Raw genomic sequence first — 57,155 nt, forward strand, 5'->3', positions numbered from 1 at the left:
GTAGTTGAGGGTTTCCTTGTTGTGGTTGCCCTCGGCACGCGTCGTGGTGTTGTCAGAACGCTGGCGGCCATAGCCGGCAACCAGATCCACGGAAGGGTAGTAGCCACCACGCGCAAACTTCACATCTTCATCGGCAGACAGCTTGCTGTTGCGGTTGGAGCTGACCTGCGGGTGGTAGTCCACGGCGCTCTGGACAGCCTCGGTGATCGACATCGCCTGTACGTTGGCACTCGCCAGGGCCAACAGTAATGCACTGGTGATGGGGTTCAAAACGCGCATGGTACATCTCCCTGATCCTGGAATTGATCCTGCTGCTCGCCAAAAAAATGACGATAAAGTTATTTCATATAGTGTTGCAGGTTTTTAATAACACAGCTAAGTACATTCAACGCGATAGGCAAGAAGATTTATTCATATCAGATTGTCATAACCTAATTAAATTATCTAAAAGGCTCGCAGGTGAACCTTGGAAATGGCGGCGTAAAACTCCATTAAGGCCAATGAATACAGGGCTTTAACCGAGTTCCAGAATCATTTCGGATAAGGGAAGCACGAATTAGGCGAAAGTGATATTTGGCGACAGAATATTGTCACTTTGGCTTGTGCAGGGTTTTCTGGCTGAGGATATACAGGCTTACCAGGACGGCACTGGACAACATGAAGATGCGTGCCCAGAACAGGGGCACCAGATAGCACGACAGGCCGATGCTGGCCCACATCAGGCCGATGGCGTAGACCTTGCCCTTGAGGGGGATACCTTCACCACTTAGGTAGTCACGGATCCATGGCCCGAGCTTGGGGTGATGAACCAGCCAGTGGTGAAAGCGCGGCGAACTGCGGGCAAAGCAGGCAGCCGCCAATAGCAGGAACGGGGTGGTGGGCAATACCGGCAGGAATATCCCCAACACCCCCAACGCGACGCTGAGCCAGCCGGTGGCCAGCAGCAGGTAGCGCACAGGCGACTTAGTGGTGACGTGGCTTGAGCAGTGCCGGCTTTTCGTCAGGGGCATGCAGCAGCAGGAACAGCGCCGTCAGTGCTTCGGGGATCTGTACGATCATGTCGTCCTGCAGGTTGGCGTTGCTGGCGATGTCGGCGAACTCCGGCTGCTCGTCGAACAGGCCCGAGCCGACCATGATTGGCAGCAGCATCTCGCTGACTTCTTCCTCGGCGTTTTCGAACCAGGCCTCTTCACGCAGGAATACGCCTTCCATGAAGCCGATGCACCAGCCGCGCAGGTCGGAATCGTCTGGCTCGTCGGTCAGGTCGAGGTCGCATGGCAGCTCGAACTCGTCGTCGCTGGCCAGCTGGCGGGCGATGTGCGCTTTCAGCGCCACCAGGGTGGCCTCGATCTCGGTGCGCTGAGCATCGCTGGCGTAGTGCGGCTCTTCGGCGAACAGGGCGTCGATCCACTCGCGCTCGGGCACTTCCTCGGCATTGATCGACAGGGCGGTGAGGTAGCCGTGGGCGGCGACATAGTCCAGCGCTTCTTCGTGCAGCTCGTCGGCGTCGAGGAAGGCTTGCAGGCGGGTCAGTTGCTCGGCGAAGGACATTACAGGGCTACCTTGGGGAATAAACGATAACGAATTCTAGCACCTTGCGACGGCAGCGGGGCAAAGGGAACGTCTATCGCCGTGGTGCCCTGCGCGGGGCGGTGCTGCGGTATACTCCGCGATTTTTCATCCAGGGGCAGGGTTTGCCGGCTACCTGGCAAAAACCGCTTACGCATTTGGCGTGTGCGGGGCGGGTTTTTCGTCCAGCCTGTATCCGGGATGGTACGGCGATTTGTGGAGTTGCACATGCTCGAACAGGCTCAGCGCGTTCTCAAGGACGTCTTCGGCTACGACAGTTTCCGCGGGCGCCAGGCAGCGATCATCGACTGCGTGGCCAATGGCGGCGATGCCCTGGTGCTGATGCCCACCGGCGGCGGCAAGTCGTTGTGTTTCCAGGTGCCGGGGCTGCTGCGTCCGGGCCTGACGGTGGTGGTCTCGCCACTGATCGCGCTGATGGACGACCAGGTCGCCACGCTCGACGAACTGGGTGTGCCGGCCGCCGCCCTGAACTCCACGCTGACCCCGGAGCAGCAGCGTGACCTGGCCGGGCGCCTGCGTCGTGGCGAAGTGAAGATGCTTTACCTGGCGCCGGAGCGTCTGGTGCAGCCGCGCATGCTCGACTTCCTGCGTGACCTGGATATCTCGCTGTTCGCCATCGACGAGGCCCACTGCGTGTCGCAATGGGGCCACGATTTCCGCCCCGAATACCTGCAACTGGGCCAGTTGGCCGAGCTGTTCCCGCATGTGCCGCGCATCGCGCTGACCGCCACCGCCGACATGCGCACCCGTGAAGAGATCGTCCAGCGCCTGCACCTGCAAGGCGCAGAGCGCTTCCTGTCGAGTTTCGACCGGCCCAACATCTTCTACCGCATCGTGCCCAAGGAGGCGCCGCGCAAGCAGCTGATGGCGTTCCTCGGCGAGCGCCGCGGCAACGCCGGTATCGTCTATTGCCTGTCGCGCAAGAAAGTCGACGAAACCGCCGCCTTCCTCTGTGACCAGGGCTTCCCCGCGCTGCCCTATCACGCCGGCCTGGCTGCCGAGACGCGTGCGGCCAACCAGCACCGCTTCCTCAACGAGGAAGGGCTGATCATGGTCGCCACCATCGCCTTCGGCATGGGTATCGACAAGCCCAACGTGCGCTTTGTCGCCCACCTTGACCTGCCCAAGTCGCTTGAGGCGTATTACCAGGAGACCGGCCGTGCCGGCCGTGACGGGCTGCCGTCCGATGCCTGGATGGCCTACGGGCTGCAGGACATGGTCATGCTCAAGCAGATGCTGCAGAACTCCGAAGGTGACGAGCGCCACAAACGCATCGAGCAGCACAAGCTTGATGCCATGCTGGCCCTGTGCGAAGAAACCCGCTGCCGCCGCCAGTCACTGCTGGCCTATTTCGACGAAACCCTGGAGCAACCGTGCGGGCACTGTGACAACTGTGTCGACCAGGTGCAGACCTGGGATGCCACCGAGCCTGCCCGCCAGGCGCTGTCGGCGGTGTTCCGCACCGGCCAGCGCTACGGCGTCGGGCACCTGGTCGACGTGCTGCTGGGCAAGGACACCGAAAAGGTGCGCAATTTCGGCCACGAAAAACTCTCGGTTTTTGGCGTCGGCAAGGGGCTGGCCGAGGTCGAGTGGCGTTCGCTGTTCCGTCAGCTGGTGGCGCGCGGCCTGGTCGACATCGACCTGGAAGGCTACGGTGGCCTGCGCCTGTCCGACAGCTGCCGGCCGCTGCTGCGGGGTGAGGTGACCTTGCAGCTGCGCCGTGACCTCAAGCCGCAGACCACCGCCAGGACGTCGTCGTCCAGTGGCGGCAGCCCGGCCAGCCAGCTGGTGCGTGCCGAAGAGCGCGAGCTGTGGGAAGCACTGCGTACCCTGCGGCGCAAGCTGGCCGAGGAGCACAGCGTGCCGCCCTATGTCATCTTCCCCGACTCGACGCTGCTGGAGATGCTGCGCAGCCAGCCGGTCAGCCTCAGCGACATGGCCCAGGTCAGCGGCGTGGGTGCGCGCAAGCTGGAGCGTTATGGCCAGGCCTTCCTCGAGGTGCTGAACAATAGCGGTGGCACCGACGAAGCACCGAAAGTGGTGCTCGACCTGCGCCACGAACTGGTCAGCCTGGCACGCGCCGGCATGACCCCGGCGCAGATCGCCGGCCAGCTCAATTGCAGCGAGAAGAACGTCTACAGCCTGCTGGCCGAGGCGCTGGGGCGCCAGGAGCTGAGCCTGGAACAGGCCTTGGACCTCCCGGAAGACCTGTTGATGGAAGTGCAGGATGCCTTCCTCGATGGCGAGGGCGAGCTGCCACCGGTGTCTGCGATCGTGCCGCTGTTCGGGGGACGGGTGCCGGAGGGCGTGCTGTACTGCGTGCGGGCTGCGCTGGCGGCCGAGTTCGAGCTGTAAGTGGTGACAGGATCGGAGGCAGAACTGCCATCTGCTGACCTTTGTCATGTTTTTTGACGATTATCGAACATTCCAGAGTGCCCGAGCCTTGCCTCGTGGGACGGGCCATGGTTAGCTGCCTAATAATTAGATCTATTCAATGAGTTGCTTATGCCCCTGACCGACAACCAACACCGCTTCGGCATGCAGCTGGCCCAGATGTCCCGGGGTTGGCGTGCCGAGCTGGACCGCCGCCTGGCCGGGCTCAACCTTTCACAGGCGCGCTGGCTGGTGTTGCTGCACCTGGCCCGTTTCGAAGAGGCCCCGACCCAGCGTGAGCTGGCCCAGAGCGTGGGCGTCGAAGGCCCAACCCTGGCACGCCTGCTCGATAGCCTGGAAGCGCAGGGGCTGGTACGCCGGCAGGCGGTGCTGGAGGACCGGCGGGCGAAGAAGATAGTGCTGTGCCCGCCGGCCAAGCCGCTGATCGACCAGATCGAGACCATTGCCAATCAACTGCGGGTAGAGCTGTTTACCGGGGTGGATGAGGCGGAGCTGCAGGTGTGCATGCGGGTGCATGCCAAGATTCTGGCCAACCTGGAGAAATCCTGATCAACCTGCACTCGCGATCGTTGTAGGAGCAGCCTTGTGCTACGAAGAGGTCATTCCAGGCAAAGAACATCTTCTGTCAATCCAGCCTCTTCGCAGCACAAGGCTGCTCCTACAGGGTCAGTGCAGGCCCTAGAAGGTATGCCCAAGGTTCAGGTACACCGCCTGCTCATGCGCACTGTTGGCACCATAAGTGAAGTTCAAGGGCCCCAGCGGCGTCTCCAGCCCCAGGAAGATGCTCGCCGCATTGATGTACCCACTGTCGAACTCGTTGTCGTTGTTCCACGCCCGCCCTCGCTCCAGCGACCCGCCGATGTACAGCGGGAAGTCCAGCGGTACGTAGGCCCGTGGCGTCAGGCGGCGGTAGTAGACCATGCGCATCAGGCTCACGTTCTGCCCCGACACCGAGTCCTGGCGGAAGCCTGACAGCTCCCGCGCGCCACCCAGCACGAAGCTCGACGTCACCACCTCGGTATCATCCAGCGTGCGCCCGTAGCGCCCACCCAGCACGAAGGTGTTCGGCCCGCTGCTGATGGCCTTGTCCAGGTTGAACATCCACTGCCGGTAATCCTGGTCGGAATCCAGAGACTGGTCGTACTTGCGCAAGGTCAGGCCGATATCCTCGCCACTGTGCGGGAAGTACACGTTGTCCAGGGTGTCGAACGAGTACTTCAGCTCGTAGAAACCTTCGTTGAAACTGACCTTGGGCAGGTCCTGGTCGCCGATGCGCACCTCGGCCTCGCCCCAGGCCTTGCCCACGCCCAGGCGCACTTCACCGTTGGTACCGATCTGCCGCCCCACGTTAAGGCCAAAACCGTAACGCTCCAGGCGGTACTCGGCCACCGGGTCGTTGTCCAGGGTGGCCTCGATGTTCTGCGAGCTGAAGTCCAGGTACGGTGCGATGAAATAGCGCGAGCCCACGTCCAGCGGCTGGTAGAACTCGCTGTACAACTCCTGCTGGTCGCCGATCTGGCCACGGGTCAGCCATTCGGCGCCGAGGCTGTTGATGCCGTTTACCCGGTAGCTGGCGCCCAGATTGAAGGCGCTGTCGCCGCGCAGGTCGTCCGACAGGTTCAGGCCCAGGCGCAGGTAGTCGGTGCCACCGCGTCGGCCGCGGGCGTTGATCACCAGGGTGTTGTCGTCGCCCTTGTGCACCACGCGGTACTGCACCCGGTCGAAGTAGTCCAGGCCGTACAGCGTGCCCATGTCGGTCTGCAGGCGACCTAGCTCCAGCGGCGCACCGATCGGCTGGCGGATGTACGAGCGGATGACCTCGTCGCTGACCTTGGAGTCGTTCTCGATCCTGATCGCGGTTATCGTCGGCGTGCGCTGGCGTGGCGAGCGGGCCACGGCCAGGCTGCTGTCACCTTCGGGCTGGCGCAGGGCGACAAGGCGCGGGTCGAGCAGGCGGGCGGCGCGGTAGCCGGCCTCGATCATTTCCCGGGCGCGGCCAAAATCGGTGACGCCGAAGGCGGTCAGCGGTGGCTGGATGAGGATGTCGTCTCGGTGCAGGCTGGCCAGTTGTTCTTCCGAGTTGCGCCGGGTCATCAGGGTGATCGACTGGTTGAGCACGTCGACTACCGTGGCCAGCTGCTTGCGGTCACGCAGCGGCGTACCGATGTCGACCACGATGGCCAGGTCCACACCCATTTCGCGGGCGACGTCTACCGGGATGTTGTCGACCATGCCGCCGTCCACCAGCAGCCGGCCGTCCAGCTCGACCGGGGCGAACACCGCCGGGATCGACATGCTGGCGCGGATCACCTGGGGCAGGTGGCCACGGCGAAACACCACCTTTTCGCCACTGGCGATGTCGGTGGCCACTGCGCGGAAGGGAATGGGCAGCTTGTCGAAGTCACGGGTGTCGGCGGTATGTGCCAGCTTGCTTTCCAGCAGCAGCGCCAGGTTCTGGCCCTGGATCACCCCCAGCGGCAAGCCCAGGCTGCCGTCGTCGCGAAAGCTGAGCTTCTGCTTGACGAGGAAGTCGCGGTCATCCTGCTTGCGCCGGAACGGCACATCCTTGCGCGGAGGGGCATCGGACAACGCCTGTTGCCAGTCGAGGGTGGTGGCGAGTTTTTCCAGCTCTTCGACACTGTAGCCTGAGGCATACAGGCCGCCGACCACCGCGCCCATGCTGGTGCCGGCGATGGCGTCGATGCGCACGCCCTGTTCCTCCAGGGCCTTGAGCACACCGATGTGGGCCAGGCCACGGGCCGCGCCCCCCGACAGCACCAGGCCAACCTTGGGCCTGGCCGGTTCGGCGGCGAATACCGTGAGGGAGGTGAGGGTGAGCAGGAAACAGAACAGCAAACGGCGCATCGTGAGTCTCAAACCGTGGGCTAAAGACCGCTAGTATAAGCGGCCCCTTACCTGGAGATGCCTCACCATGGCCGACAGCAAACCGGAAATCGTCATCACGTATTGCACCCAGTGCCAATGGCTGCTGAGGGCCGCCTGGCTGGCCCAGGAACTGCTCAGCACCTTTGCCGACGACCTCGGCCGAGTGGCCCTGGAGCCTGGCACCGGCGGTATCTTCCGCATCACCTGCAATGGCGTGCAGATCTGGGAGCGCAAAGCCGACGGTGGCTTCCCCGAAGCCAAGGTGCTGAAGCAGCGGGTGCGCGACCAGATCGACCCGCAGCGTGACCTGGGTCACAACGACCGCTGAGTCAGGCGCTTTCGGCCAGTGGCCGCTGCCTGGGCGGTTGTTCGGCGGCCAGGCGGCTGGAAAGCACGATGGCGAAGATGATAAGTGCACCGCCCAGCAGCATGCGCAGGGTGGGGGTTTCGGCGAACACCACCCAGGCCACGGCGATGCCGTAGACCGGTTCCATGCCGAACACCACGGCGGCGGTGCGCGCCTTGATCACCGACAGGCTGGCGACGAACAGGCTGTGCGCCACGCCGGTGCAGAAGATGCCGAGCAGGGCGATCCACAGCCAGTCCATGGTGGCTACGCCGGCCAGGTCCAGCACCGCGAACGGCAGCAGGCACAGGCCCACCACCAGGTTCTGCCACAGCGCCGCCTGCACTGCAGGCAGGCGGCCGGAGCCGGCGCGGTTGGTGAGTGACAGCAGGGAGAACAGCAGCCCCGACAGCAAGGACCAGAGCAGGCCACCGGTGGCTTCACTCGCCAGGTCGAATGCCGGCGTGACCAGTACCAGGCCGATGCTGACCAGCAGTACCAGCAAAGCCTCATTGCGGCGGATGCGTTCGCGGAACAGCAGGCCCTCGAGGATCACGGTAAAGGCCGGGAAGCTGGCGAAGCCGAGGGTGGCGATGGCCACGCCGGCAACCTTTACCGCGATGAAGAAGCTGACCCAGTGGCCGGCCAGCAGCACGCCACCGAGCAGCAGGCGGCGGGCGTCCTGGCCGCTCAGGCGTTGCCAGCCCGGGCCGGCCAGGCTGGCGAACAGGGCCAGGGCGAGCACGGCGAAGGCGGCGCGGCCGAAGACGATGATCACCGGGCTGGCGCTGGCGGCCAGTTTGCCGAAGACGCCGGTGAGGCCGAAGAACAGCGCGCCGATGTGCAGGGCGCCGAGGGCGGTGCGGTGGTTCATGGGTGGTCCTTGCTCAATATCTCTACTGGCTGTGCCGGCCTCTTCGCGGGTAAACCCGCTCCCACAGCTACTGCACCGCTTTCGAAGCCTGCGCAGTACCTGTGGGAGCGGGTTTACCCGCGAAAGGGCCGGCACAGGCCAAGTGTATAGGCTCAGGAGAATGCATTCTGTCGCAAGGCTAGTGTGGTTTGTCGCCAGACTCTCGCCGCAAAGCCAACGGCGTACACCCGAACGCCCGCAACATCGCCGCCGAAAACGCACTCTGCGAGCTGTACCCCACCTGCGCCGCAATCTCCCCCATCGGTAGCAAGGTCTGCATCACCAGCCGTCGCGCCTTGAGCAAGCGCCGCTGGCGAATGTAGTCCATCGGCGTCATCCCGCATTCCGCAGTAAAGCGCGCATGCAGGCGGGCGCTGGACAACCCGGCGATGCGCGCCAGGTCAGCCACTTGCAGCGGGTAGGCGGCATGCCGCTCGATATGCGCATCGAAGGCGGCATAGGGCAGGCGCTGGCTGGCTGTGACGCTGGCGGCCGCCGTGGGGTTGAGGCTGGCCAGCAGCAGCGCTGCCCCTTGCCGGGCAATCAGCGGGTCGTGCATGGGGCTGGCCGCCAGCCAGTCCACCAACTGTTGCTGGCGCTCATCCAGGCCGAGGGCGGCGGGGCGGTCGAGCAGGCGGCGGCTGGCATCTGCATGTTCGCCCAGTTGCTCGCGCAACCAATGGTCCCCTGGTACATCCAGCACCAGGCAATCGCTGCCGCCATCGCTGGCGCAGGTGTGATGGGCGCCCGCTGGTACCACGATCAACCCCTGTCGATCGATCCCGGCGCCATGCCCCTGCACCTCGAAGTCCAGGCGACCACGCAGGCCGAACACCAGTTGCGGGTGTTCGTGGCTGTGGGCGATCAGGCTGTCGCGGTAATGGCGCAGCGAGAGGATCGGGCCGGCGGTCATGGGGAGAGTCGTCCTCGCAGGGCAGAACCGCATTGTGCCTCAAACCCCGCAGTCCATCACTCGTAACGGTTTTGCCACCGCGCTGTCATCCGCGCCTGCCAGTCTCCAGCAAACTGCGCCGGAGCCTGCCCATGACCCATGCCGAACTGTCACGTCCCTCGCGCAAGCAACGCGTGCGTACCCTGTGGATTTCCGATGTGCACCTGGGCACCCGCGACTGTCAGGCCGAACACCTGTCGCAGTTCCTCAAGGGCTACCAGGCCGACCGTATCTACCTGGTGGGCGATATCATCGATGGCTGGAAGCTGCGCGGTGGTATCTACTGGCCTCAAGCCCACACAAACGTGATTCGCCGCCTGCTGACCATGAGCAAGCGTGGCACCGAAGTGATCTACGTCACCGGCAACCATGACGAATTCCTGCGCCGTTACTCCAGGCTGATCCTCGGCAACATCCAGCTGGTGGACGAGGCCGAGCACCTGACCGCCGATGGCCGCCGCCTGCTGGTGATCCATGGCGACCAGTTCGACGTGATTACCCGTTACCACCGCTGGCTTGCGTTCCTCGGTGACCGTGCCTACGAGTTCACTCTGGTGCTCAACCGCTGGCTCAACCACTGGCGTGCCCGCTATGGATACGGCTATTGGTCACTGTCGGCGTACCTGAAGCACAAGGTCAAAGGTGCGGTGAACTTCATCAGCGACTTCGAGGATGCCATTGCCCACGAGTGCACCCGTCGCGGTTTTCATGGGGTGGTGTGCGGGCATATCCACCATGCCGAGATTCGCCAGGTAGGGGAGGTGGAGTACCTCAATTGCGGGGATTGGGTGGAGTCGTGCACGGCGTTGATCGAGCATTGGGATGGCACGATCGAGCTTTATCGGCTGGCGGAAGCACAGGCGCGAGAGGTGAAGGCAGCAGCGGCGGTGCGCGAACCGGCTTAGGGCTTGATAGCCCAGGGGCTGCAAAGCAGCCCCAAAAGATCTACAGGCTGATCTTGCCCAGCAGGATATCCCTGAACATCACGAAATCCCCGATCAGGCTGTACAGCGGATGGGTAAAGGTCGCAGGTCGGTTCCTTTCGAAAAAGAAATGCCCGACCCAGGCAAAGCCGTAGCCGAACACCGGCAAGGCCAGCAGCAGCAACCATTTGCCACTGCCGATGGTGTAGGCCAGCAGGGCAATCACCAGGCTGGTGCCGACGAAGTGCAGGCGGCGGCAGGTGGGGTTGCTGTGTTCCCCCAGGTAGTAAGGATAGAACTCGGCAAAACTGCGAAACTGCGCTGTGCGGTTCATGGCTGTGCTCCGGGATTAACACTTCTGGACAAGATGCACGGCGTGGAGCCTGATTCGAGTCTAGAGTGACTGGCGAAGCCTATCAGTGACAATAGGCGCCAATTGAATATCCTTGGGGTTCACCGCAGGAGCGGTCAGCATAAGAAGCCTGTCATGAGCGAAAGAACCACGTCAGCCAGCTGGGCATCAGGGATCGTGAAGGCACTCGAACTGGAAGGGCTGGACTGCCGGGCCATGTTCAAGCAGCTGGGGCTGGATTTCGCTGCCCTCGACGACCCCGACGCGCGCTTCCCCCAGGACTCCATGACCCGGCTGTGGCAACTGGCGGTGGAGCTGTCGGGCAACGAGGCCATAGGCCTTAACATGGCGCGGGTGGTGCGCCCGGCATCGTTCCATGTGGTGGGTTATGCGTTGATGTCCAGCCGCACCCTGGCCGAAGGCTTCGAGCGCCTGGTGCGTTACCAGCGCATCATTGCCGAAAGCTCCGACCTCAGCTTCGTCCTCGGCCCCGAGGGCTATTCGCTGATCCTGACCGTACACGGCGACCACCTGCCACCGACCCGGCACAGCGCCGAAGCATCGCTGGCCTGTGCGCTGGCGCTGTGCAGTTGGCTCAGCGGTCGGCCGGTGCAACCGCGCCGGGTGCTGGTGCAGGGGCCGCAGCCAAAGAATATCGAACCCTACAAGGTGGCGTTCCATGCGCCGTTGGTGTTCGGTGCGCCGCACGATGCGTTGGTGTTCGAGCGCGCCGACATGGAGGCACCGCTGCCCACCGCCAATGAAGCCATGGCGATACTGCATGACCGTTTTGCCGGCGAATACCTGGCGCGTTTCTCGGAAAGCAGGGTCACCCACCGGGTGCGCCAGGTATTGTGCCGCATCCTGCCGCAGGGCGAGCCCAAGCGCGAAACCCTGGCCCAGGCCCTGCACCTGTCGCAGCGCACCTTGCAGCGGCGGCTGCAGGAGGAGGGTACCAGCTTCCAGACCCTGCTTGACGACACCCGCCGCGAACTGGCCGAACAGTACCTGGCGCAGCCGGGCATGACCCTGCTGGAAACCGCCTACCTGCTGGGTTTTGCCGACCCCAGCAATTTCTACCGTGCGTTTCGCCGCTGGTTCCATGTCACGCCCAGCGAGTACCGCGCCCGCCTGGGCGCCGAGCCCGAGGTGGTCAGTGGCGCCAGAACGCCGGCATGCACAACACTAGCACGGTGATGATTTCCAATCGGCCGAGCAACATGCCGCTGGCGAGAATCCACTTGGCAGCATCCGGCAGCGTGGCGTAGTTGCCCGATGGGCCGATCACTTCACCCAGGCCCGGCCCCACACCCGAAACCGTACCCGCAGCGCCGGTCAGGGCGGTCATCCAGTCCACGCCAAGCAAAGACAGCAGCAGCGCCATGACGCAGATGGTGATGGCGAAGAAGAACGAGAAGGTCAGGATCGAGCGCACGATTTCTTCGTCAAGGCGGTGGCCGTTGTACTTCTGCTTGATCACCGCGCGTGGGTGGATCAGCTGATTGAGGCTGGCCTTGAGCAGGATGTAGGCGACCTGGAAGCGGAAGATCTTGATGCCACCCGCCGTCGAGCCGGAGCAGCCGCCGACGAAGCCCAGGTAGAAGAACAGCATCAGCGAGAAGTTGCCCCACAGGCTGTAGTCACCCAGGGCGAAGCCGGTAGTGGTGACCACCGAGGTCACGTTCAGCGCCACGTGGCGCAGCGCGTCGAGCCAGTGCAGGTTGGTGGTGGCCCAGTACCAGGTGCCGAGCACCAGCCAGGTAACCACCAGCATGCCCAGCAAACCCTGCACCTGCTGGTCGCGGATCAGTGCCTTGCGGTTGCCGCGCAGGGTCGCCACGTAAAGGGTGAAGGGCAGGCTGCCGAGGATCATTACCACCACCGCGACCCAGTGCACGGCCGGGATATCCCACTTGGCCAGCGACTGGTCGGAGGTGGAAAACCCGCCAGTGGAAATCGCCGACATGGCGTGGTTGATCGCATCGAACGGGCTCATGCCGGCCCACCAGAAGCCCAGCGCGCCCAGGATCGAGAAGCCGACGTATACCCCCACGATCGACTTGGCGACCATGTGCGAGCGCGGCATGACCTTCTCCGAACGGTCGGACGATTCGGTCTGGAACAGGCGCATGCCACCGATGCGCAGCAGCGGCAGGATCGCTACCGCCATGCCGATGAAGCCGATGCCGCCGAGCCAGTGCAGCATCGACCGCCACATCAGGATGCCCGGTGACATGTTGTCCAGCCCGCTGAGCACCGTGGCGCCGGTGGCGGTGATGCCCGACATGCTTTCGAAGAAGGCGTCGGTGTAGCTGATGTGCTGGGTCAGCAGGAAAGGCAGGGCGGCGAACACGCACACCACCAGCCAGCTGCTGACGGTCAGCAGGTACATGTCGCGCGGGCGCAGGTGCACATGCTCGGGGCGACCCTGAAGCACCAGGGCCAGGCCGGCAATGAAGGTGATCAGGCTCGACCAGAGGAACGACGGCATGTCACGGGTGCGTTCGAAGATCACCAGGGTCGCCATGGGCACGGCCATGCTGACGGCGAGGGTAATCAGGAAGATGCCGATGATGAAACCAATGATCCTTAAGGTCGGCAACGCCATGTGATCTGCTCTGACTCGAAACGGAAGGGCGCCATTCTACCTATGGGTCTGGTGATGTAAACGCTAGAATGGCCGCACATTTACCTGCCAGGAGGGTAGCCGATGGAGGCTCTCGACGCATTGCTCAACCGTGTTTCCGTGCCACGCCTGACCGACCCGGCGCCCAATGCCGCCCAGCGCGAGGCGCTGTTCCAGGCCGCCCTGCGCGCCCCGGACCACGGCCAGCTGCGGCCGTGGCGCTTTCTCACCATCGAAGGCCAGGGCCGCGAGAAGCTGGGTGAGCTGTTCGCCGAAGCGCTGCAGCACAAGGGGGATGCCACCCAGGCAGCCCTGGACAAGGCCCGTGCCATGCCCCTGCGGGCGCCGTTGCTGATCGTGGTGATTGCCAGGCTGCAGGACCACTTCAAGGTGCCCAAGTCCGAGCAGCGGCTGGCGGCGGGCTGTGCCGCGCACGGCATCCTGATTGCGGCGCATGCGCAAGGTATCGGTGCGGTCTGGCGCACCGGGGACATGGCTTTCGATGCCCATGTGCACAAGGGCCTGGGGCTGGCCGCGAACGAGGAACTGATCGGTTACCTGTATGTGGGTACGCCGCTGACCGAGCCGCGCACCGCGCCGATTCTGGAAACTGCTGATTTCGTCAGTGCCTGGGGCGAGTAACGCAGCCTTGGGCTGATTGCAGTATCAAGGCATCCGGCCCTTTCGCGGGTAAACCCGCTCCCACAGGTGTGGCGCAAGTTTCAGGCCTTGCACGGTTACCTGTGGGAGCGGGTTTACCCGCGAAGAGGCCGGGAGCATTTACATCAAATCAACTGCCTGTCGCTTCAGTCACAGGCAACTCCAGCCGCGCCACGAAGCCCCCCTGTGGATGGTTCTCCAGTACCAGGCTGCCACCGTGTCGCTCCGCCGCCTTGCGTGCAATCGCCAGCCCCAGCCCATGCCCCGGCGCTTCCTGCCCCGGCGCACGGAAGAACGGTTCCCCCAATTGCGCAAGGTGCTCCGCCGCCGCCCCCGGCCCATGGTCACGCACGCTGATCAGGATACGGTCCTGCTCGCGCGCGGCGCTGACTTCGATCGGCTGGCCCTGCGGGTTGAAGCGCAGGGCATTGCGCAGCAGGTTGTCCACGGCACGCTCGATCAGCGTTGGCCAACCTTGCAAGGTCAACCCCGGCTGAGCCTCCAGGCGCACATCCTGCTCCGGTGCGCTGAGCTGGGCATCCTTGCGCACGCTGCCGAGCAGGGCGTTGAGGTCCACCGGCTCGGCATGGGCCTGTTCGGCATCGACCCGTGCCAGGGCGAGAATTTCGCTGATCAGGTCTTCCAGGCGGTCGCATTCGCGGGTCAGGCGTGGCCACAGCGCCTCACGCTGCTCAGGCTCGGCGCGCTCGGCCAAGGCCAGGGCGATACGCAGCCTGGCCAGCGGTGAGCGCAGTTCATGGGACACATCGCGCAGCAACTGGCGCTGGCTGCCGATGGTGCTTTGCAGCCGAGCGCCCATCTTGTTGAAGTCCTTGGCCAGCACGCCGAATTCGTCACGCCGCGCCGCCAGCTGCGCCAGGCTGTTCTGCTGGTAGGTGGTCTGGCCCAGGTCGTGCACGGCGCTGCGCAGGCGGCTGAGCGGGCGGGTGATGGACAGGGTCACCAGCAGGCTGAACAGGGTCAGCACCACTAGGGCAATGCCCAGCGCACTGAGCGGCCACAGCAGGCTTTCGCGGTGCCAGGCATCCAGCGCCGGGTGGGGGATGCGGTAGATCAGCAGGTACGTCTGGCCGGTGTCGGGGCTGGTGTATTCCTCGGTCAGCCGGCGCCACGGCAGGCGCCGCTGGTCATTGTGCTGGCGTGCCTCGAAGGCCGCCGCACGGCGCGGGAAGGTGCCGGGCACCACGGCTTCGCCACTGTCGTCGAGCACCTGCACGTCGATCTTGTAGCGGTCCTTGCGCCGTTCCAGGAAATGCTGTGCCGAAGCCAGGCCTTCCTGTTCGTAATGCTTGGCCCACTTGCTGGCCAGGGTATTCAGGCCCGGGTGGCGGCTGAGGATCCAGGCGTCCTGGTTGAGCATGTGGCCCAGCAGGATCGACAGGCCCGCAACCAGGGTGATGGCCAGCCAGAAACTGGCCAGGATGCGCCAGAACAGTGAACGCAAGTGCACCTCCTGCTAACAAGAAAAGCCCGGCTCGCACTGAGGCGGGCCGGGCATCGGGCGGACAGCTTACTGGGCCTTGTTGCCTTTTTCAGCTTTCCAGGCCTGGAACTCCTGCCACTCGGCTTTCTGTGCGGCGCGTTCCTTCTGCAGTTCGTCGAACTTCTTCTGCTGCTCAGGCTTGAGCAGGGCGCGGACCGCGCTGTCGGTCTTGTCGCGGTTGGCCTGCAGTTCGTCCTTCATCGCCTTCTGGTCGGCGGCCGGCAGTTTGGACAGGTAGCGCTCGGTGATGTCGCGGCGCTGTTTCATCTGCTCGCCCATCAGCTTGCCGATCTGCTGGCGCTGGTCACGGCTCAGGTCCAGCTGGTGGAAAGGCGCATCACCGCGATGATGTGGGCCATCGTGGCGCATGCCGCCTTCAGGCATGGCCATGGCCACGGTCGGCAGGGCGGCGGCGAACATCAGGGCGATAAGGGTCTTGCGCATGGTGTCTCTCCTTTCATGGGCCGGTGGTTACCGGATGAGCACAGTCTAGGGAGATCACCGTCAAGCGCGGTCAGTGGATGGTAAAGGCTCGGTAAAGATGTTCAGAGGCAGTAGTAATAGCCACGGCTGCGCAGGGCGACGATGCGTGGCCGGCCATCGGCGTGGGGGCCGATCTTCTTGCGCAGGTTGCTGACGTGCATGTCCAGGCTGCGGTCGTACAGGGTCAGCTTGCGGCCCAGGCTGATCTGCGCCAGTTCCTGCTTGTCCAGCGGCTCGCCGGGTTGGCGCAGCAGCGCTTCGAGAATGCGGCTTTCGGACAGGGTCAGGGTCATTTCACGGCCATCGATGCTGGCCACGCCACGGGCAGGGCTGTAGACCAGGTCGCCCAGCTCCACCTGGCTGGTGGTGGCGGTGGGGTGGCTGCGGCGCAGCACGGCACGCAGGCGAGCGGTGAGTTCACGCGGGTCGCAAGGTTTGGCCAGGTAGTCGTCGGCGCCCAGTTCCAGGCCAAGGATACGGTCCAGCGGCTCGCCGCGGGCCGAGAGCATCAGTACCGGCAGTTCGGCATGCTCGCTGCGTAACTGCTTGAGCAGTTCCAGGCCACTGCCGTCGGGCAGCATCACGTCCAGCACCACGGCCGCCGGGGCATGCGTGGCCAAGGCCTGGCGTGCGCTCTGGCCATCGTGACAGGCGCGCACGGTAAACCCTTCCTGGGACAGCCAGCTGCCGAGCAGCTCGCACAGCTCCTGGTCATCATCTATCAGTAACAGCTCGCTCATGACTCACTCAATTCAACCATTGACGGCGGCTATTCGGCCCGCCAGTGGCAAAGATACCGCAGACTGATGGCAACAGTATAACTGCCGGTACCGCGTGGGCTTCTTCGCGGGTAAACCCGCTCCTACAGGAGCAGTGCAAGCTCGAAGCCTGCGCCGTCTCTGTGGGAGCGGGTTTACCCGCGAAGAAGCCCACGCGGTCTCAGATCAAGGCAGCACTTGCTTGAACGGCTTGACCACCACCTTGTCGTACACGCCCGCGGCAATGTAGGGGTCGGCATCGGCCCAGGCTTGCGCCGCGGCGAGGGAGTCGAACTCGGCAACGATCAGGCTACCGCTGAAACCCGCTTCGCCCGGGTCGTTGCTGTCGATGGCCGGGTGTGGGCCGGCCAGTACCACGCGGCCCTCGGCCTTCAGCTGCTGCAGGCGTTCGATGTGCGCCGGGCGGGCAGCCAGGCGCTTTTCCAGGGAGTTTGCGACGTCGCTGGCGATGATGGCGTAGAGCATGTCAATCCTTGGGTTTGGAGGTAGAAGGGTCGTCGTGCAGGTGGCGCGACAGGTACACGCCCTGCGCTACCAGGAACATCACGGTCATGCCCAGGCTGCCGAACACCTTGAAGTCGACCCAGAAGTCCTGGAAGGTGAAGGCGACGAACAGGTTGGCCGCGCCACAGAACAGGAAGAAGCCGATCCAGGCCAGGTTCAGGCGGGTCCAGATGGCATCGGGCAGGTTCAGGGCGTGGCCCATGATGCGCTTGATCAGCACCCGGTCGCCGATGAAGTGGCTGCCGGCGAAGCCCAGGGCGAACAGCCAGTTCACCACCGGTGCCTTCCACTTGAGGAAGGTTTCGCTGTGGAAGGTCAGGGTCAGGCCGCCGAACACCAGGCAGGCCACCAGGGTGAGCCACTGGCCCTTTTCCAGCTTGCGCTGGCGCAGGAACAGCGCGCCGTAGACCACCAGCGAGCTGATGATCAGCATGGCCGTGGCGCTGTAGATGCCGCCGAATTCGAAGCTGTGGCCGGCGACTTCCATGGGGCGCGGGTCGAGCTTGTAGACGATGAAGAACAGCAGCAGCGGGATGAAATCGATGAATTGTTTCACAATGGCAGCCAGAATCGGGATGTGACGGCATAATAACAAACATCGATTCCAGCGAAAGCGCTCCTCCATGAATGTTGATCTGCACTGTCACAGCACGGCCTCCGACGGCGCCCTGTCGCCCTCGATACTGGTCGCCCGGGCCCATGAGCATGGGGTGCAAACGCTGGCACTGACCGACCATGACACCATCGAAGGCCTGCCCGAGGCGCGCCAGGCGTGCCGCGACAAGGGCATGCACTGGGTCAGCGGGGTGGAGCTGTCGTGCACCTGGGGTGGCGCGACCATCCATGTGCTGGGCTATGACTTCCCGCTCGACGCACCGCCCCTGCTGGCGGCGATCGAAGCGCTGCACCGTGGCCGCTGGCTACGCGCCGAAGAAATCGACAAACGGCTGGCGGCCAAGGGCATGCCCGGTACCCTCGACGGCGCTCGCGCCGTGCAGCACGAACTGGGCGATAGCGGCAACGCCCCGGCGCGCCCGCATTTTGCCGAGTACCTGGTGCGTGCCGGGCACGTCAAGGATCGCGGCGAGGCGTTTCGCAAATGGCTGGGCGCCGGCAAGCTGGGGGACGTCAAGCAGCACTGGCCGACCCTCGATGAAACCGTCGCCACTTTGCGCCAGTCCAATGCATGGGTGAGCCTGGCGCATCCCATGCACTACGATCTGACCCGCAGCAAGCGCAGAAGGCTGATTGCCGACTATATTCAGGCAGGCGGGCAGGCGCTTGAAGTGGTCAACGGGATGATGCCTGCCGAGCAGGTGGGCACCATGTCCATCCTCACCCGTGAGTTCGGCCTGCTGGCAAGCGCTGGCAGTGACTTCCACGGCCCCGGCACCTGGGGCGAGATCGGTGCCTACCGGCCTTTGCCCGAGGACCTGCCACCTCTGTGGCGCCGATTCAGCCATGAACAGCCTTTGGCGGTATGAACAGGACGACTACGTGAGCCAATTTTTCCAGATTCATCCGGAGAACCCGCAGCAGCGCCTGATCAAGCAGGCCGTCGAGATTATCCGCAAGGGCGGTGTGGTGGTGTACCCGACGGATTCGGCCTATGCACTGGGTTGCCAGATGGGTGACAAGGCGGCCATCGAACGGGTGCGGCGCCTGCGCGGGCTGGACAAGACCCACAACTTCACCCTGATGTGCTGCGACATGTCGCAGCTGGGGTTGTACGCCAAGGTCGACACCGGCACCTTCCGGCTGCTCAAGGCACATGTGCCGGGGCCTTACACGTTTATCCTCAACGGCACGCGCGAGGTGCCGCGCCTGCTGTTGCACGATAAACGGCGCACCATCGGGCTACGGGTGCCGGCCCATGCCATTACCCTGGCCCTGCTGGCCGAACTGGGCGAGCCGTTGATGAGTGTGAGCCTGATCTTGCCGGGCGACACCGAGCCAATGACCGACCCTTACGAGATCCGTGAGCGCCTGGAGCACCATGTCGACCTTGTGATCGACGGCGGTTTCGGTGACCTCAAGGCATCGACCATCATTGACCTGTCCGGTGATGAACCGGAACTGGTCCGTGAAGGCTGCGGCGACCCCACGCCGTTCCTGGTCAACGCGTGAGCCAGGTGGAAGCGCCCGAGGCGCCGGCCGAACAGGCCGAGGTGCCTCGCCAACTGCAATTGGCCCTGGTCTATGGCGAAGCCCTGACCGAGCTGCCGCTGGACCTGTACATCCCGCCGGACGCTCTGGAAGTCATCCTCGAAGCCTTCGAAGGCCCGCTGGACCTGTTGCTGTACCTGATCCGCAAGCAGAACATCGACATCCTCGACATCCCGGTGGCGGAAATCACCCGCCAGTACATGGGCTACGTGGAGCTGATGAAGAGCGTGCGCCTGGAGCTGGCCGCCGAATACCTGGTGATGGCTGCCATGCTCGCCGAGATCAAGTCGCGTATGTTGCTGCCGCGCTCGGCCGAGGTCGAGGAGGAGGAGGGTGACCCGCGCGCCGAACTGATTCGCCGGCTGCAGGAGTACGAGCGTTTCAAGGCCGCCGCCGAAGGTATCGATGAATTGCCACGGGTTGGCCGCGAGGTGGTGGTGCCGCGGCTGGAGGCGCCGCAGGCCAAGGTGCGCAAGCTGTTGCCCCAGGTCAGCCTGGAAGAGCTGCTGGTGTCGATGGCCGAGGTGATGCGCCGCAACGACCTGTTCGAAAGCCATCAGATCACCCGCGAGACCTTGTCCACCCGCGAACGCATGAGCCAGGTGCTGGAACGCCTGAAGGGCGGCGGTTTCGTGCCGTTCGTCGAGCTGTTCGCCGCGGAGGAGGGCAAGCTGGGCGTGGTGGTGACCTTCATGGCGATTCTCGAGCTGGTGAAGGAATCGCTGATCGAACTGGTGCAGAATGAACCCTTCGCCGCCATCCACGTGCGGCTTCGCCCGGCGCTTGTTGAAGACCCTGATGAACCTGAATGAACCCCGCGACCTGGCGTCGCTGATCGAAGCTTTCCTGCTGGCTTCGGGCAAGCCGCAATCCCTGGAGCGCCTGTACGAACTGTTCGAGGAAGCCGAGCGACCGGAGCCCAAGGTCTTCAGGCAGGCGCTGGAGCTGCTGGGCAAGTCGTGCAATGGCCGCGCCTTCGAGCTCAAGGAGGTGGCCAGCGGTTACCGCCTGCAGATTCGCGAGGACTTTGCGCCGTGGGTCGGGCGCCTGTGGGAAGAACGCCCGCAGCGCTACTCGCGCGCGCTGCTGGAAACCTTGGCCCTTATCGCCTACCGCCAGCCCATCACCCGTGGCGAAATCGAGGATGTGCGCGGCGTGGCGGTGAACAGCAACATCATCAAGACCCTGATGGAGCGCGAGTGGATCCGCGTGGTCGGCTACCGCGAAGTGCCCGGGCGGCCGGCGATGTTCGCCACCACCAAGGGGTTTCTCGACCATTTCAACCTCAAGAGCCTGGACGAGCTGCCGGCTTTGGCCGAGCTGCGGGAGATGGAGCCCGAGCCGCTGCTCGACCCGGATGATGCGCCAGTGCCGGCGCACCTGCAGGCATTGGCGGATGCCAGCCTTGGGGAAGAGCAAGAGGTTGCCGAGCCGAAGGAGGAGACCAGCTTCCGTAGCCTGCTGGTGGAGCTGGATGCCATGGAAGAGGGGCTGAAGACCGATTTCGATGATTTGCGCGAGGAAGAGCCTGAGGCTGCTGTTGAAGAAGAGGGCAAGGTGCAGCCTTGAATCTTCTGTTGTCTGTGCTGGCCCTTTCGCGGGTAAACCCGCTCCCACAGGGATATCACAGGCCCTGAGAGTGATGCGGTACCTGTGGGAGCGGGTTTACCCGCGAAGAGGCCGGTACTGCCAATACATAACCATTAGGCAGAAACCCCTCGCAAAGCCCACAAAACCCTCTACCCTCCAGTGCGTTCCCCCGCCGAACCGCGTATGATGCGCGGCCTTTTGGCGCGTTCGTCGCCAGAACCCTTATTTCATTCCTACACCGGGAGGTGCCCAGATGAGTGAGCAAGACCTGCAAGATACCGAGATCACCCCTCCATCCGGCGAAAAGCTGCAGAAAGTGCTGGCGCGCATTGGCGTTGGCTCGCGCCGTGACGTCGAGGCCTGGATCAGCCAGGGCCGCATCAAGGTCAACGGCGTCGAGGCCACCCTCGGCCAGCGCGTCGACCTGCACGACGCCATTGCCGTGGATGGCAAGCTGATCAAGCGCGAAGAGGCCGCCGAGGCCACCCGCCGGGTGATCATGTACAACAAGCCCGATGGCGAAATCTGCACCCGTGACGACCCGGAAGGCCGCCCGACCGTGTTCGACCGCCTGCCACGTCCGAAAGAAGGCCGCTGGATCAACATCGGCCGCCTCGACATCAACACCACCGGCCTGCTGCTGTTCACCACCGACGGTGAACTGGCCAACCGCCTGATGCACCCGTCCTACGAGATGGACCGTGAGTACGCGGTACGTGTGCGTGGTGAGGTCGACGACGAGATGATCGAGCGCCTGAAGGCCGGCGTGATGCTGGAAGATGGCCCTGCCAAGTTCACCGACATCCAGAAGGCACCCGGTGGCGAAGGCTTCAACCACTGGTACCACTGCGTGGTGATGGAAGGCCGTAACCGTGAAGTGCGTCGCCTGTGGGAGTCCCAGGGCATGGTGGTCAGCCGCCTGAAGCGCGTGCGTTTCGGCCCGGTGTTCCTCAACTCCGACCTGCCGATGGGCCGCTGGCGTGAAATGACCCAGGGCGAAATCGACATCCTCGCTGCTGAAGTGGGCCTGCAGCCGGTGGCGCTGCCAGCCATGAAGCTCAAGGCCAAGGACAAGATGGAGCGCCTGCAGCGCAAATCGACCCGCCCGCTGGGCCGTGGCGAGCGCGTGCGCAGCCTGCGCCCGGCCCACGAAGGTGCTGCTGCCGGCGAACGCCCGGCGCGCCAGGCGCGTGAAGAGGCCCCGCGCAAGACCGGCCGTGGCAGCACCGTGGCCGAACGCCCGAGCGAGATGCGCAAGCGTCCGGCCAAGCCTGAAGGTGACAAGCCGGCAGGCCGTGGCCGCGGCAAACCGCGTGGCTGATTGGCCTTTGCGTTGAATCAGAACCAGCCTTCGGGCTGGTTTTTTATGGCTGTGAGAATTTGGGGCGGCTGCGCAGCCCATCGCGACACAAGGCCGCTCCTATAGAAAACGCGTCACCTGTGGGAGCGGCCTTGTGTCGCGAAAGGGCCGCAAAGCGGACCCAAGATACTGAACAAAAAGAATTTTTCGGACGACTGGCAAGTTCCCGAACCACCTTGTAAAGAAAATTGTACGAATGTGGTCGATTTCAGCCCGGATTTCAGATTAGGTCGAATCGTGTAAACAAACCTTGCCGCCGGCTCACCGTCAAAACAGCCAGCCAAGCCCCGCCCACCCTTGCCCAAAGCCCCGCCCCACGGTGTTATAGCCGCCATTGCCGTGTGCAAAAGCCTGTCCACAGAGCCAGGCTGACAAAACAACAAATGGAGGCGCCATGTACGCCGATCACTTCGCCTTTCAAGGCCCACACCACAGGATCGCTGCGTTTTTTCCCGAGGAAACGATGCAACGCGTTGACGCCTGCGCGTTTGCAGGGGTATACAGTGCGCCGCGTTTTACCTGTGACTCCTTTGCGTACCGCGCACTCTTGATCACGCCTGGTTGACCCGCCCCGGCGGCACCTGAGGTCAGGAAACCCAAGGTAACCACCTTGCCCATTCCGCTGCGCCACGAGCGCGGTGGGTCCGATTCCGTCACAGATAAAAACAATGCAGGTGACTTCGTTCATGAGTGGACAAAACATGCATTCAGGCGAGCTCAAGCGCGGCCTGAAGAACCGCCATATCCAGTTGATCGCCCTCGGCGGTGCGATTGGTACCGGCCTGTTCCTCGGCTCGGCAGGCGTGATGAAATCCGCTGGTCCGTCGATGATCCTTGGCTACGCCATCTGCGGCTTCATCGCCTTCATGATCATGCGCCAGCTCGGCGAAATGATCGTCGAAGAGCCGGTGGCCGGCTCGTTCAGCCATTTCGCCCACACCTACTGGGGTGGTTTCGCCGGCTTCCTGTCGGGCTGGAACTGCTGGGTGCTGTACATCCTGGTGGGCATGTCGGAGCTTTCGGCGGTCGGCAAGTACGTCCACTACTGGTGGCCGGAGATCCCCACCTGGGTCACGGCGGCAGCGTTCTTCGTGCTGATCAACGCCATCAACCTGATGAACGTGAAGTTCTTCGGTGAGGCCGAATTCTGGTTTGCCATCATCAAGGTGGTGGCCATCGTCAGCATGATCGGCCTGGGTGCCTACCTGCTGACCAGCGGCAGCGGCGGCCCGGAAGCCACCGTGGCCAACCTGTGGTCGCACGGCGGCTTCTTCCCGAACGGTGTCAGCGGGCTGGTGATGGCCCTGGCCTTCATCATGTTCTCCTTCGGTGGCCTGGAAATGCTCGGCTTCACCGCAGCCGAGGCCGACAAGCCGAAGACCGTGATCCCCAAGGCAATCAACCAAGTCATCTACCGTATCCTGATCTTCTATGTCGGTGCCCTGGTGGTGCTGCTGTCGCTGACCCCATGGGACAACCTGGTAGCCAGTATCGATGCCTCCGGTGGCAGCTATGGCAGCAGCCCATTCGTGCAGGTGTTCTCGCTGCTGGGCAGTGACGTGGCCGCGCACTTGCTGAACTTCGTGGTCCTGACTGCAGCGCTGTCGGTGTACAACAGCGGCACCTACTGCAACGCCCGCATGCTGCTGGGCATGGCCGAACAAGGTGACGCTCCGGCGTCGCTGGCCAAGGTCGACAGCCGCGGTGTGCCGGTGCGCTCGATCCTGGCGTCGGCAGGCGTGACGCTGATCGCGGTGCTGCTCAACTACCTGATGCCGCAAAACGCCCTGGAACTGCTGATGTCGCTGGTGGTGGCCACCCTGGTGATCAACTGGGCGATGATCAGTTACTCGCACCTGAAGTTCCGCCAGCACCTGGACCGCACTGGCCAGAAGCCGCTGTTCAAAGCGCTGTGGTACCCCTATGGCAACTACATCTGCCTGGCGTTCGTGGTGCTGATCCTGGGCATCATGGCGATGATCCCGGGTATCCAGGTTTCCGTGTATGCGATCCCGGTGTGGCTGTTTGCCATGTTCGTGGTCTACATGGTCAAGCCGCGTCGCAAGGCGCAGGCGCTTGGGGCTGCTGGTAGCGTGGCCAAGTAAGGCGCTGCGGCGATAGAAAAACCCGAAGCCGGGTGACTGGCTTCGGGTTTTTTGTTGCCTGTGCCGGCCCCTTCGCGGGTAAACCCGCTCCCACAGGGACATCACCTGACCTGAAAGCAGCGCTATACCTGTGGGAGCGGGTTTACCCGCGAAGAGGCCGGCACAGGCAAAAATCAGATCTGCTCCAGCAACCAGCTGCGAAACGCCCGCAGCGACGGTAACGCCTCATTGCGCGGCGGGTAGATCAGGTAATAACTGCGCTGGCTGGCAAATGCCACCCCTGGGCTGTAGAGCTCACCCTTGGCCAGTTCTTCCTCCACCAGTATGCGCGGCACCAGGCCGATGCCGATCCCGGCCCGTACCGCCTGGATCAGGTGCGAGGTCAGCTCGAAGCTCGGCCCCAGGCGCATCGCCCGGTGCGCCAGGCCATGGTGCGAGAACCACTCGCCCCAGGCATGCGGGTTGTTGGCCACATTCAGCAGCACCTCTTCACTGATGCGTGCAGGGCTCCAACCTTGGCTCTCCGCACCAGCCTCAGGCGGCAATATCACCACCAGTTCCTCGGCATGCAGGCGATGGCAGATCAACCCCGGCAGATCGTGGCTGGCCACGCCGATGGCGGCATCGATCTCGCTGGTGTCGAAGTTGATGGCTTCGATGCGTGAATGTATGTGCACCAGCATGCCCGGGTGTGCGCTGTAGAAGGCATGCAACCGCGGCAGCAGCCATTTCGAACCGAAGGTGGGCAGGGTGGCCAGGCGCAAGGTGCCTACCCCCGACTGGTAGGCCAACGCCTGCAAGGTGGCGCTGCGGATGCGCCCCAGTGCCTCGCTGAGCTCGCGCTGGTACAGGCGGCCGACATCGGTCAGCTGCACCTGGCGCCCCTCGCGGCGGAACAGGGTCAGGCCCAGTTGCTGCTCCAGCGCCTGCACCTGGCGGCTGACCGCGCTCTGGGTCAGCGACAGCTCGGCGGCGGCTCGGGTGTAGCTTTCATGCCGGGCGGCAGCCTCGAAAGCCAGTAGCAGCGACATGGACGGGGTGAGATGGCGGTAATTCATTCATGAAAGTCATCAATAGCGGCAGGATTATCCGTTTGCCCCTGAAGCGAAACTACAGGAACATTGGCCTGCACGTCACCTCCGCATGTCATCACCCATGCCGGAACGACAGGAATCCCGTGAATTAGCCAATATCAAGAGGCCATCCTTCGATGATCGCCCAGCTGCCGACCGTTGCCCCGAGCGCCAACTACCCCGAATTCCTCGAAGCCCTGCGCAACAGCGGCTTCCGTGGCCAGATCAGTGCCGACTACGGCACCCGCACGGTGCTGGCCACCGACAACTCGATCTATCAGCGCTTGCCACAGGCGGCGGTGTTCCCGCTGGACGCCGACGATGTGGCGCGGGTCGCCACGCTGATGGCCGAGGAGCGTTTCCAGCAGGTCAAGCTGACCCCGCGCGGTGGTGGTACCGGCACCAACGGGCAGTCGCTGACCGACGGTATCGTCGTCGACCTGTCGCGGCACATGAACAAGATCCTCGAAATCAACGTCGAGGAACGCTGGGTGCGGGTGCAGGCCGGTACTGTCAAGGACCAGCTCAACGCTGCGCTCAAGCCGCACGGGCTGTTCTTCGCCCCCGAGCTGTCCACCTCCAACCGTGCCACTGTCGGCGGCATGATCAACACCGACGCCAGCGGCCAGGGCAGCTGCACCTATGGCAAGACCCGCGACCACGTACTGGAGCTGCACAGCGTGCTGCTCGGTGGCGAGCGCCTGCACAGCCTGCCGATCGACGATGCCGCGCTGGAACAGGCCTGCGCCGCGCCTGGGCGGGTCGGCGAGGTGTACCGCATGGCGCGGGAGATCCAGGAAACCCAGGCCGAGCTGATCGAAACCACCTTCCCCAAGCTAAACCGCTGCCTGACCGGTTACGACCTGGCGCACCTGCGCGACGAGCAGGGCCGTTTCAACCTCAACAGCGTGCTGTGCGGTGCCGAGGGCTCGTTGGGCTATGTGGTCGAAGCCAAGCTCAATGTGCTGCCGATCCCCAAGTACGCCGTGCTGGTCAACGTGCGCTACACGAGCTTCATGGATGCCCTGCGTGACGCCAACGCGCTGATGGCGCACAAGCCGCTGTCGATCGAGACCGTCGACTCCAAGGTGCTGATGCTGGCGATGAAGGACATCGTCTGGCACAGCGTCGCCGAGTACTTCCCGGCCGACTCCGAGCGCCCGACCCTGGGCATCAACCTGGTGGAGTTCTGTGGCGACGAGCCGGCCGAGGTCAATGCCAAGGTGCAAGCGTTCATCCAGCACCTGCAGAGCGACACCAGCGTCGAGCGCCTGGGCCATACCCTGGCCGAGGGTGCCGAGGCGGTGACCCGCGTCTACACCATGCGTAAACGTTCGGTGGGCCTGCTGGGCAACGTCGAGGGCGAAGTGCGCCCGCAACCGTTCGTGGAAGACACCGCGGTACCGCCGGAGCAACTGGCCGACTACATCGCCGACTTCCGTGCACTGCTCGATGGCTACGGCCTGGCCTACGGCATGTTCGGCCACGTCGATGCCGGCGTGCTGCACGTGCGCCCGGCGCTGGACATGAAGGACCCGGCCCAGGCCGCACTGGTCAAGCCGATTTCCGACGCCGTGGCGGCGCTGACCAAAAGCTATGGCGGCTTGCTGTGGGGCGAGCACGGCAAGGGCCTGCGTTCTGAATACGTGCCGGAGTACTTCGGCGAGCTGTACCCGGCGCTGCAGCGCCTGAAAGGCGCCTTCGACCCGCACAACCAGCTCAACCCGGGCAAGATCTGCACCCCGTTGGGCAGTGCCGAAGGCCTGACCCCGGTCGATGGCGTAACCCTGCGCGGTGACCTCGACCGCACCATCGACGAACGGGTGTGGCAGGACTTCCCTAGCGCCGTGCACTGCAACGGAAACGGCGCCTGCTACAACTACGACCCCAACGACGCCATGTGCCCGTCGTGGAAGGCCACCCGCGAGCGCCAGCACTCACCCAAGGGCCGTGCCTCGCTGATGCGCGAATGGCTGCGCCTGCAGGGCGAGGCCAACATCGACGTGCTGGCGGCGGCACGCAACAAGGTGTCGTGGCTCAAGGGTCTGCCGGCACGCCTGCGTAACAACCGTGCGCGCAGCCAGGGCCAGGAAGACTTCTCTCATGAGGTGTACGACGCCATGGCCGGCTGCCTGGCGTGCAAGTCGTGCGCCGGTCAGTGCCCGATCAAGGTCAACGTGCCGGACTTCCGCTCGCGCTTCCTCGAGCTGTACCACGGCCGCTACCAGCGCCCGCTGCGTGACTACCTGATCGGTTCGCTGGAGTTCACCATCCCGTACCTGGCTCACGCGCCCGGGCTGTACAACGCGGTGATGGGCTCGAAGTGGGTGAGCAAGCTGCTGGCCGACAAGGTCGGCATGGTCGACAGCCCGCTGATCAGCCGCTTCAACTTCCAGGCCACTCTGACCCGCTGCCGCGTCGGCGTGGCCAGCGTGCCGGCCCTGCGTGAACTGACCCCGGCCCAGCGCGAGCGCAGCATCGTGCTGGTGCAGGATGCCTTTACCCGTTACTTCGAGACACCGCTGCTGTCGGCCTTCATCGACCTGGCGCACCGCCTGGGCCACCGGGTGTTCCTGGCGCCGTATAGTGCCAACGGCAAGCCACTGCACGTTCAGGGCTTCCTCGGTGCGTTCGCCAAGGCGGCGATCCGCAATGCCACCCAGCTCAAGGCCCTGGCTGACTGCGGCGTGCCGCTGGTGGGCCTGGACCCGGCGATGACCCTGGTGTATCGCCAGGAGTACCAGAAAGTGCCGGGCCTGGATGGCTGCCCGCAGGTGCTGTTGCCGCAGGAGTGGTTGATGGACGTGCTGCCGGAGCAGGCACCGACTGCGCCGGGCACTTTCCGCCTGATGGCGCACTGCACCGAGAAGACCAACGTGCCGGCCAGCACCAAGCAGTGGGAGCAGGTGTTTGCCCGCCTTGGCCTGAAACTGGTGACCGAGGCGACTGGCTGCTGCGGTATGTCCGGTACCTATGGGCACGAGGCGCGCAACCAGGACACCTCGCGGACCATCTTCGAGCAGTCGTGGGCGACCAAGCTGGACAAGGAAGGCGAGCCGCTGGCGACCGGTTACTCGTGCCGCAGCCAGGTCAAGCGCATGACCGAGCGGCAGATGCGCCACCCGCTGGAAGTGGTGCTGCAGTACGCTCAGCGCTGACCTTCACGGCCCCGGGGGCTGCCTTGCAGCCCATCGCGACACAAGGCCGCTCCTACAAGAGACCGCGTTTTTCTTGTAGGAGCGGCCTTGTACTGCGAAAGGGGCGCAAAGCGCCCCCCTGTTTTTAAAGACCCCGCTGACGCCGCGCCTGCCGATACAGATACAGGCTCAACACCAGCCCGCAAGCCGCCGCCGCCGCCGCAAACAGAAACATCGAAGCAAACCCGAACCCCGCCGCCACCGCGCCCACCAGTGGCCCGGTCACCCCCAGCGACAAATCGATGAACAGCGAATAAGCCCCCACCGCCGCCCCGCGGTTGGCCGCTGACACCTGGTTCACCGCCTCCACCCCCAGTGCCGGGAACACCAGCGAGAAGCCGAACCCGCTCAGTGCGGCCCCCGCCAACGCCAGTTCGGCGCTAGGCGCCAGCCACAGCATCAGCAGCCCGAGTGTTTCCACCGACAGGCAGGCGATCGCCACCCGGAACCCGCCAAGCCGGTTGATCAGGTTGCCGAACAGCAGTCGCGCACTGATGAAGCTGGCGCCGAACAGGCTCAGGGTCAGTGCCGCATTGGCCCAGCCACGGCTGGCGTAATACAAGGTGATGAAGGTGGCGATGGTGCCAAAGCCGATCGAGCCCAGGGCAAGCCCCGAGCCGTGCGGGAACACCTTGCCCAGCACCCGCAGGAACGGCAGGCGCACGCCACTGACGATCGGTGCGGCCTGTTTGGGCCAGGCCAGCAGCAACCCGAGCGCACACAGCAGGATGATGCTCACGCCCATGCTCCACAGGCCCAGGCTCTTGACCATCAGCACGCCCAACGGAGCGCCGATGGCCAGCGCGCCATAGCTGGCGATGCCGTTCCAGGAAATGACCTTGGCCGTGTTTTCAGCACCTACGCGGCCAATGCCCCAGCCAATGGAACCGGAGCCCACCAGGCTTTCCGCACTGCCAAGTACCAGGCGGCCGACCAGCAGGCAGGCCAGGCTAAGCCAGGGGAGGTGGGTGAGGAAGGCGCAGGCCAGCATGAACACCCCGCTGAGCCCGCAGCCGGCCAGGCCATACATGACCGCCTTCTTGCTGCCGTGGTTGTCGATGATGCGGCTGGCGGTAGGCCGGCTGAGCAGGGTGGCCAGGTACTGCACGCTGATCACCAAGCCCGCGACCACGGCACTGAAGCCCAGGTCGTTGTGCACATAGCCGGGCAATACGGCCAGCGGGATGCCGATGTTCAGGTAGCCGATGAAGGTGAAGAGGACGATGGAGACGACTTGCAGTGTGACCGCAAGGGGGCGCGGTGAGTGGGGCATGAGGGCCTACGTGGGTTCTGGACGGTGTGAAAACGTGATGACGGGGGGTAGCCCGCAGGTCAGCCGTTTTCACACTGTCGGGGATGCGCGGTTATTCCTGGTCAGCGCTGGATTGATCGTCACCATCCTGCTCGACGGCAGCTGCCGGTTCGGCGTGAACGGTCACGGTTGGCTCTTCTGGGTTCAGGCTTGGGAAGGGAAGATTCGGGATTTCATGCATCTCGTCGTTCCTCGCAAGTGTGAGTGAAAAGTCTGCGCCAGGCGCGTTTGAAGCTTTGCAAAGCTGGGGCAGGATACACAAGTCTGGATGACAGTTTGGGTTTTTTTGGCGGTCGCTTGTCGGTTTTGCGGGCGAACAGCGGACATTTTTTCCATAAAAAATGGGGCCACCGGGCCCCATTTTCTCAGTGCTTACTTGCGGCCTTCAGCCGTCTCCGCCACCTTGTCGGTGCGTGCGCACATGATGAAGTCATTGCGGTGCAGGCCTTTGATCGAGTGGCTCCACCAGGTCACGGTGACCTTGCCCCACTCGGTCAGCAGGCCCGGGTGGTGGCCTTCGGCTTCGGCGATTTCGCCCACGGCATTGGTGAACGCCAGGGCGTGCTTGAAGTTCTTGAACAGGAACACGCGTTCCAGCTCCATGTGGCCGTCACGTACTTCGATGTTCCAGTCCGGGATTTCGCGAATCAGCTCGGCCAGCTCTTCGTCGGTGACCTTTGGTGCGTCGGCGCGGCAGGCTTCGCAATGGGCTTGGTTCAAGGCATTCATGTGGTGTTTTCCGGTTCGAGTTGTTATCGGCAAGGTCGCTCAGGCAGCGACCTTGGGTGGAAACTTCGGTGCGTGCAGGCCCAGCTGCATGGCTTTGTGAACCATGCCCATGATGTCTTCGTGGGCCAGGTCGAACAGACGCTTCATGTTCGGTAGCACGAAATACAGCGGCTGCAGGATGTCGATGCGGTACGGTGTGCGCATGGCCTCGATCGGGTCGAAGGCCTGGTGCTCGGGCTCGCCAGACAGACTGTAGACGGTCTCCTTTGGCGACGAGAGGATGCCGCCGCCATAGATCTTGCGGCCCTGCGCGGTTTCCATCAGGCCGAACTCGATGGTCATCCAGTACAGGCGCGCCAGGTAAACGCGTTGTTCCTTGGTCGCGGCCAGGCCGAGCTTGCCGTAGGTATGGGTGAATTCGGCGAACCAGGGGTTGGTCAGCAGCGGGCAGTGGCCGAAGATCTCGTGGAAGATATCGGGCTCTTGCAGGTAGTCCAGCTCTTCCGGGGTGCGGATGAAGGTGGCCACCGGGAAGCGCTTGCTGGCCAGCAGTTCGAAGAAGGTCTGGAAGGGGATCAGCGCCGGGACCCGGGCAACCTGCCAACCGGTGGTGGCGCCCAGCACCTTGTTGATCTCGCCCAGTTGCGGAATACGGTCATGGGGCAGCTTGAGCTGGTCGATGCCGTCCAGGTATTCCTGGCACGCGCGGCCTTCGATCACTTTCAGCTGACGGGTGATCAGGGTGTTCCATACCGCATGCTCTTGCTGCGGGTAATCGATAAAACCATGCGCATCGGGCTCGCGTGCCACGTATTGCGTCTGTTTCATGTGGCTCTCCTGGTGAGGGCTTTTCTTGTTATGTGCAGGACATGCCTAAGGAATATCCCTTCGCTGGCCACTTTGCACGGGGTAAGCCAGTGGGCGGGGCTGGCTTTGGGCGACGGTTTCGTAACGATAATTTTACAAAAAGGCGCAGGTGTCGGAAAATCCGAGGCATCTGGCTGAAGCTTCGGCTGTTTTTGTCAGCTTATCTTTACGACTTTTCCGCGCGGTGTTGAAAAACATTGGCGCTTCGAGAGCCCTCATGCGTATCAAAGTGCATTGCCAGAACCGTATTGGCATCCTGCGCGACATCCTCAACCTGCTGGTGGAGTACGGCATCAACGTGCTGCGCGGCGAGGTGGGCGGTGACCATGGCAACGCCATCTACCTGCATTGCCCGAACCTGATCAATCTGCAGTTCCAGGCGCTGCGGCCGAAGTTCGAGGCGATTGCCGGGGTATTCGGTGTCAAGCGCGTGGGGCTGATGCCCAGCGAGCGCCGGCACATGGAGCTGAATGCGCTGCTGGGGGCGCTGGACTTCCCGGTGCTGTCGATCGACATGGGCGGCAGCATCGTCGCCGCCAACCGTGCCGCTGCGCAGCTGCTGGGGGTGCGGGTGGACGAGGTGCCGGGCATGCCGCTGGCGCGCTATGTGGAGGACTTCGACCTGCCAGAGCTGGTGCGCGCCAACAAGTCGCGCATCAACGGCTTGCGCATCAAGGTCAAGGGCGATGTGTTCCTGGCCGATATCGCGCCGCTGCAGTCCGAGCACGACGACAGCGAGGCGCTGGCCGGCGCGGTGCTGACCCTGCACCGCGCCGACCGTATCGGTGAGCGCATCTATAACGTGCGCAAGCAGGAGCTGCGCGGTTTCGACAGTATCTTCCAGAGCTCGCGGGTGATGGCTGCAGTGGTACGCGAGGCGCGGCGCATGGCGCCGCTGGACGCACCATTGCTGATCGAGGGCGAGACCGGCACCGGCAAGGAGTTGCTGGCGCGTGCCTGCCACCTGGCAAGCCCGCGCGGCCAGTCGCCGTTGATGGCGCTCAACTGCGCCGGGTTGCCCGAGTCGATGGCCGAGACCGAGCTGTTCGGCTACGGCCCCGGGGCATTCGAAGGGGCGCGGGCCGAGGGCAAGCTGGGGCTGCTGGAGCTGACCGCCGGTGGCACTCTGTTTCTCGACGGGGTAGGGGAGATGAGCCCGCGCTTGCAGGTGAAGCTGCTGCGTTTTCTGCAAGATGGCTGCTTCCGCCGCGTAGGCAGCGATGAAGAGGTGTACCTGGATGTGCGAGTGATCTGCGCGACCCAGGTGGATTTGTCCGAATTGTGTGCCCGGGGCGAGTTTCGTCAGGACCTGTATCACCGGCTCAATGTGTTGTCGCTGCACATTCCACCATTGCGCGAATGCATGGATGGCCTGGAAGGGCTGGTACAGCACTTTCTCGACCAGGCCAGCCGGCAGATCGGCTGCGCCATGCCGCGCCTGGCGCCGGCGGCGATGGACAAACTTGGCCAATATCATTGGCCGGGTAATGTAAGGCAGTTGGAAAACGTGTTGTTCCAGGCGGTTTCGTTATGCGAAGGCGGCGTGGTCAAAAGTGAACATATACGTTTGCCGGATTACGGCGTGCGCCAACCGCTGGGTGAGTTTTCGCTGGACGGGGATCTTTCGCAGATTGTCGGGCGCTTTGAAAAAGCGGTGCTGGAAAGTTTGATGGGGGAATTCCCGAGTAGTCGGGCTTTAGGTAAAAGACTGGGTGTTTCGCATACTACTATTGCCAACAAGTTGAGGGATTATTCACTTGGCAAGTCTGCAGATTAATCCGCCTTTATAAAAGGCGGGACTGCTGCGCAGTCCTTTCGCGACACAAGGCCGCTCCTACAAAGGCCTGCGTACGCCTATCAATGTAGGAGCGGCCTTGTGTCGCGAAAGGGGCCCGCAGGGCCCCAAATTCACAAGGTATCAGCCGTTCGAGCAGCCGTTCCCCATCACGCGGTATTCGAGAATGTGCTTCTGGCCCTGGGAGTCCTCGTAGGTCATGCGGGCTGGCACGACTTCGCACACATTGGGCACTTCGCTCATGGAAATGACGCGGGCAATGTCCAGGTGCTGCGAGTAACTGTACTGTTCAACCGGAATCTGCTCGGCATCTTTGGCTTCGCCGGCCATCGCCGCGCCGCAAAGACTGCCAAGTACCAATACCAGTAAAGCTTTCATTTTCAATTTACCTGTCTAAGGTCGTGAGGGGGCACGCGGCGCTTATGGCGCCGCGAGTATTGCTAGTTTTAACTATCAGGTTTGGAGGGGGATTAACGCTTGCCTTCGTGGGGGCTGTTACCAGTTGTTAATCGCCTTGCCGTTGCTGGCGAGGTGAATTTTATGGCTGGGGCCAAGGCCGAAACAGTGGGTCTTTTGATAAAGTGTTTTGACAGAATCTGTAACAATCCTCTGGTAAACCGCGCCCGTAATTTCTCGCCTGGGCTGTAAGGTGCGTGCCAGAGCGCTTTGTCTGAACGGGCGTACCAAATTACTACCAACGTCGAATGGCTTTTGTCGCTCTGGTACAGTTACAAACGGTTCCATACAAAAACAACTATTACACCGAGGTAACACAGATGAGTGCGGCTCCACTGTATCCCGTTCGTCCCGAGGTTGCGGCCACCACCCTGACCGACGAGGCCACCTACAAGGCCATGTACCAGCAATCGGTGATCAACCCGGACGGCTTCTGGCGCGAGCAGGCCCAGCGCATCGACTGGATCAAGCCATTCACCAAGGTCAAGCAGACCTCCTTCGACGACCATCACGTCGATATCAAATGGTTCGCCGACGGCACTCTGAACGTTTCCTCCAACTGCCTGGACCGCCACCTCGAAGAGCGCGGTGACCAGTTGGCCATCATCTGGGAAGGCGACGACCCTTCCGAGCACCGCAACATCACCTATCGTGAACTGCACGAGCAGGTCTGCAAATTCGCCAACGCCCTGCGTGGCCAGGATGTGCACCGGGGTGACGTGGTCACCATCTACATGCCGATGATCCCCGAAGCCGTGGTCGCCATGCTGGCCTGTGCCCGTATCGGTGCGATTCACTCGGTGGTGTTCGGCGGCTTCTCGCCCGAAGCGCTGGCTGGCCGTATCATCGACTGCAAGTCCAAGGTCGTGATCACCGCAGACGAAGGCGTGCGCGGTGGCCGCCGTACCCCGCTCAAGGCCAACGTCGACCTGGCGCTGACCAATCCTGAAACCAACAGCGTGCAGAAGATCATCGTGTGCAAGCGCACCGGGGGCGACATTGCCTGGCACCAGCACCGCGACATCTGGTACGAAGACCTGATGAAAGTCGCCTCCAGCCATTGCGCGCCGAAAGAGATGGGTGCCGAGGAAGCGCTGTTCATCCTTTATACCTCCGGCTCCACCGGCAAGCCGAAGGGCGTGCTGCACACCACCGGCGGCTACCTGGTATACGCCGCGCTGACCCATGAGCGCGTGTTCGACTATCGCCCGGGCGAGGTGTACTGGTGCACCGCCGACGTGGGTTGGGTCACCGGCCACAGCTACATCGTCTACGGCCCGCTGGCCAACGGCGCCACTACCTTGCTGTTCGAAGGCGTGCCGAACTACCCCGACATCACCCGCGTGTCGAAGATCGTCGACAAGCACAAGGTCAACATCCTGTACACCGCACCAACCGCCATCCGCGCGATGATGGCCGAAGGGCAGGCTGCAGTCGAAGGTGCCGATGGCTCCAGCCTGCGCCTGCTGGGCTCGGTGGGTGAGCCGATCAACCCCGAAGCCTGGAACTGGTACTACAAGACCGTGGGCAAGGAGCGTTGCCCGATCGTCGACACCTGGTGGCAGACCGAGACCGGCGGCATCCTGATCAGCCCGCTGCCTGGCGCCACCGGCCTCAAGCCGGGCTCGGCAACGCGTCCGTTCTTCGGCGTGGTACCGGCGCTGGTGGATAACCTGGGCAACCTGATCGAGGGCGCTGCCGAGGGCAACCTGGTGATCCTCGATTCCTGGCCGGGCCAGTCGCGTTCGCTGTACGGCGACCACGACCGTTTCGTCGATACCTACTTCAAGACCTTCCGTGGCATGTACTTCACCGGCGACGGTGCGCGCCGCGACGAGGATGGCTACTACTGGATCACCGGTCGCGTGGATGACGTGCTGAACGTGTCCGGTCACCGCATGGGTACTGCCGAAATCGAAAGCGCCATGGTGGCGCATGCGAAAGTGGCCGAAGCTGCGGTGGTGGGTGTGCCGCACGACATCAAGGGGCAGGGCATCTATGTGTATGTCACCCTCAATGCCGGTATCGAGGCCAGCGAGCAGCTGCGCCTGGAGCTGAAGAACTGGGTGCGCAAGGAAATCGGCCCGATCGCCTCGCCGGATGTGATCCAGTGGGCGCCGGGGCTGCCGAAGACCCGGTCGGGCAAGATCATGCGCCGCATCCTGCGCAAGATTGCCACCGGTGAGTACGATGCTCTGGGTGATATCTCGACCCTGGCCGACCCGGGTGTGGTGCAGCACCTGATCGATACCCACAAGGCCATGAGCCTGGCTTCGGCCTGATAGCGAAGCTCGCAAACGCTGGAGGCGTTGCGCTATCTCTGTGGGAGCGGCTTTAGCCGCGAAGAACCCAGCGCGGTGGATGGCACCGGCGTTGCCGGTGTTCGCGGCTGAAGCCGCTCCCACAGGGTGAGGTATATGCCTGAGGGCTGTGTTGTATCAGTGAGGCCAGCCAACAAGAACCCCGCCCGGGCAACCGGCGGGGTTTTTGCTTTACTGTTACCCGACATTCATCGGTAACTGTTCTGTCACCGGCGTCGCACAATATCGGGGCGCCAGGAAACAAATCCGGCCTGTTTCGGTGCGTTTTCGCAGTGTTTTTTGCGACCCGGCACGCTGCACTTGCCGTAATACAAGGCTTTGCCAATAATAGGCCCGGGAATTGCTAGTACTATAGGTTCTATTTCTTGCGCTCTTGCATATTTTGCAATGGCTGTCAACATCGCCCGTTGCCGTTTCAAGCGCTTCTGTAAGTAGTTGTCGCTTTGAAGAAATATCGACTACCGGGCTGTCGTTAAAATGCCACTCACTCGCTCGTGGTCTGCGGCCTTGGTCGAACCCTGCGCGGCTCGCGTTGTACCCATTCGCATATCGGGCAGCCGTTACCTGCCTTGTATTGCCCCGTACCGATGGAGTTACCTGATGAAGAAGCTCGCACTGCTTGGCGCCCTGGCGCTGTCCGTGTTTTCCCTGGTGTCGCAGGCCGATGAAAAACCGCTGAAAATCGGCATCGAAGCCGCCTACCCACCCTTCGCCTTCAAGCAGCCAGACGGCAGCATTGCCGGTTTTGACTACGACATCGGCAACGCCCTGTGCGAAGAGATGAAGACCAAGTGCACCTGGGTCGAGCAGGAATTCGACGGCCTGATCCCGGCGCTGAAAGTGCGCAAGATCGACGCCATCCTGTCGTCCATGTCGATTACCGAAGACCGCAAGAAATCGGTCGACTTCACCAAGCGCTACTACCTGACCCCTGCGCGCCTGGTGATGAAGGAAGGTACCGCCGTCAGCGACAGCCTGGATGAGCTCAAGGGCAAGAAGATTGGTGTGCAGCGCGGCTCGATCCACGACCGCTTCGCCAAGGAAGTACTGGGCGCCAAAGGTGCCACCGTGGTTCCTTACGGCACCCAGAACGAAATCTACCTGGACGTGGCAGCTGGCCGCCTCGATGGCACCGTGGCCGACGCCACCCTGCTGGAAGACGGCTTCCTCAAGACCGACGCCGGCAAGGGCTTCGCCTTCGTAGGCCCGGCCTTCACCGACGCCAAGTACTTCGGCGACGGCATCGGTATTGCCGTGCGCAAGGGTGACAAGGCCAACGTTGACCGCATCAACGCGGCCATCGACGCCATTCGTGCCAACGGCAAGTACAAAGAAATCGAGAAGAAGTACTTCAACTTCGATATCTACGGTCCAGACTCGAACTAAGACGTCGGGTTTCACCTGTGCAATGGTGCAAACAGCAGAGGCTCTGAGGTTTGCACCATTTTTCATTCTCTAGGTCGAGGACCTCATCATGTTGAAAGGCTACGGGGCAGTCATCCTCGACGGGGCGTGGCTGACGCTTCAGCTCGCCCTGTCGTCGATGGCCCTGGCCATCGTGCTCGGCCTGATCGGTGTGGCACTGCGCTTGTCGCCGGTGCGCTGGCTGGCCTGGCTGGGCGATCTGTATTCCACGGTGATTCGTGGTATTCCGGACCTGGTCCTGATCCTGCTGATCTTCTACGGCGGGCAGGACATCATCAACCGGGTTGCGCCGCTGCTCGGTTATGAAGACTACATCGACCTGAATCCGCTGATCGCGGGTATCGGTACCCTGGGCTTCATCTTTGGTGCCTACCTGTCGGAAACCTTCCGCGGTGCGTTCCTCGGTATTCCCAAAGGCCAGGCCGAAGCCGGCGTGGCGTATGGCATGAGCAACCGCCAGGTGTTCTTCCGCATCCAGGTGCCGCAAATGATTCGCCTGGCGATTCCGGGCTTCACCAACAACTGGCTGGTGCTGACCAAGGCCACCGCGCTGATTTCGGTAGTGGGCCTGCAGGACATGATGTTCAAGGCCAAGCAGGCGGCCGATGCCACCCGTGAGCCTTTCACCTTCTTCCTGGCGGTGGCGGCCCTTTACCTGGTGCTGACCAGCATCTCGCTGCTGGCCCTGAAGTATCTCGAGCGCCGCTACTCGGTTGGCGTCAAGGTGGCTGAACTATGATCTTCGACTACAACGTCGTCTGGGAGGCACTGCCGATGTACTTTGGCGGCCTGCTGACCACCCTCAAGCTGCTGGCGATTTCGCTGTTCTTCGGGCTGCTGGCGGCCATTCCGCTGGGCCTGATGCGGGTGTCCAAGCAGCCAGCGGTCAATCTCGTGGCGTGGCTTTACACCTACGTGATCCGCGGCACGCCGATGCTGGTGCAGCTGTTCCTGATCTACTACGGCCTGGCGCAGTTCGAGGCGGTGCGCGAAAGCTTCCTGTGGCCGCTGCTGTCCAGCGCTACCTTCTGCGCTTGCCTGGCGTTCGGCATCAACACCAGTGCCTACACCGCCGAAATCATCGCTGGCAGCCTCAAGGCCACGCCGCATGGCGAGATCGAGGCGGCCAAGGCCATGGGCATGTCGCGCATGAAGATGTACCGGCGCATCCTGCTGCCGTCGGCCCTGCGCCGGGCGCTGCCGCAGTACAGCAACGAAGTGATCATGATGCTGCAGACCACCAGCCTGGCGTCGATCGTTACCCTGATCGACATCACTGGCGCTGCGCGCACGGTCAATGCCCAGTACTACCTGCCTTTCGAGGCCTATATCACGGCGGGCGTGTTCTACCTGTGCCTGACCTTCATCCTGGTGCGCCTGTTCAAGATGGCCGAACGCCGCTGGCTCGGCTACCTGGCGCCGCGCAAGCACTGACCGCTTTGTGAGAATCGACAGCATGTACAAACTCGAAGTCCAAGACCTGCACAAGCGCTACGGCAGCCATGAAGTGCTCAAGGGCGTGTCCCTGTCGGCCAAGGCAGGCGATGTCATCAGCATCATCGGCTCCAGCGGTTCGGGCAAGTCGACCTTCCTGCGCTGCATCAACCTGCTGGAGCAGCCGCACGCCGGGAAGATCCTGCTCAACAACGAAGAGTTGAAGCTGGTACCGGGCAAGGACGGCGCGCTCAAGGCAGCCGACCCGCGTCAGCTGCAGCGCATGCGCTCGCGCCTGTCGATGGTTTTCCAGCACTTCAACCTGTGGTCGCACATGACCGCGCTGGAAAACATCATCGAAGCGCCGGTGCATGTGCTGGGTGTGAATCGCAAGGAGGCCCTGGAAAAGGCCGAGCATTACCTGGCCAAGGTCGGAGTCGCCCACCGCAAGGATGCCTTCCCGGGGCACATGTCCGGTGGCGAGCAGCAACGCGTGGCAATTGCCCGGGCGCTGGCCATGGAGCCGGAGGTCATGCTGTTCGACGAGCCGACCTCGGCGCTGGACCCGGAACTGGTGGGCGATGTGCTCAAGGTGATGCAGTCGTTGGCCCAGGAAGGCCGCACCATGGTGGTGGTGACCCACGAAATGGGCTTTGCCCGTGAGGTTTCCAACCAGCTGGTGTTCCTGCACAAGGGCCTGGTGGAAGAAACCGGCTGCCCGCGCGAAGTGCTGGCCAACCCGCAGTCGGAGCGCCTGAAGCAGTTCCTCTCCGGCAGCCTGAAGTAAAAGCTGCATTTCTGCACCAGAATAGGGCATGCTGCGCGGCGAGCGCAGCCTGACCCGGCGCACAGACTCGAACGACCTCAGGTTTCGGACCGCACCTATGACCACCCAGCGAATCGGTTTTCTCATCTGGCCAAGCACCAAGCCCTTGACTCTGGCGCTGGCCGAGGAAGTGTTGCAGGTGGCGCAGCGGGTGCACCCGGAGGTGGTCTACGATCTGGTCTTCCTGCAGGCGGAGCCGGCGCAAGAGGGTAGCTGGCGCTTGCCGGGCGAGCCGTGGAACGGTCGCCTGGAGGGGTGTCACAAGCTGTTCCTGTTGGCTGATGAGCAGCCGCTGACGGTGGGGGCTGCGTTGTCGACGGCGCTCAAGCAGTTGGCGCGCAGTGGCTGCATGATTGGCGGCCTGTCGGCCGGGGTCTACCCTCTGGCGATGCTGGGCCTGCTCGACGGTTACCGGGCTGCGGTGCACTGGCGCTGGCAGGATGATTTTGCCGAGCGCTTCCCCAAGGTCATCGCCACCAGTCACCTGTTCGATTGGGACCGCGATCGCCTGACCGCTTGTGGCGGCATGGCCGTGACCGACCTGCTGCTGGCAGTGTTGGCCCGTGATCACGGGGCGGAGCTGGCCGGGGCGGTGTCGGAGGAACTGGTGGTCGAGCGCATTCGCGAGGGTGGCGAGCGCCAGCGTATTCCGCTGCAGAACCGCCTGGGCTCCAGCCACCCCAAGCTGACCCAGGCGGTGCTGCTGATGGAAGCCAACATCGAAGAGCCGCTGACCACCGACGAAATTGCCCAGCACGTGTGCGTGTCGCGCCGGCAGCTGGAGCGCATCTTCAAGCAGTACCTGAACCGCGTGCCGAGCCAGTATTACCTGGAGCTGCGGCTGAACAAGGCGCGGCAGATGCTGATGCAGACCAGCAAGTCGATCATCCAGATCGGGCTGTCCTGCGGCTTCTCCTCGGGGCCGCATTTTTCCAGTGCCTACCGCAACTTCTTTGGCGCAACGCCGCGGGAGGATCGCAACCAGCGGCGTAGCAGCAGCCCGTTCGAACTGAGCTCGGCGCCTGCCGAAAAAGGCTGATATTTCCTTACCCTGTACCGGCCCTTTCGCGGCTGAAGCCGCTCCCACAGAGGCCGCACAACGTTCGAATCTTGCACAGGTCCTGTGGGAGCGGGTTCACCCGCGAAGAGGCCGGTGCAGGCAGCGCCCTTTCTCCCGCAGGTCTGTGCGATGTTTGAAGCCTGTGCGGTCCAGGTGGGAGCGGGCGTGCCCGCGAATCGGCCGGTACAGGCAACCACGCTTCTATATGTGAACACCCGTTCACCCAGCCCCCTCTCTCCCGTACACTGCGCGATTGCGACAGTGTTTGTCGCATTGCCGAAAGCCTTGTCAAAACTGGGTTTTGCGCTGTAACAAGTTGTCGCTTGGCCGCAAGGACAGGCGCGGATCAGTCCTTACAATCCCCCCATCGCTCGCCACTTCCAGGCCAGCGTTCCTCTTCAGGAGACTCAGATGTCCGTTGAGCAAGCCCCGGTGCAACGTGCCGATTTCGACCAGGTCATGGTCCCCAACTATTCTCCGGCGGCCTTCATTCCTGTGCGAGGCGAGGGCTCCCGTGTCTGGGACCAGTCGGGTCGCGAATTGATCGATTTTGCCGGTGGCATCGCGGTCAACGCACTGGGCCACTGCCACCCGGCACTGGTCAAGGCCCTGACCGAGCAGGCCAATACCCTCTGGCACGTATCCAACGTGTTCACCAACGAGCCGGCCCTGCGCCTGGCCCACAAGCTGGTGGACGCCACCTTTGCCGACCGTGCGTTCTTCTGCAACTCCGGCGCTGAGTCCAACGAGGCCGCCTTCAAGCTGGCCCGTCGTGTTGCCCACGACCGCTTCGGCCCGGAAAAGCACGAAATCATCGCCACCGTGAACAGCTTCCACGGCCGTACCCTGTTCACCGTAAGCGTCGGTGGCCAGCCGAAGTACTCCGATGGTTTCGGCCCGAAGATCACCGGCATCAGCCATGTGCCGTACAACGACCTGGAAGCGCTGAAGGCACAGATTTCCGACAAGACCTGCGCCGTAGTGATCGAGCCGATCCAGGGCGAGAGCGGCGTGGTGCCGGCCGACAAGGCCTACCTGGAAGGTGCGCGCAAACTGTGTGACGAGCACAACGCCCTGCTGATCTTCGACGAAGTGCAGACCGGCGTTGGCCGTACCGGTTCGCTGTATGCCTACCAGCACTACGGCGTTACCCCGGACATCCTGACCAGCGCCAAGAGCCTGGGCGGCGGTTTCCCGATCGGTGCCATGCTGACCACCACCGAGCTGGCCAAGCACTTGGCTGTCGGCACCCACGGCACCACCTACGGCGGCAACCCGCTGGGCTGCGCCGTCGCCTGCGCGGTGCTGGACGTGGTCAACACCCCGGAAACCCTGGCCGGTATCAAGGCCAAGCATGAGCGCTTCAAGGTCCGCCTGGAGCAGATCGGCCAGAAGTACAACCTGTTCAGCCAGGTGCGTGGCGTTGGCCTGCTGCTGGGCTGCGTGCTGACCGAGGCCTGGAAAGGCAAGGCCAAGGACGTGCTCAACGCCGCCGAGAAAGAAGGCGTGATGGTGCTGCAGGCCGGCCCGGACGTGGTCCGTTTCGCGCCAAGCCTGGTAGTTGAAGACGCCGACATCGACGAAGGCCTGGACCGCTTCGAGCGCGCCGTGGCCACCCTGACCAAGGGCTGATCCGCCCGCGGCCCCTTTGCCGGCCACGGTGCAGGCTCAACCCGAGTCTGCACCGGGCCGGTGATACCCGATTCCAGTGCAGGTGCCAGTGCACCTGCCGTTTTTCCGTGCCGCCGTGAGCGGCCCGATTCCAAAGGAGTGACACCATGCTGGTGATGCGCCCCGCGCAAATGGCTGATCTGAACGAAGTGCAGCGCATGGCTGCAGACAGCCCCATTGGTGTCACCTCGCTACCGGACGACACCGCTCGCCTGGGCGACAAGATCGCCGCATCCGAGACTTCCTTCGCCGCCGAGGTCAGCTTCAACGGTGAAGAAAGCTACTTCTTCGTGCTCGAGGACAGTGAAACCGGCAAGCTGGCCGGTTGCTCGGCCATCGTCGCTTCGGCCGGCTACTCCGAGCCGTTCTACAGCTTTCGTAACGAGACCTTCGTGCACGCCTCGCGCGAGCTGAAGATCCACAACAAGATCCATGTGCTGTCGCTGTGCCATGACCTGACCGGCAACAGCTTGCTGACCAGCTTCTATGTGCTGCCGGAACTGGTGAACAGTGGCTGGGCCGAGCTCAATTCGCGTGGCCGCCTGCTGTTCATGGCCGCTCACCCGGAGCGTTTCGCCGACTCGGTGGTGACCGAGATCGTCGGCTACAGCGACGAGCAGGGCGAATCGCCGTTCTGGGATGCCATCGGCCGCAACTTCTTCGACCTCAACTACGCCGACGCCGAGCGCCTGTGCGGCCTGAAGAGCCGCACCTTCCTCGCCGAACTGATGCCGCACTACCCGATCTACGTGCCGCTGCTGCCTGACCTGGCTCAGGAAGCCATGGGCCAGGTGCACCCGCGGGCGCAGATTACCTTCGACATCCTCATGCGCGAAGGCTTCGAGACCGAGCACTACATCGACATCTTCGACGGTGGCCCGACCCTGCATGCGCGTACCTCGGGTATCCGCTCGATCGCCCAGAGCCGGGTTGTGCCGGTGAGGCTCGAGGAAGCCCCGGTCAAGGGCGGGCGCCCGTACCTGGTGTGCAACGGCCAGTTGCAGGACTACCGCGCGGTGCTGCTGGACCTGGACTGGGTGCCGGGCAAACCGGTCAGCCTGAGCCCGGCAGCCGCCGAGGCGCTGGGGGTGGGCGAGGGTGCCAGCGTGCGCCTGGTTGCGGTCTGAGGTCTGGCAACAGACGTTTCGGGATTGATGCGTTAGAAGAGTTTCGCGCCGGCCGCCGCCGCCGCAAAAGGAGATAGCATGATCGTTCGTCCTGTACGCAGCAGCGATTTGCCTGCGTTGATCGAATTGGCACGCAGCACCGGTACCACCGGGCTGACCACGCTGCCGGCCAACGAAGAGCGCCTGGGGCATCGCGTTGGCTGGGCGGAGAAGAGCTTCCGCGGCGAAGCCGAGCGTGGCGACACCGACTACCTGTTCGTGCTGGAAAACGACGAAGGCATGGTGGTGGGCATCAGTGCCATCGCCGGTGCCGTCGGCCTGCGCGAGCCCTGGTACAACTATCGGGTCGGCCTGACCGTCAGCGCCTCGCAGGAGCTGAAGATCTACCGCGAAATCCCCACCCTGTTCCTGGCCAACGACCTGACCGGCAACTCCGAGCTGTGCTCGCTGTTCCTGCGCAGCGACTACCGCTCCGGCCTCAACGGCCGCCTGCTGTCGCGGGCGCGCATGCTGTTCATCGCCGAGTTCCCCGAGCTGTTCGGCAAGAAGATCATCGCCGAAATGCGCGGCATGTCCGACGAGCAGGGCCGCTCGCCGTTCTGGGAAAGCCTGGGCCGGCACTTCTTCAAGATGGAGTTCAGCCAGGCCGACTATCTCACCGGCGTGGGCAACAAGTCGTTCATTGCCGAACTCATGCCGAAGTTCCCGCTGTACACCTGCTTCCTGTCCGAGGCGGCGCGCAACGTGATCGGCCGCGTGCACAAGGACACCGAGCCGGCGCTGGCCATGCTCAAGCAGGAAGGCTTCAACTACCAGGGCTACGTCGACATCTTCGACGCCGGCCCCGCCATCGAGTGCGACACCTCCAGGATCCGCGCCGTACGCGAGAGCCAGACCTTGGTGCTGGCGGTGGGCACGCCGGGCGATGACGCGACGCCTTACATCATCCACAACCGCAAGCGCGACGACTGCCGCATCACGGCCGCACCTGCGCGGCTGGCTGCCGGTACCCTGGTGGTCGACCCCTTGACCGCCAAGCGCCTGCGCATGGGCGCCGGCGACAACGTGCGCGCCGTGCCGCTGTCGGCAAGCCGGGAGGCCCAGTAAATGACCACGCATTACATCGCAGGCAATTGGCAGGTTGGCCAGGGCGAAACCCTGCAGTCGCTCAACCCGGTGACGCAAGCCGTCGTCTGGCAGGGGCAGGGCGCTGACGCCAGCCAGGTGGGTGCCGCCGTGCAGGCTGCGCGTCAGGCCTTCCCGGCATGGGCGCAATTGAGCCTGGAGGCGCGTATCGATGTGCTGGAGAAGTTCGCCGCGCAACTGAAAGCGCATGCCGAAGCCATGGCCCAGTGCATCGGCGAGGAAACCGGCAAGCCCCTGTGGGAGTCGGCGACCGAAGTCACCAGCATGATCAACAAGGTCGCGATCTCGGTGCAGAGCTACCGCGAGCGCACCGGCGAAAAGAGCGGCCCGCTGGCCGATGCCACGGCCGTGCTGCGGCACAAGCCCCATGGCGTGGTGGCGGTGTTCGGCCCGTACAACTTCCCTGGTCACCTGCCCAACGGCCATATCGTGCCAGCGCTGCTGGCTGGCAACTGCGTGGTGTTCAAGCCCAGTGAGCTGACGCCCAAGGTGGCCGAACTGACCGTCAATTGCTGGATTGCCGCCGGGTTGCCGGCGGGTGTGCTCAACCTGGTGCAGGGCGCGCGCGAAACGGGTGTGGCACTGGCCGCCAACCCAGGTATCGATGGCTTGTTCTTCACTGGCTCCAGCCGCACCGGCAACCTGCTGCACCAGCAGTTCGCCGGCCGCCCGGACAAGATCCTGGCCCTGGAAATGGGCGGTAACAACCCGCTGGTGGTGGACGAGGTCAAGGACCTCGATGCGGCGGTGTACACCATTATCCAGTCGGCGTTCATTTCCGCCGGCCAGCGCTGCACCTGCGCCCGTCGTCTGCTGGTGCCGCAAGGCGCCTGGGGTGATGCGCTGATCGCGCGCCTGGTCGAGGTGAGCAGATCCATCACGGTCGGGGCGTTCGACCAGCAACCGGCGCCGTTCATGGGTTCGGTGATCTCGCTGCAGGCGGCGCGGGCGCTGATTGCGGCCCAGGCCGAACTGGTCGCCAAGGGGGCCGTGAAGCTGCTGGAAATGACCCAGCCGCAGGCCGATGCCGCACTGCTGACCCCAGGCATTGTCGATGTCACCGCTGTGGCCGAGCGCCCGGACGAAGAGTTCTTCGGTCCGCTGCTACAGGTGATCCGCTATGCCGACTTCGATGCCGCCATCGATGAGGCCAACAACACCCAGTACGGCCTGGCCGCCGGCTTGCTGTCCGACTCCCACGCCCGTTACCAGTACTTCTGGCTGCGCAGCCGCGCCGGCATCGTCAACTGGAACAAGCAACTGACCGGTGCCGCCAGCAGTGCGCCGTTCGGCGGCGTGGGCGCCAGTGGCAACCACCGCGCCAGCGCCTATTACGCAGCGGACTACTGCGCTTACCCCGTGGCTTCGCTGGAGACCGCCAGCCTTGCCTTGCCGGCAACCTTGACGCCGGGCGTCACCCTATAACAACAGGTCACGGAGCCTAGCCGATGAAATCCTACGAAGTGAATTTTGATGGCCTGGTGGGGCCTACCCACAACTATGGCGGCCTGTCCTACGGCAACGTGGCTTCGCAGAGCAACAGCCAGCAGGGTTCCAACCCGCGCGAAGCCGCGCGCCAGGGCCTGGCGAAGATGAAAGCGCTGGCCGACATGGGCTTCAAGCAGGGCGTGCTGGCGCCGCAGGAGCGCCCGGACGTGGCTGCACTGCGCCGCCTGGGCTTCAGCGGCAGCGATGCCGAAGTGATCCAGCGTGCCGCCAAGGAGGCCATGCCATTGCTGGTGGCCAGTTGCTCGGCTTCGAGCATGTGGGTGGCCAACGCCGCCACGGTCAGCCCCAGTGCCGACACTGCCGATGGCCGCGTGCATTTCACTGCTGCCAACCTCAACTGCAAGTACCACCGCAGCATCGAGCACCCGACCACCAGCCGCGTGCTGGGGGCCATGTTCAGCAACGACAAGCACTTTGCCCACCACGCGGCACTGCCTGCCGTGGCACAGTTCGGTGACGAGGGGGCGGCCAACCACACGCGCTTCTGCCGTACGTATGGCGAGGCCGGCGTGGAGTTCTTCGTCTACGGCCGCAGCGCCTTCGACAGCCGCTACCCGGCGCCGCAGAAGTACCCGGCCCGGCAGACCCTGGAAGCCTCCCAGGCCGTGGCCCGGCTGCATGGCCTGAGCGATGACGGCGTGGTCTACGCTCAACAGAACCCGTCGGTAATCGACCAGGGCGTGTTCCACAACGATGTGATTGCGGTGGGCAACGGCGAGGTGCTGTTCTACCACGAGGACGCCTTCCTCGAGACGGACGCGGTACTTGGCCAACTGCGAGCTAAACTGGCCAGCAAGGGTGGCAACTTCCAGGCCATCTGCGTGCCGCGGGCAGCGGTGACGGTGGAGGACGCGGTGCGTTCCTACCTGTTCAACAGCCAGCTGCTCAGCCGCGGCGACGGCTCCATGCTGCTGGTGGTGCCGGAAGAGTGCCGCAACAACGAGCGGGTCTGGGCCTATCTGGGCCAGTTGACCAGCCAGGGCGGCCCGGTGCGGGAGGTGAAAGTGTTCGACCTCAAGCAGAGCATGCAGAACGGCGGTGGGCCGGCTTGCCTGCGTTTGCGCGTGGCGTTGAAGGAAACGGAACTGGCAGCGGTCAACCAAGGCGTTATCATGACCGCCTCGCTGTACGACACCCTGTTGCAGTGGGTCGACAAGCATTACCGCGATCGCCTTGGCGAGGCGGACCTGGCCGACCCGCAATTGCTGGTGGAATGCCGTACGGCACTGGACGAATTGACCCAGATCCTGAAGTTGGGCTCGGTGTATCCGTTCCAACGCCAACCTTGAAGAGAGACTTTGCAATGACCGACGCCCTGCGCCTTATCCTGGAAGATGAAGACGGCACCCAGCTGGAAACTTCCTGCACCCGCTTTGCCGTGGTCTGGCAAGGCAAGGAAGTGTGGATTCAGCAGGATGGTCGTGGCCAGCTGCTGATCGGCGTGGATGTCGAGGAAGACGACACCGAGTACGCCAACCTGCTGCTGCGCCCGATGGCCACCAACCTGGTCAGCCTGCAGCTGGAAATGGAACCGGCGGAGGTCGGCGAAGACGACGATCACGTCCATGGCCCCGATTGCGGCCACCACCACTAAGGAAGTACCTATGCTCGCCCTTGGCAAATTGCTTGAGCTGACCCTCACCGATCACGAACCGGCCGAGAAGACCCAAGTGACACCCAAGGGCGCGCGTTTGCGCTGGCTGGGGGAGGGCGCGCTCGAAGTGCGCCCGGCCGAAAACGAGGATTGCGGGCTGGACCTGCTGCTGTCCGCCGGCATCCACGGCAACGAAACGGCGCCGATCGAGTTGCTCGAGCGGCTGTTGCATGGCGTGGCCAACGGCAAGATCAAACCCAAGGCCCGGGTGCTTTTCCTGTTTGGCAACCCCGCAGCGATCCGCAAGGGCGAGCGCTTCATCGAGCAGGACATCAACCGCCTGTTCAACGGCCGCCACGAGCTGTCCAGTGGCTTCGAGGCATTGCGTGCCGCCGAGCTGGAACAGTTCGCCCGGGTGTTCTTCAGCAAGGCGGGGCGCAGCCGCCTGCACTACGACTTGCATACCGCCATCCGCGGCTCGAAGATCGAGCAGTTCGCCTTGTACCCTTATAAAGAGGGGCGCAAGCATTCCCGTCGCGAGCTGGCACGCCTGGCGGCGGCGGGCATGGAGGCGGTGTTGTTGCAGAGCAAGTCTTCCATCACTTTCAGCGCCTTCACCTACGAGCAGTTGGAGGCCGAAGCCTTCACCCTGGAGTTGGGCAAGGCCCGCCCGTTCGGCCAGAACGAGGAGGTCAACCTCGACAAGCTGGAGGAGCGGCTGATCCGCATCATCGAAAACACCGAGCCCGAAGGCGAAGGCTCGCTGGATGGCCTGCAGCTGTTCAGCGTTTCCCGCGAGATCATCAAGCACAGCGACAGCTTCCACCTGCACCTGCCTGCAGACATCGAGAACTTCTCCGAGCTGAGCAAGGGCTACTTGCTGGCCGAGGACCTGGCCGAGACGCGTTGGGTGGTCGAGGAGGAGGGCGCGCGCATCATCTTCCCCAACCCCAAGGTCAAGAATGGCCTCAGGGCGGGGATTCTGATCGTTCCCGACTCCGGCCAGCGATTAGGCTGAGCTGGCCCCGATAGCCTGGGTTCACGGCTGTGTGCGCAGCTCCAGTTGCAACGCCTGACGCAGCCCGTTTTCAGTGAAGGCGGGTGGGTTGGTGTTCAGGGCGGTGCTGCCGCCGAATGTGAACCTGCAATCGGTGGGTAAGCCGATGCTCTGTAGCAGCAGGTTGTCCACCGGATAAGCACCGTTTTTGCCTTGAACCTCGGTCTGGCCCGGAAAGACGGTGCCTGACATCGAGTTCCAGCCTTGGCACAGGCAACGATACAGGTCGAGTAGTGGCAGTTGCGCTGCGGTCGACCAGCCTGGGTTGTATGCCAGGGTGCCGCCGCTGTAGCCCCAGCTACTCTGGTTTTCGTCGATGATGAAGTGGCCTTCGTCTTCATCTTCTTCGTGGTCGCTGGGTGTATAGGTCGTGAATTGGTGTCTGGCTGCTTCGATCACGCTGATCGGGGCTCCGGACTGCCCGGCCTTTTTATCCAGGGCCGCCAGTAGCGCCTGGCCGCAGGGTAGTTTGCGCAGCAGTTCCAGTGCATCCTCTGCCGCTTGCCTGAATTGGTCGCTACCCGTCACTTGCACGCCGATATTGCCCAGGGCCTGATGTTCGGCCATCACGGGTTGGGCCAGTCGTGCATCGTTTTCGGCATTGCGGTAGAGCTCGACCCCGGAGGACTCGCGGCCGAGCAAGCGGTGCCCCGTGACGTTGACAACCGCGTCGCCCTTGTCGATGAGTACCGGGCCGCTACCGACCACAACCTGATGCGTGCCGGTATGGGCGTCGATGTGGACGATACCTGCGCCGGTCTCGATCCTGTTGCCGGTCCCTATCATGTCGATCAGCACCGTCTTCTTCACCTCCGGGGCTATGACCACGTGGTGATTGCCATCGGTGAGGCGAATGGCAATGGCTTGGGCGGTATGCGCGGGGACCATGAATACCGCATCGTTGATGGTCACTTCCAGCAGGCATTCGCGAGGGGCGATACGTACGCGCTTTTGCTGTTCATTCGCGCGCAGCGCACGCGGGGCCACGTTGAAGACCAGCAGCTCGCTGTTCTGGGTGCCGCGGCGATAGCGCCGCCCCAATGGATAGGCGCGTTCGAGGGTGATTCGCACATTTTCGTCGGCCTGGATGTACTTGACCTCGGTCTGCTGCCGAGGGTTGTCTTCGTTATTGTCGAAGGCGGTTTGCGAGTGGCCGGGTTCTCGGGTGTCGATGTAGTAGATCGGTCTCGGGTTGGCCTGCATGATGCCGTGGGGTAGCGGATGCGGGTCCGAGTGGAGTTTGGATATGTTCAGCTCAGGCATGGAGTGCTCCGGCAGCGAGGGTAGGTCGGCAGGATCCCGTTCCACTGCGCGGGTCAGGTGTTGCTTATGTACCGCATGGGTGGGCCAGCAGGGCTGCTTTTCCGCCGTGGCCGTGCTAATGAACGGCTTTTCATCCGCCGATTGCTGTTCTGGTGTACAAACACACTGTATCTCCCGTTCAGGCTGGATATAATGGCGCCCTTTGCCGTCGTTTCGTCGATTCGACGTATTAGCCCAAACGGCCGCCGTTTCCGTGGAAGAACCTATGAAAAGCGCAGAAATCCGTGAAGCCTTCCTTCGCTTCTTCGAAGAGCAGGGACATACCCGAGTCGCCTCCAGTTCGCTGATCCCGAACAACGACCCGACCCTGCTGTTCACCAATGCCGGCATGAACCAGTTCAAGGACTGCTTCCTCGGTGCGGAGAAGCGTGCCTACACGCGTGCCGTCAGTAGCCAGAAGTGCGTCCGCGCAGGCGGCAAGCACAACGACCTGGAAAACGTCGGTTACACCGCGCGTCACCACACCTTCTTCGAAATGCTGGGCAACTTCAGCTTCGGTGACTACTTCAAGCGCGACGCGATCACTTTCGCCTGGACCTTCCTGACTTCGGAAAAATGGCTGAACCTGCCAAAGGAAAAGCTCTGGGTCACCGTCTACGCCACTGACGACGAAGCCTACGATATCTGGACCAAGGAAGTCGGCGTGCCGGCCGAGCGCATGGTGCGTATCGGCGACAACAAGGGCGCCCCGTACGCTTCCGACAACTTCTGGACCATGGGCGACACCGGCCCATGCGGCCCGTGCACCGAGATCTTCTACGACCACGGCCCGGACATCTGGGGCGGCCCACCCGGCTCGCCGGAAGAAGACGGCGATCGCTACATCGAGATCTGGAACAACGTCTTCATGCAGTTCAACCGTACCGCCGACGGCGTGCTGCACCCGCTGCCAGCGCCGTCGGTGGACACCGGCATGGGCCTGGAGCGCGTCAGCGCCGTGCTGCAGCACGTGCACTCGAACTACGAGATCGACCTGTTCCAGAACCTGCTGTCGGCCGCGGCCAAGGCCATCGGTTGCAGCAATGAGGGCCAGGCCTCGCTGAAAGTGGTCGCCGACCACATCCGTTCGTGCGGCTTCCTGATCGCCGACGGCGTGCTGCCGTCCAACGAAGGCCGTGGCTACGTGCTGCGCCGCATCATTCGCCGCGCCTGCCGCCACGGTAACAAGCTGGGCGCCAAAGGCAGCTTCTTCTACCAGATCGTTGCCGCGCTGGTCGCTGAAATGGGCGAGGCCTTCCCGGAACTGAACAGCCAGCAGGCGCACATCGAGCGCGTGCTCAAGGCTGAAGAAGAACAGTTCGCCAAGACCTTGGAACAGGGCCTGCGCATCCTCGAGCAGGACCTGGCCCAGCTCGAGGGCGACGTGGTGCCGGGCGACGTGGTGTTCAAGCTGTACGACACCTACGGCTTCCCGATGGACCTGACCGCCGACATCGCCCGTGAGCGCGAGCTGACCATCGACGAAGCCGGTTTCGAGCGCGAGATGGACGCCCAGCGTGAACGTGCCCGTTCCGCCAGCGCCTTCGGCATGGACTACAACAGCCTGGTCAAGGTCGACAGCGCCACCGAGTTCCTCGGCTACGAGGCCACCGAAGGCCAGGGCAAGATAATCGCCCTGTACAAGGACGGCCAGGCCGTCGACCAGCTGGGTGAAGGCGAGCAGGGCGTGGTCGTGCTCGACCGCACGCCGTTCTACGCCGAATCCGGTGGCCAGGTGGGCGACACCGGCTACCTGCAGGCTGGCGCTGCGCGCTTCGATGTGCGCGACACCACCAAGACCGGTGGTGCCTTCCTGCACCACGGCGTGGTTGCCAGCGGTGCGCTGGTGATCGGCTCCCCGGTGGAGGCCAAGGTCGATGCCGACGTGCAGCACGCCACCTCGCTGAACCACTCCGCCACCCACCTGCTGCACGAAGCGCTGCGCCAGGTACTGGGCGAACACGTACAGCAGAAAGGCTCGCTGGTCGACAGCCAGCGCCTGCGTTTCGACTTCAGCCACTTCGAGGCGGTGAAACCGGAGCAGATCAAGGCCCTGGAAGACATCGTCAACCGTGAAGTGCGCAAGAACACTGCGGTGGAAACCGAACTGACCGACATCGAAACCGCCAAGGCCAAGGGTGCCATGGCGTTGTTCGGCGAGAAGTACGGCGACACCGTGCGTGTGCTGAGCATGGGCGGCGATTTCTCGGTGGAGCTGTGCGGCGGTATCCACGCCAAGCGCACCGGTGACATCAGCCTGTTCAAGATCATCAGCGAAGGCGGCGTTGCTTCTGGCGTGCGCCGTATCGAAGCGGTCACCGGTGCGGCTGCGCTGGCCTACCTGAACGCTGCCGAAGAGCAGGTCAAGGAAGCCGCGCAACTGGTGAAGGGTAACCGCGACAACCTGATCGACAAGCTGTCGGCTGTGCTTGAGCGCAACCGCCAGCTGGAGAAGCAGCTGGAACAGCTGCAGGCCAAGGCCGCCAGCGCCGCCGGGGATGATCTCTCCAACGCGGCCGTTGAGGTCAAGGGCGCCAAGGTGCTCGCCGCCCGCCTGGATGGACAGGACGGCAAGGCACTGCTGGCGCTGGTCGATCAGCTGAAGAACAAGCTCGGCCACGCAGTGATCCTGCTGGGCAGCGAGCATGAGGGCAAGGTTGTGCTGGTGGCCGGCGTGACCAAGGACCTCTCCAGCCAACTCAAGGCTGGCGATCTGATGAAACAAGCCGCTGCGGCGGTGGGTGGCAAGGGCGGTGGTCGTCCGGACATGGCTCAGGGTGGCGGCGTCGACGTCGCCGCACTGGACCAGGCCCTGGCGCTGGCCGTGCCATTCGCAGAGCAGGGACTTTGAGATGAGGGGGCCGGCGGTCTAGTGGCCTGTACGGCTAATTCTTGCGCTCAAATTCGAGTGCCAGGGTTTGCCGCGCAAGGCGCCGCGACGAGTCGTAGCCGGGCTACGGCGAGGAGTGGCAACGCAGCGAGGCGAATCCTGGTGCCGAATTTGGGTGCAAGAATTAGCCACACAGGCCACTCCCATCCGGCCTCTTCATGTTGGATTGTTTTTTGGGGCCCTGTATGGGCTGAGGCACCATTGAAATGGCGTTGATCGTACAGAAATTTGGCGGCACCTCTGTCGGTTCCATCGAGCGGATCGAGCAGGTAGCCGATAAGGTCAAGAAACACCGTGAAGCGGGCGACGACCTGGTGGTTGTGCTGTCGGCAATGAGCGGTGAAACCAATCGCCTGATCGACCTGGCCAAGCAGATCACCGATCAGCCGGTTCCGCGTGAACTGGACGTGATCGTGTCGACCGGTGAGCAGGTCACCATTGCCTTGCTGACCATGGCCTTGATCAAGCGCGGTGTGCCAGCGGTGTCCTACACCGGCAACCAGGTGCGCATTCTCACCGACAGCGCACACAACAAGGCGCGCATCCTGCAGATCGACGACCAGAAGATTCGTGCCGACCTCAAGGAAGGCCGCGTGGTCGTGGTAGCAGGCTTCCAGGGCGTAGACGAGCACGGCAGCATCACCACGCTTGGCCGTGGTGGCTCCGACACCACGGGTGTGGCCCTGGCGGCTGCGCTGAAGGCTGACGAGTGCCAGATCTACACCGACGTCGATGGCGTCTACACCACCGACCCGCGTGTTGTGCCGCAGGCCCAGCGCCTGGAGAAGATCACCTTCGAAGAGATGCTGGAAATGGCCAGCCTCGGTTCCAAGGTGCTGCAGATCCGTTCGGTGGAATTCGCCGGCAAGTACAACGTTCCGCTGCGCGTGCTGCACAGCTTCAAGGAGGGTCCGGGTACCCTCATTACCATTGATGAAGAGGAATCCATGGAACAGCCGATCATTTCCGGTATCGCCTTCAACCGTGATGAAGCCAAGCTGACCATTCGCGGCGTGCCGGACACCCCGGGCGTGGCCTTCAAGATCCTCGGCCCGATCAGTGCCTCGAACATCGAGGTCGACATGATCGTGCAGAACGTTGCCCACGATAACACCACTGACTTCACCTTCACCGTGCACCGCAACGAGTACGAGAAGGCGCAGAGCGTGCTGGAAAACACTGCCCGCGAAATCGGTGCCCGTGAAGTGATCGGCGACACCAAGATCGCCAAGGTCTCGATCGTCGGCGTCGGCATGCGTTCGCACGCCGGTGTTGCCAGCCGCATGTTCGAAGCCCTGGCCAAGGAGAGCATCAACATCCAGATGATCTCCACCTCCGAGATCAAGGTTTCGGTCGTGATCGAAGAGAAGTACCTGGAGCTGGCCGTACGCGCGCTGCACACCGCGTTCGAGCTCGACGCCCCGGCACGACAGAGCGAGTAATACGCTGCCTGGAAGGGCGCGGCTTGCCGCGCCCTTCGCGTTTCTGCTCGCCACGCAGGCCCGTCCTGCCCTGTGTGGCGAGCAACCAGGCCCAGGTCGTCGTCCACGACTAGGCCGCGACACCCAAGACTGTTACCCCTGAATGTTTTGCGTAAGGAGAAAGCTATGTTGATTCTGACTCGTCGGTGCGCCGAGAGCCTGATCATTGGAGACGGCGAGATCACCGTGACGGTGCTCGGCGTAAAAGGCAACCAGGTGCGTATTGGCGTCAGCGCCCCGAAAGAAGTGGCTGTGCACCGCGAGGAAATCTACCTGCGGATCAAGAAAGAGAAGGACGAGGAGCCAAGCCTTTAATTTTTTTGAAGTTTTTTTCAAAAAAAGGGTTGCAAACGAGGAAGAGCCTGTTTAATATTCGCCTCGTGTTGCGGTGAGGTGGCCGAGTGGCCGAAGGCGCTCCCCTGCTAAGGGAGTATACCTCATAAGGGTATCGGGGGTTCGAATCCCCCCTTCACCGCCATTATTCGCTTAGGGCGCTGTAAACGGTAAGAACGCTAAGTAGTTGATTTTAAACGAAAAAGTTCTTGCAAAAATGTTTCAGCGACCTATAATGCGCGGCAAGACACGGACTCATAGCTCAGCTGGATAGAGTACTCGGCTACGAACCGAGCGGTCGGAGGTTCGAATCCTCCTGAGTCCGCCACTTTTGAAGTGGCTTTGCTTGCAAGGCTGCTTCAATCAACCAGTGGTAATCTGGTCTAAAACTACCATCGCGGACTCATAGCTCAGCTGGATAGAGTACTCGGCTACGAACCGAGCGGTCGCAGGTTCGAATCCTGCTGAGTCCGCCACTTTTTGAAGTGGCTCTGCTTGCAAAGGCACTTCAACCAACCAGTGGTAATCTGGTCTAAAAATACCACCACGGACTCATAGCTCAGCTGGATAGAGTACTCGGCTACGAACCGAGCGGTCGGAGGTTCGAATCCTCCTGAGTCCGCCACACCAAATCAAGAAGCCCGCTCAATTGAGCGGGCTTTTTGTTTTTCTGCGCCAATGAATTGTTGCTGATGTCGATCTACGCTCTTCTGTAATGATTGTGGTGTAGCTTGAGGCCGCCATGCGGCCCATCGCCGGCAAGCCAGCTCCCACAGGGACAACACAGTCCAGGGAGCAGCGCGATACCTGTGGGAGCTGGCTTGTCGGCGAAAGGGCTGCAAAGCAGCCCCGAATTCGATCAGGTATCGCATACACATCCAGGCACACAACAAATGTGCTTTAACCGCCAGACCCACCGTCGCACTGATAGCTTCGAGCGTTGTCCCAGCTTTATCACGCAAACGATTGTTCTGGCCAAAAATTTTAAGCGATCTGACAGCTTTAGCAGTGTATGATTGCGCCCGTCAGCCCCGCCGGGGCTTGTGGAAAACCACCATGGACTTACCCAGTAGTTACTCGCTAACAAGATTCATACAGAAAGATCTGACCGATTGATTCTCCCGGCGTGCTCCGCTGCTGGGAGTGGAGTTCGCCTATGACTGAAGTAGAAGTAAAAAAAGCGCAGGAAAGCCTGCAGGACCGCCTGGCCCAGGTGGTCGAACTGCTGCAGCGCCAGCGCGTGGTAGAAGACCTGACCCACCGTCAGGAAGGCGCCCACCACGACCTGGTGGAAAACCTGGTCCACCGCCAGAACCTCGTCGAGCTGCAGCGCAAACTCGACGACCTGCACCCCGCCGACATCGCCTACATCCTCGAAGCATTGCCCCTGGAAGACCGCCTGACGGTCTGGCAACTGGTGCGCTCGGATCGCGATGGCGACATCCTGCTGGAAGTGTCCGACGCCGTGCGGCAATCGCTGATCGCCGACATGGACGATCACGAGCTGCTCGCCGCCGCCAAGGAAATGGACGCCGACGAGCTGGCCGACCTGGCTCCAGAGCTGCCGCGTGACGTTGTTCACGAGCTGATGGAAACCCTCGATGCACAGCAACGCGAGCGCGTGCGTTCGGCGCTGAGCTACGACGAGGAGCAGGTTGGTGCGCTGATGGACTTCGAGATGGTCACCATCCGCGAAGACGTCAGCCTGGAAGTGGTGTTGCGCTACCTGCGCCGCCTGAAAGAGCTGCCGAACCACACCGACAAACTCTTCGTGGTCGACTATGACGGCATTCTCAAGGGCGTATTGCCGATCAAGCGCCTGCTGGTCAACGACCCGGAGAAGAAGGTGGCGGAGGTCATGGCGACCGATCCGGTCTCCTTCCACCCCGAGGAAGATGCCTATGATGCGGCGCAGGCCTTCGAGCGTTATGACTTGGTATCTGCGCCAGTTGTGGACAAGAACGAACGCCTGATCGGCCGCTTGACCATCGACGAGATGGTCGACCTGATTCGTGAAGAAAGCGAAAGCGAAGTGCTGAACATGGCCGGTTTGCGCGAGGAAGAAGACATCTTCGCCTCGGTCTGGCGTTCGCTGCGCAACCGCTGGGCCTGGTTGGCTATCAACCTGATTACCGCTTTCGTTGCCTCGCGAGTGATCGGCCTGTTCGAAGGTTCGATCGAGAAACTGGTGGCCCTGGCCGCACTGATGCCGATCGTGGCAGGCATTGGCGGCAACTCCGGTAACCAGACCATCACCATGATCGTGCGTGCCATGGCGCTGGACCAGGTGTCGCCGGGCAACACCAGCCGCCTGATGCGCAAGGAGCTGGCGGTATCGCTGCTCAACGGCCTGATCTGGGGCGGGGTGATCGGTGCGGTGGCGTTCTGGCTGTATGGCAGCTGGTCGTTGGGCCTGG

Annotated in this window: 51 protein-coding genes and 4 tRNA genes (2 of these 55 only partly in view); 35 read left to right on the forward strand and 20 right to left on the reverse strand. The window is 63.0% G+C overall.

The features are described from left to right. The 3 genes from RR51_RS03125 to RR51_RS03135 all read right to left on the reverse strand — a co-directional run. Window positions 1-279 carry the start of a TolC family outer membrane protein gene (locus RR51_RS03125; protein WP_003259075.1) on the reverse strand. Its footprint begins 1,080 nt before the window's first position, so the window shows 279 of its 1,359 coding nt (coding positions 1-279); it begins with the start codon at window positions 277-279; its stop codon lies off the left edge, out of view. Between the two features lie 311 nt (window positions 280-590). Beyond that, on the reverse strand, window positions 591-956 hold the full coding sequence (locus RR51_RS03130; protein WP_003259078.1) for a YbaN family protein: 366 nt from the start codon (window positions 954-956) through the stop codon (window positions 591-593). Window positions 957-963: 7 nt separating this feature from the next. Then, the gene (locus RR51_RS03135) at window positions 964-1,551 is read right to left on the reverse strand and encodes a YecA/YgfB family protein (RefSeq protein ID WP_025340148.1); all 588 of its coding nucleotides are present in this window, start codon (window positions 1,549-1,551) and stop codon (window positions 964-966) included. A 246-nt stretch (window positions 1,552-1,797) separates the two neighbouring features. Between RR51_RS03135 and recQ the strand changes: the two genes are divergently transcribed. Next, window positions 1,798-3,945: a DNA helicase RecQ gene (gene recQ, locus RR51_RS03140; protein ID WP_039612594.1), complete on the forward strand. Its 2,148-nt coding sequence runs from the start codon at window positions 1,798-1,800 to the stop codon at window positions 3,943-3,945. Window positions 3,946-4,095: 150 nt separating this feature from the next. Then, window positions 4,096-4,533 carry a MarR family transcriptional regulator gene (locus RR51_RS03145; protein ID WP_013973685.1) on the forward strand — a complete coding sequence of 146 codons (438 nt, stop codon included), beginning with the start codon at window positions 4,096-4,098 and terminating at the stop codon, window positions 4,531-4,533. A gap of 129 nt (window positions 4,534-4,662) precedes the next feature. Here the strand turns inward: RR51_RS03145 and RR51_RS03150 are convergent, their stop codons facing one another. Further along, complete coding sequence (locus RR51_RS03150) at window positions 4,663-6,849, reverse strand: patatin-like phospholipase family protein (RefSeq protein WP_039612595.1); 2,187 nt, start codon at window positions 6,847-6,849, stop codon at window positions 4,663-4,665. Between the two features lie 67 nt (window positions 6,850-6,916). Between RR51_RS03150 and RR51_RS03155 the strand changes: the two genes are divergently transcribed. Next, complete coding sequence (locus RR51_RS03155) at window positions 6,917-7,198, forward strand: SelT/SelW/SelH family protein (protein WP_003259082.1); 282 nt, start codon at window positions 6,917-6,919, stop codon at window positions 7,196-7,198. Window position 7,199: 1 nt separating this feature from the next. On the opposite strand, the gene RR51_RS03160 is transcribed toward RR51_RS03155, so the two are convergent. After that, on the reverse strand, window positions 7,200-8,090 hold the full coding sequence (locus tag RR51_RS03160; protein ID WP_039612596.1) for a DMT family transporter: 891 nt from the start codon (window positions 8,088-8,090) through the stop codon (window positions 7,200-7,202). Window positions 8,091-8,268: 178 nt separating this feature from the next. Beyond that, window positions 8,269-9,042: a helix-turn-helix transcriptional regulator gene (locus RR51_RS03165; protein WP_039612597.1), complete on the reverse strand. Its 774-nt coding sequence runs from the start codon at window positions 9,040-9,042 to the stop codon at window positions 8,269-8,271. Between the two features lie 131 nt (window positions 9,043-9,173). Between RR51_RS03165 and RR51_RS03170 the strand changes: the two genes are divergently transcribed. Further along, complete coding sequence (locus tag RR51_RS03170; protein WP_039612598.1) at window positions 9,174-9,986, forward strand: UDP-2,3-diacylglucosamine diphosphatase; 813 nt, start codon at window positions 9,174-9,176, stop codon at window positions 9,984-9,986. Window positions 9,987-10,026: 40 nt separating this feature from the next. Here RR51_RS03170 and RR51_RS03175 read toward each other — a convergent pair whose 3' ends face one another. Further along, on the reverse strand, window positions 10,027-10,338 hold the full coding sequence (locus RR51_RS03175) for a DUF962 domain-containing protein (RefSeq protein WP_013973679.1): 312 nt from the start codon (window positions 10,336-10,338) through the stop codon (window positions 10,027-10,029). Window positions 10,339-10,491: 153 nt separating this feature from the next. Here RR51_RS03175 and RR51_RS03180 point away from each other — a divergent pair, with 153 nt between their 5' ends. Next, the gene (locus RR51_RS03180; protein ID WP_039612599.1) at window positions 10,492-11,553 is read left to right on the forward strand and encodes an AraC family transcriptional regulator; all 1,062 of its coding nucleotides are present in this window, start codon (window positions 10,492-10,494) and stop codon (window positions 11,551-11,553) included. On the opposite strand, the gene RR51_RS03185 is transcribed toward RR51_RS03180, so the two are convergent. Beyond that, entirely contained in the window at window positions 11,510-12,964 is a 1,455-nt protein-coding gene (locus tag RR51_RS03185; RefSeq protein ID WP_013973677.1) for a TrkH family potassium uptake protein, read from the reverse strand. The genes RR51_RS03180 and RR51_RS03185 overlap by 44 nt on opposite strands. 102 nt (window positions 12,965-13,066) lie before the next feature. On the opposite strand from RR51_RS03185, the gene RR51_RS03190 reads away from it, so the two are divergent. Continuing rightward, on the forward strand, window positions 13,067-13,624 hold the full coding sequence (locus RR51_RS03190; RefSeq protein WP_039612600.1) for a nitroreductase family protein: 558 nt from the start codon (window positions 13,067-13,069) through the stop codon (window positions 13,622-13,624). Window positions 13,625-13,772: 148 nt separating this feature from the next. Here RR51_RS03190 and RR51_RS03195 read toward each other — a convergent pair whose 3' ends face one another. From RR51_RS03195 to RR51_RS03215, 5 genes are all read right to left on the reverse strand, one after another. Continuing rightward, window positions 13,773-15,113, reverse strand: coding sequence for a sensor histidine kinase (locus RR51_RS03195; protein ID WP_039612601.1), 1,341 nt, complete (start codon window positions 15,111-15,113; stop codon window positions 13,773-13,775). Window positions 15,114-15,173: 60 nt separating this feature from the next. Next, window positions 15,174-15,590 carry a Spy/CpxP family protein refolding chaperone gene (locus tag RR51_RS03200; protein WP_013973674.1) on the reverse strand — a complete coding sequence of 139 codons (417 nt, stop codon included), beginning with the start codon at window positions 15,588-15,590 and terminating at the stop codon, window positions 15,174-15,176. A 101-nt stretch (window positions 15,591-15,691) separates the two neighbouring features. Further along, a complete protein-coding gene (locus RR51_RS03205) occupies window positions 15,692-16,369 on the reverse strand; it encodes a response regulator transcription factor (protein ID WP_039612602.1) in 678 nt (225 codons plus the stop codon). A gap of 204 nt (window positions 16,370-16,573) precedes the next feature. Then, a complete protein-coding gene (locus RR51_RS03210) occupies window positions 16,574-16,873 on the reverse strand; it encodes a YciI family protein (RefSeq protein ID WP_015271283.1) in 300 nt (99 codons plus the stop codon). Between the two features lies 1 nt (window position 16,874). Further along, window positions 16,875-17,468: a septation protein A gene (locus RR51_RS03215; protein ID WP_039612603.1), complete on the reverse strand. Its 594-nt coding sequence runs from the start codon at window positions 17,466-17,468 to the stop codon at window positions 16,875-16,877. Window positions 17,469-17,535: 67 nt separating this feature from the next. Between RR51_RS03215 and RR51_RS03220 the strand changes: the two genes are divergently transcribed. The 6 genes from RR51_RS03220 (at window position 17,536) to RR51_RS03245 (ending at window position 24,133) form a co-directional block, all read left to right on the forward strand. Further along, a complete protein-coding gene (locus RR51_RS03220; RefSeq protein ID WP_023661025.1) occupies window positions 17,536-18,396 on the forward strand; it encodes a PHP domain-containing protein in 861 nt (286 codons plus the stop codon). Between the two features lie 13 nt (window positions 18,397-18,409). Beyond that, on the forward strand, window positions 18,410-19,039 hold the full coding sequence (locus RR51_RS03225) for an L-threonylcarbamoyladenylate synthase (protein ID WP_038408376.1): 630 nt from the start codon (window positions 18,410-18,412) through the stop codon (window positions 19,037-19,039). A gap of 125 nt (window positions 19,040-19,164) precedes the next feature. Then, window positions 19,165-19,890: a segregation and condensation protein A gene (locus RR51_RS03230; protein ID WP_161551480.1), complete on the forward strand. Its 726-nt coding sequence runs from the start codon at window positions 19,165-19,167 to the stop codon at window positions 19,888-19,890. Continuing rightward, window positions 19,877-20,647, forward strand: coding sequence for an SMC-Scp complex subunit ScpB (gene scpB / locus RR51_RS03235; RefSeq protein WP_039612605.1), 771 nt, complete (start codon window positions 19,877-19,879; stop codon window positions 20,645-20,647). The genes RR51_RS03230 and scpB overlap by 14 nt, the downstream gene beginning before the upstream one ends. Window positions 20,648-20,921: 274 nt before the next feature. Further along, a complete protein-coding gene (gene rluB, locus RR51_RS03240; protein WP_013973666.1) occupies window positions 20,922-21,989 on the forward strand; it encodes a 23S rRNA pseudouridine(2605) synthase RluB in 1,068 nt (355 codons plus the stop codon). Window positions 21,990-22,714: 725 nt separating this feature from the next. After that, window positions 22,715-24,133 carry an amino acid permease gene (locus RR51_RS03245; protein WP_161551429.1) on the forward strand — a complete coding sequence of 473 codons (1,419 nt, stop codon included), beginning with the start codon at window positions 22,715-22,717 and terminating at the stop codon, window positions 24,131-24,133. A gap of 173 nt (window positions 24,134-24,306) precedes the next feature. Here RR51_RS03245 and RR51_RS03250 read toward each other — a convergent pair whose 3' ends face one another. Next, a complete protein-coding gene (locus RR51_RS03250; RefSeq protein ID WP_039612606.1) occupies window positions 24,307-25,191 on the reverse strand; it encodes a LysR substrate-binding domain-containing protein in 885 nt (294 codons plus the stop codon). Window positions 25,192-25,343: 152 nt separating this feature from the next. Between RR51_RS03250 and ydiJ the strand changes: the two genes are divergently transcribed. After that, window positions 25,344-28,364: a D-2-hydroxyglutarate dehydrogenase YdiJ gene (gene ydiJ / locus RR51_RS03255; protein WP_039612607.1), complete on the forward strand. Its 3,021-nt coding sequence runs from the start codon at window positions 25,344-25,346 to the stop codon at window positions 28,362-28,364. Between the two features lie 124 nt (window positions 28,365-28,488). Here the strand turns inward: ydiJ and RR51_RS03260 are convergent, their stop codons facing one another. The 4 genes from RR51_RS03260 to phhA all read right to left on the reverse strand — a co-directional run bounded on the left by RR51_RS03260 (window position 28,489) and on the right by phhA (window position 31,272). Then, on the reverse strand, window positions 28,489-29,676 hold the full coding sequence (locus RR51_RS03260; RefSeq protein ID WP_039612608.1) for an MFS transporter: 1,188 nt from the start codon (window positions 29,674-29,676) through the stop codon (window positions 28,489-28,491). Between the two features lie 91 nt (window positions 29,677-29,767). Then, entirely contained in the window at window positions 29,768-29,896 is a 129-nt protein-coding gene (locus RR51_RS31750) for a hypothetical protein (RefSeq protein WP_015271274.1), read from the reverse strand. Window positions 29,897-30,087: 191 nt separating this feature from the next. Continuing rightward, the gene (locus RR51_RS03270; RefSeq protein WP_003254532.1) at window positions 30,088-30,444 is read right to left on the reverse strand and encodes a 4a-hydroxytetrahydrobiopterin dehydratase; all 357 of its coding nucleotides are present in this window, start codon (window positions 30,442-30,444) and stop codon (window positions 30,088-30,090) included. Between the two features lie 39 nt (window positions 30,445-30,483). Continuing rightward, entirely contained in the window at window positions 30,484-31,272 is a 789-nt protein-coding gene (gene phhA / locus RR51_RS03275; protein WP_003260109.1) for a phenylalanine 4-monooxygenase, read from the reverse strand. Window positions 31,273-31,528: 256 nt separating this feature from the next. Here phhA and RR51_RS03280 point away from each other — a divergent pair, with 256 nt between their 5' ends. Then, on the forward strand, window positions 31,529-33,088 hold the full coding sequence (locus RR51_RS03280) for a sigma-54-dependent phenylalanine hydroxylase transcriptional regulator PhhR (protein WP_025340129.1): 1,560 nt from the start codon (window positions 31,529-31,531) through the stop codon (window positions 33,086-33,088). Between the two features lie 141 nt (window positions 33,089-33,229). Here the strand turns inward: RR51_RS03280 and RR51_RS03285 are convergent, their stop codons facing one another. Further along, on the reverse strand, window positions 33,230-33,484 hold the full coding sequence (locus RR51_RS03285) for a DUF2790 domain-containing protein (protein ID WP_003254526.1): 255 nt from the start codon (window positions 33,482-33,484) through the stop codon (window positions 33,230-33,232). Between the two features lie 398 nt (window positions 33,485-33,882). Between RR51_RS03285 and acs the strand changes: the two genes are divergently transcribed. From acs to astE, 13 genes are all read left to right on the forward strand, one after another. Further along, a complete protein-coding gene (gene acs / locus RR51_RS03290) occupies window positions 33,883-35,844 on the forward strand; it encodes an acetate--CoA ligase (protein WP_015271271.1) in 1,962 nt (653 codons plus the stop codon). 639 nt (window positions 35,845-36,483) lie between these two features. Further along, on the forward strand, window positions 36,484-37,269 hold the full coding sequence (locus RR51_RS03295; RefSeq protein WP_023661364.1) for an ABC transporter substrate-binding protein: 786 nt from the start codon (window positions 36,484-36,486) through the stop codon (window positions 37,267-37,269). Window positions 37,270-37,357: 88 nt separating this feature from the next. Further along, window positions 37,358-38,047: an ABC transporter permease gene (locus tag RR51_RS03300; RefSeq protein ID WP_003260113.1), complete on the forward strand. Its 690-nt coding sequence runs from the start codon at window positions 37,358-37,360 to the stop codon at window positions 38,045-38,047. Beyond that, window positions 38,044-38,742: an ABC transporter permease gene (locus RR51_RS03305; protein WP_003260115.1), complete on the forward strand. Its 699-nt coding sequence runs from the start codon at window positions 38,044-38,046 to the stop codon at window positions 38,740-38,742. Before RR51_RS03300 ends, RR51_RS03305 begins: the two co-directional genes overlap by 4 nt. A gap of 22 nt (window positions 38,743-38,764) precedes the next feature. Beyond that, entirely contained in the window at window positions 38,765-39,529 is a 765-nt protein-coding gene (locus RR51_RS03310) for an ABC transporter ATP-binding protein (RefSeq protein WP_013973655.1), read from the forward strand. Window positions 39,530-39,626: 97 nt separating this feature from the next. Then, on the forward strand, window positions 39,627-40,607 hold the full coding sequence (gene argR, locus RR51_RS03315) for a transcriptional regulator ArgR (protein WP_024087503.1): 981 nt from the start codon (window positions 39,627-39,629) through the stop codon (window positions 40,605-40,607). Between the two features lie 432 nt (window positions 40,608-41,039). Beyond that, the gene (locus RR51_RS03320) at window positions 41,040-42,260 is read left to right on the forward strand and encodes an aspartate aminotransferase family protein (protein WP_013973653.1); all 1,221 of its coding nucleotides are present in this window, start codon (window positions 41,040-41,042) and stop codon (window positions 42,258-42,260) included. 146 nt (window positions 42,261-42,406) lie between these two features. Further along, window positions 42,407-43,426 carry an arginine/ornithine succinyltransferase subunit alpha gene (gene aruF, locus RR51_RS03325; RefSeq protein ID WP_013973652.1) on the forward strand — a complete coding sequence of 340 codons (1,020 nt, stop codon included), beginning with the start codon at window positions 42,407-42,409 and terminating at the stop codon, window positions 43,424-43,426. A gap of 78 nt (window positions 43,427-43,504) precedes the next feature. Beyond that, window positions 43,505-44,533: an arginine N-succinyltransferase gene (gene astA, locus RR51_RS03330; RefSeq protein ID WP_013973651.1), complete on the forward strand. Its 1,029-nt coding sequence runs from the start codon at window positions 43,505-43,507 to the stop codon at window positions 44,531-44,533. Next, window positions 44,534-45,997 (forward strand): succinylglutamate-semialdehyde dehydrogenase, encoded by a 1,464-nt coding sequence (gene astD, locus RR51_RS03335; RefSeq protein ID WP_039612610.1) that lies wholly within the window; start codon window positions 44,534-44,536, stop codon window positions 45,995-45,997. It begins immediately after the preceding gene. Between the two features lie 23 nt (window positions 45,998-46,020). Beyond that, window positions 46,021-47,370, forward strand: coding sequence for an N-succinylarginine dihydrolase (gene astB / locus RR51_RS03340; protein WP_039612611.1), 1,350 nt, complete (start codon window positions 46,021-46,023; stop codon window positions 47,368-47,370). Between the two features lie 14 nt (window positions 47,371-47,384). Further along, on the forward strand, window positions 47,385-47,675 hold the full coding sequence (locus tag RR51_RS03345; RefSeq protein WP_003256592.1) for a topoisomerase II: 291 nt from the start codon (window positions 47,385-47,387) through the stop codon (window positions 47,673-47,675). 10 nt (window positions 47,676-47,685) lie between these two features. Beyond that, window positions 47,686-48,693, forward strand: coding sequence for a succinylglutamate desuccinylase (gene astE / locus RR51_RS03350; protein WP_039612612.1), 1,008 nt, complete (start codon window positions 47,686-47,688; stop codon window positions 48,691-48,693). Between the two features lie 21 nt (window positions 48,694-48,714). On the opposite strand, the gene RR51_RS03355 is transcribed toward astE, so the two are convergent. Next, window positions 48,715-49,995, reverse strand: coding sequence for a M91 family zinc metallopeptidase (locus tag RR51_RS03355; protein WP_039612613.1), 1,281 nt, complete (start codon window positions 49,993-49,995; stop codon window positions 48,715-48,717). A 265-nt stretch (window positions 49,996-50,260) separates the two neighbouring features. Between RR51_RS03355 and alaS the strand changes: the two genes are divergently transcribed. The 8 genes from alaS to mgtE all read left to right on the forward strand — a co-directional run. Continuing rightward, a complete protein-coding gene (gene alaS / locus RR51_RS03360) occupies window positions 50,261-52,885 on the forward strand; it encodes an alanine--tRNA ligase (protein ID WP_015271263.1) in 2,625 nt (874 codons plus the stop codon). A 245-nt stretch (window positions 52,886-53,130) separates the two neighbouring features. Further along, the gene (locus RR51_RS03365) at window positions 53,131-54,366 is read left to right on the forward strand and encodes an aspartate kinase (RefSeq protein WP_013973645.1); all 1,236 of its coding nucleotides are present in this window, start codon (window positions 53,131-53,133) and stop codon (window positions 54,364-54,366) included. 165 nt (window positions 54,367-54,531) lie between these two features. Continuing rightward, complete coding sequence (csrA, locus tag RR51_RS03370) at window positions 54,532-54,720, forward strand: carbon storage regulator CsrA (protein ID WP_003254503.1); 189 nt, start codon at window positions 54,532-54,534, stop codon at window positions 54,718-54,720. A 72-nt stretch (window positions 54,721-54,792) separates the two neighbouring features. Then, a tRNA-Ser gene (locus RR51_RS03375) sits at window positions 54,793-54,883 on the forward strand. A gap of 106 nt (window positions 54,884-54,989) precedes the next feature. Then, a tRNA-Arg gene (locus tag RR51_RS03380) sits at window positions 54,990-55,066 on the forward strand. A gap of 71 nt (window positions 55,067-55,137) precedes the next feature. Then, window positions 55,138-55,214: transfer RNA gene (locus RR51_RS03385), tRNA-Arg, on the forward strand. Between the two features lie 72 nt (window positions 55,215-55,286). After that, window positions 55,287-55,363, forward strand: a tRNA-Arg gene (locus tag RR51_RS03390). A 531-nt stretch (window positions 55,364-55,894) separates the two neighbouring features. After that, window positions 55,895-57,155, forward strand: partial view of a magnesium transporter gene (mgtE, locus tag RR51_RS03395; protein WP_039612614.1) — the 5' portion only. The gene runs 182 nt beyond the window's last position; only the first 1,261 of its 1,443 coding nucleotides appear in the window; its start codon is at window positions 55,895-55,897; its stop codon lies beyond the right edge, outside the window.

Source organism: Pseudomonas sp. C5pp, from assembly GCF_000814065.1.
Lineage (GTDB): Bacteria > Pseudomonadota > Gammaproteobacteria > Pseudomonadales > Pseudomonadaceae > Aquipseudomonas > Aquipseudomonas asiatica.

Coding starts and splice junctions, on each gene's coding strand:
- RR51_RS03285 (WP_003254526.1), bottom strand. CDS start 33,484: ATGAAAGCTTTACTGGTATTGGTACTTGGCAGTCTTTGCGGCGCGGCG.
- RR51_RS03210 (WP_015271283.1), bottom strand. CDS start 16,873: ATGCTCTACGCCATCATCGCCAGCGACGTCGCAAACTCCCTGGAAAAG.
- RR51_RS03205 (WP_039612602.1), bottom strand. CDS start 16,369: ATGAGCGAGCTGTTACTGATAGATGATGACCAGGAGCTGTGCGAGCTG.
- RR51_RS03135 (WP_025340148.1), bottom strand. CDS start 1,551: ATGTCCTTCGCCGAGCAACTGACCCGCCTGCAAGCCTTCCTCGACGCC.
- scpB (WP_039612605.1), top strand. CDS start 19,877: ATGAACCTGAATGAACCCCGCGACCTGGCGTCGCTGATCGAAGCTTTC.
- RR51_RS03355 (WP_039612613.1), bottom strand. CDS start 49,995: ATGCCTGAGCTGAACATATCCAAACTCCACTCGGACCCGCATCCGCTA.
- alaS (WP_015271263.1), top strand. CDS start 50,261: ATGAAAAGCGCAGAAATCCGTGAAGCCTTCCTTCGCTTCTTCGAAGAG.
- RR51_RS03320 (WP_013973653.1), top strand. CDS start 41,040: ATGTCCGTTGAGCAAGCCCCGGTGCAACGTGCCGATTTCGACCAGGTC.
- astB (WP_039612611.1), top strand. CDS start 46,021: ATGAAATCCTACGAAGTGAATTTTGATGGCCTGGTGGGGCCTACCCAC.
- RR51_RS03345 (WP_003256592.1), top strand. CDS start 47,385: ATGACCGACGCCCTGCGCCTTATCCTGGAAGATGAAGACGGCACCCAG.
- astD (WP_039612610.1), top strand. CDS start 44,534: ATGACCACGCATTACATCGCAGGCAATTGGCAGGTTGGCCAGGGCGAA.
- RR51_RS03365 (WP_013973645.1), top strand. CDS start 53,131: ATGGCGTTGATCGTACAGAAATTTGGCGGCACCTCTGTCGGTTCCATC.
- RR51_RS03310 (WP_013973655.1), top strand. CDS start 38,765: ATGTACAAACTCGAAGTCCAAGACCTGCACAAGCGCTACGGCAGCCAT.
- RR51_RS03250 (WP_039612606.1), bottom strand. CDS start 25,191: ATGAATTACCGCCATCTCACCCCGTCCATGTCGCTGCTACTGGCTTTC.
- RR51_RS03260 (WP_039612608.1), bottom strand. CDS start 29,676: ATGCCCCACTCACCGCGCCCCCTTGCGGTCACACTGCAAGTCGTCTCC.
- RR51_RS03165 (WP_039612597.1), bottom strand. CDS start 9,042: ATGACCGCCGGCCCGATCCTCTCGCTGCGCCATTACCGCGACAGCCTG.
- RR51_RS03160 (WP_039612596.1), bottom strand. CDS start 8,090: ATGAACCACCGCACCGCCCTCGGCGCCCTGCACATCGGCGCGCTGTTC.
- csrA (WP_003254503.1), top strand. CDS start 54,532: ATGTTGATTCTGACTCGTCGGTGCGCCGAGAGCCTGATCATTGGAGAC.
- RR51_RS03300 (WP_003260113.1), top strand. CDS start 37,358: ATGTTGAAAGGCTACGGGGCAGTCATCCTCGACGGGGCGTGGCTGACG.
- RR51_RS03185 (WP_013973677.1), bottom strand. CDS start 12,964: ATGGCGTTGCCGACCTTAAGGATCATTGGTTTCATCATCGGCATCTTC.
- RR51_RS03245 (WP_161551429.1), top strand. CDS start 22,715: ATGAGTGGACAAAACATGCATTCAGGCGAGCTCAAGCGCGGCCTGAAG.
- astE (WP_039612612.1), top strand. CDS start 47,686: ATGCTCGCCCTTGGCAAATTGCTTGAGCTGACCCTCACCGATCACGAA.
- RR51_RS03280 (WP_025340129.1), top strand. CDS start 31,529: ATGCGTATCAAAGTGCATTGCCAGAACCGTATTGGCATCCTGCGCGAC.
- RR51_RS03220 (WP_023661025.1), top strand. CDS start 17,536: ATGAATGTTGATCTGCACTGTCACAGCACGGCCTCCGACGGCGCCCTG.
- argR (WP_024087503.1), top strand. CDS start 39,627: ATGACCACCCAGCGAATCGGTTTTCTCATCTGGCCAAGCACCAAGCCC.
- phhA (WP_003260109.1), bottom strand. CDS start 31,272: ATGAAACAGACGCAATACGTGGCACGCGAGCCCGATGCGCATGGTTTT.
- RR51_RS03155 (WP_003259082.1), top strand. CDS start 6,917: ATGGCCGACAGCAAACCGGAAATCGTCATCACGTATTGCACCCAGTGC.
- recQ (WP_039612594.1), top strand. CDS start 1,798: ATGCTCGAACAGGCTCAGCGCGTTCTCAAGGACGTCTTCGGCTACGAC.
- RR51_RS03200 (WP_013973674.1), bottom strand. CDS start 15,590: ATGCGCAAGACCCTTATCGCCCTGATGTTCGCCGCCGCCCTGCCGACC.
- acs (WP_015271271.1), top strand. CDS start 33,883: ATGAGTGCGGCTCCACTGTATCCCGTTCGTCCCGAGGTTGCGGCCACC.
- RR51_RS03305 (WP_003260115.1), top strand. CDS start 38,044: ATGATCTTCGACTACAACGTCGTCTGGGAGGCACTGCCGATGTACTTT.
- RR51_RS03295 (WP_023661364.1), top strand. CDS start 36,484: ATGAAGAAGCTCGCACTGCTTGGCGCCCTGGCGCTGTCCGTGTTTTCC.
- astA (WP_013973651.1), top strand. CDS start 43,505: ATGATCGTTCGTCCTGTACGCAGCAGCGATTTGCCTGCGTTGATCGAA.
- RR51_RS03170 (WP_039612598.1), top strand. CDS start 9,174: ATGACCCATGCCGAACTGTCACGTCCCTCGCGCAAGCAACGCGTGCGT.
- RR51_RS03270 (WP_003254532.1), bottom strand. CDS start 30,444: ATGAATGCCTTGAACCAAGCCCATTGCGAAGCCTGCCGCGCCGACGCA.
- RR51_RS03180 (WP_039612599.1), top strand. CDS start 10,492: ATGAGCGAAAGAACCACGTCAGCCAGCTGGGCATCAGGGATCGTGAAG.
- rluB (WP_013973666.1), top strand. CDS start 20,922: ATGAGTGAGCAAGACCTGCAAGATACCGAGATCACCCCTCCATCCGGC.
- RR51_RS31750 (WP_015271274.1), bottom strand. CDS start 29,896: ATGCATGAAATCCCGAATCTTCCCTTCCCAAGCCTGAACCCAGAAGAG.
- RR51_RS03175 (WP_013973679.1), bottom strand. CDS start 10,338: ATGAACCGCACAGCGCAGTTTCGCAGTTTTGCCGAGTTCTATCCTTAC.
- RR51_RS03150 (WP_039612595.1), bottom strand. CDS start 6,849: ATGCGCCGTTTGCTGTTCTGTTTCCTGCTCACCCTCACCTCCCTCACG.
- aruF (WP_013973652.1), top strand. CDS start 42,407: ATGCTGGTGATGCGCCCCGCGCAAATGGCTGATCTGAACGAAGTGCAG.
- RR51_RS03190 (WP_039612600.1), top strand. CDS start 13,067: ATGGAGGCTCTCGACGCATTGCTCAACCGTGTTTCCGTGCCACGCCTG.
- RR51_RS03145 (WP_013973685.1), top strand. CDS start 4,096: ATGCCCCTGACCGACAACCAACACCGCTTCGGCATGCAGCTGGCCCAG.
- ydiJ (WP_039612607.1), top strand. CDS start 25,344: ATGATCGCCCAGCTGCCGACCGTTGCCCCGAGCGCCAACTACCCCGAA.